Origin of the sequence: Streptomyces cahuitamycinicus (genome assembly GCF_002891435.1) — a bacterium.
Taxonomy (GTDB): Bacteria; Actinomycetota; Actinomycetes; order Streptomycetales; family Streptomycetaceae; genus Streptomyces; species Streptomyces cahuitamycinicus.
Window position 1 is genome coordinate 1 of sequence record NZ_POUC01000017.1, and the last position, 46051, is coordinate 46051.

Here is a 46051-nt window from a genome sequence, read left to right on the forward strand (position 1 = left end):
CGTCTCCCCCCGCTCCCCCCGCGTCCTGGCCGCGCGGCGGCTGGCCAAGCGGAACTTCCGGGGGAAGGACCGGCTGTTCCTGGCGGAGGGGCCACAGGCCGTCCGGGAGGCCGCCGGGCACCGGACGGGGGACGCGGCCACGCTCGTGGAGCTGTTCACGACGCTGGAGGCCGCCGAGCGCTACGCCGACATCGTCGGGGCCGCCCGGGACGCCGGAGCCAGGGTGCACCTCGCCGCCGAGCAGGTCATCGCCGACATCTCCACCACCGTCACCCCGCAGGGCCTCGTCGGCGTCTGCCGGTTCCTGGACACGCCCTTCCAGGAGGTCCTCGCGGCCCGCCCCCGGCTCGTCGCGCTCCTCGCCAACGTCCGTGACCCGGGCAACGCCGGGACCGTGCTGCGCTGCGCCGACGCCGCCGGTGCCGAGGCCGTCGTCCTGACCGACGCCTCCGTCGACGTGTACAACCCCAAGGCCGTCCGCGCCTCCGTCGGCTCCCTGTTCCACCTGCCCGTCGCCGTCGGCGTCCCCGTGGAGCAGGCCGTGGACGGACTGCGGGACGCCGGTGTCCGGATTCTCGCCGCCGACGGGGCCGGCGACCGCGACCTCGACGACGAGCTCGACAAGGGCACCATGGGCGGGCCGACCGCCTGGGTCTTCGGCAACGAGGCCTGGGGCCTGCCTGAGGAGACCCGTGCCCTCACCGACGCCGTCGTCCGTGTCCCGATCCACGGGAAGGCCGAGAGTCTGAACCTCGCCACCGCGGCCGCCGTATGTCTCTACGCGTCGGCGCGTGCACAGCGCGCCTCCGGAGGGTGCCGCTCCGTCACCGGGAACTAGTAGGGTGACCAGCTCAGGACCCCTCTGCGGAGCCTTGGAGGTGGGGTACGGGGATGAGTGTCGGCACGAGCAGCGCACCAGGGGCCCAGGACGCCGGGAGCCCTCCCGCCGCGTCCCGGCCACCCGGTGATCCAGCCGGCCTCGGCATCGACCCCGACCACCTGCCCGACGGGCTCGTCGTCGCCGACGAGCAGGGCCACGTCATCTGCTTCAACGCCGCCGCCGAGCGCATCACCGCCGTCCGCGCCCGGGACGCCCTCGGGCAGCGGCTGGAGAAGGTCCTGCCGTTAGAGGACCTGGAGGGCCGGCGCTGGTGGCAGCTGACCGATCCGTACGGCGGCCTCGCCATCCGCGTCGGACAGCCCGAGCGCAACCTTCTCCTGCCCGGCGGCCGTGAGGTGCTGGTCTCCGCGCGCTACGTCCGCACCCGGCCCACCGGCCCCGTCCGGCGCCTCGTCGTCACCCTGCGCGACACCGAGGCCCGCCGTCGCACCGAACGCAGCCACGCCGAGCTGATCGCCACCGTCGCCCACGAACTGCGCTCCCCGCTCACCTCCGTCAAGGGCTTCACCGCCACGCTGCTCGCCAAGTGGGAACGCTTCACCGACGACCAGAAGCGGCTGATGCTGGAAACCGTCGACGCCGACGCCGACCGGGTCACCCGGCTCATCGCCGAGCTGCTCGACATCTCCCGGATCGACTCCGGCCGGTTGGAGTTGCGCCGCCAGCCCGTCGACATCGGCGCCGCCGTCGGACGGCACATCCAGGCCTACGTCGCCGCCGGGCAGCCCGCCGACCGGTTCCTGCTGCGCGTCCAGCAGCCGCTGCCCGACCTGTGGGCCGACCCCGACAAGATCGACCAGGTGCTCAGCAACCTGCTGGAAAACGCCGTGCGCCACGGCGAGGGAACTGTCACGATCGACGTCACGGCCACGGCGTCCCTCCGAGAGGGCGAATACGCCGAGAACGCAGCCACGTCGGTCACCGTGAGCGACGAGGGCCCCGGCATCCCGGAGGAGTCCATGAACCGCGTCTTCACCCGCTTCTGGCGGGGCAGCAAGCGCGGCGGCACGGGCCTCGGGCTCTACATCGTCAAGGGCATCGTCGAGGCCCACGGCGGCACCATCACGGTCGGCCGCGCCCCCGGCGCAGGCGCCGAGTTCCGATTTACGTTGCCCGTGAGCGCTCCGGCCTATCTCGCCTGAGCCCCCACGGGCGCATTCCCATACCTCCACCCCGTTAGACTCGGCCATTGGCACCTTTGTGTCCCTTCAGGCAGCCGTCCGAGTCGGTGACGGGGACCTTCAGCCAGCCAATCGGAAGCACGGGAAGAGATGTCGGCACCGAATAAGTCGTACGACCCGGTCGAGGTCGAGACGTTGAAACCGGAAGAGATCGAGCGCATGCGGGACGAGGCGCTCGCCGCCTTCGCCGCCGCGGACTCCCTCGACGCGCTCCACGAGGCCAAGGTCGCCCAGACCGGCCCCGCCTCGCCGCTGGCCCTCGCCAACCGCGAGATCGGCGCCCTGCCCCCGCACGCCAAGGCCGAGGCCGGCAAGCGCGTCGGCCAGGCCCGCGGCGCCGTGAACAAGGCCCTCGCCGCCCGCCAGGTGGAACTCGAGGCCGAGCGGGACGCGCGCGTGCTCGTCGAGGAGGCGGTGGACGTCACGCTGCCGTACGACCGCGTACCGTCCGGCGCCCGGCACCCGCTCACCACCATGATGGAGCGGGTCGCGGACGTCTTCGTGGCCATGGGCTACGAGGTCGCCGAAGGTCCGGAGGCCGAGGCAGAGTGGTTCAACTTCGACGCCCTCAACTTCCTGCCCGACCACCCGGCCCGGCAGATGCAGGACACCTTCTTCGTGCAGGGCCCCAAGGGCACCGAGGAGTCCGGGTCCGGCGTCGTCCTGCGCACGCACACCTCCCCGGTTCAGGCCCGCGCACTGCTCGACCGTGAGTTGCCGGTCTACATCGTCTGCCCCGGCCGCGTGTTCCGCACCGACGAGCTGGACGCCACGCACACGCCCGTCTTCCACCAGATCGAGCTGCTCGCGATCGACGAGGGCCTGACCATGGCGGACCTCAAGGGCACGCTCGACCACATGGTCCAGGCTCTGTTCGGCGCGGACATGAAGACCCGGCTGCGGCCGAACTACTTCCCGTTCACCGAGCCGAGCGCCGAGATGGACATGCTCTGCTACGTCTGCAAGGGCGAGTCCATCGGCAACCCCGACCGCCCCTGCCGCACCTGCTCCTCCGAGGGCTGGATCGAGCTGGGCGGCTGCGGCATGGTCAACCCGCGGGTGCTCACGGCCTGCGGCGTCGATCCCGAGAAGTACAGCGGCTTCGCCTTCGGGTTCGGCATCGAGCGGATGCTGATGTTCCGCCACAACGTCGAAGACATGCGAGACATGGTCGAGGGTGACGTCCGGTTCACCCGGCCGTTCGGGATGGAGATCTGATGCGGGTCCCGCTTTCTTGGCTGCGGGAGTACGTCGACCTGCCGGAGACGGAGACCGGTCGGGACGTGCAGGCCAAGCTCATTTCGGCCGGTCTGGAGGTCGAGACCGTCGAGCAGCTCGGCGCCGACCTCAAGGGGCCGCTGGTCGTCGGCCAGGTGCTGACCATCGAGGAGCTGGAGGGCTTCAAGAAGCCGATCCGCTTCTGCACCGTCGACGTCGGCCAGGCCAACGGGACGGGTGAGCCCCAGGAGATCGTCTGCGGCGCCCGTAACTTCGCGGTCGGCGACAAGGTCGTCGTGGTCCTGCCCGGCGCCTCGCTGCCCGGCGGTTTCACGATCTCCGCGCGCAAGACGTACGGCAGGAACTCGCACGGCATGATCTGCTCCAGCGACGAGCTGAACATGGGCGACGACGGCACCAAGGGCATCATCGTGCTGCCCCCGGAGACCGAGGTCGGCAAGGACGCGATCGAGCTGCTGGAACTGGTCGACGAGGTCCTCGACATCGCCGTCACGCCCGACCGCGGCTACTGCCTGTCCATCCGCGGCGTCGCCCGCGAGACCGCCATCGCCTACGGCCTGCCGCTGCGCGACCCGGCCCTGCTCGACGTGCCCGGCCCGAACGCCTACGGCTACCCGGTGCAGGTCTCGGACCCGACCGGCTGCGACCGCTTCACGGCCCGCACGGTGACCGGCCTGAGCGCCGAGGCACGCTCCCCGATCTGGCTCCAGCGCCGGCTCCAGAAGGTCGGCATGCGCCCGATCTCCCTCGCCGTCGACGTCACGAACTACGTGATGACGGAGCTCGGCCAGCCGCTGCACGCCTACGACCGCGGCCTGGTCGAGGGCACCATCGGCGTGCGCCGGGCCGAGGCGGGCGAGAAGCTCACCACCCTCGACGGTGTCGAGCGCACGCTGGACACCGAGGACCTGGTGATCACCGACGACCGGGGCCCCATCGGGCTCGCCGGCGTCATGGGCGGCGCCAACACGGAGATCGCCGACCACGACGACGTGGAGAACGCCACGGCGGACGTCGTCATCGAGGCCGCGCACTTCGACGCGGTGTCGATCGCGCGCACCGCCCGCCGCCACAAGCTGTCCTCCGAGGCGTCCCGGCGCTTCGAGCGAGGTGTCGACCCGCAGGCCGCCGCTGCCGCCGCGCAGCGCACCGTCGACCTGCTGGTGCTGCTCGCGGGCGGCACCGCCGAGGCCGGCGTCACCGAGGTCCTCGCCCCCTCCGCGCCGCGCACCATCGCCGTCCCGGCCGACCACCCGGACAAGGTCGCGGGCGTCGCCTACGGCCGCGAGACCGTCGTGCGCCGCCTCCAGGAGGTCGGCTGCGACGTGTACGGGCAGGACGACCTGATCGTCACCGTGCCGTCCTGGCGGCCCGACCTCACCGACCCGAACGACCTGGCCGAAGAGGTCATCCGGCTGGAGGGCTACGAGAACCTGCCTTCCACGCTGCCCAGGCCGCCGGCCGGCCTCGGCCTGACCGAACGGCAGCGGCTGCACCGCCGCGTGGGCCGTGCCCTGGCCGGTGCCGGGTACGTCGAGGCGCTGAACTACCCGTTCATCGGTGAGCAGGTCTTCGACCAGCTCGGCCTGGAAGCGGACGACCCGGCCCGCCGCGTCGTGAAGCTCAGCAACCCGCTGAACGACGAGGAGCCCGCACTGCGCACGTCGCTGCTGCCGGGCCTGCTCGCCGCCCTGCGCCGCAACGACGGCCGCGGCTCGCACGACCTCGCGCTGTTCGAGTCCGGTCTGGTCTTCCTGCCGCGCGCGGAGCAGCGGATCGCGGCCGTGCTGCCCGTCGACCGCCGTCCGACCGACGAGGAGCTCGCCGAGCTGAACGCGGCGCTGCCCGAACAGCCGCGGCACGTGGCCGTCGTCCTCGCCGGTGCGCGCGAACAGGCCGGCTGGTGGGGCAAGGGCCGTCCGGCCGACTGGGCCGACGCGGTCGAGGCCGCCCGGTCCGTCGCCCGTGAGGCCGGTGCCGAACTCGTCATCCGCAAGGGACAGTACGGACCGTGGCACCCCGGGCGGTGCGCCGAGCTGGTGGTCACCGTGGACGGCGCCGAGCGGGTCGTGGGGCACGCGGGCGAGTTGCACCCGCGGGTAGTGAAGGCCCTCGGACTGCCGGCGCGCAGCTGCGCGATGGAGATCGACCTGGACGCGGTGGAGGCCGCCGGTGACGCCACGGCCGCGGCGCCGCGGATCTCCACGTTCCCCGTCGCCACGCAGGATGTCGCCCTGGTCGTCGACGCCGTCGTCCCGGCCGCGGAGGTCGAGGAGGCCTTGCGCGACGGTGCCGGGGAACTGCTGGAGTCCATCCGGCTGTTCGATGTGTACGAGAACGCCGAGCAGTTGGGCGAGGGGCGGAAGTCGCTCGCGTATGCCTTGCGGTTCCGGGCGGCTGACCGGACGCTGACGGTGGATGAGGCGTCGGCGGCCCGGGACGCGGCGGTTGCCCTTGCGGGTGAACGCGTAGGGGCTGAGTTGCGGAGTTAGCGTCGTGGGGGACTGCGCTGTCTTGCCCGCTGCGGGTTGGTGGTGGCTGGTCGCGCAGTTCCCCGCGCCCCCTACGGGGCGTGGCCGGCGGAGCCGTCCGCCCCGCCACGGAGTGTCGGGCAGGCGGCCGGGCGGACGGCGGTAGCGGGCCGCCGCACTGTACGAGGGGGAGCCGGCGGCCCGGCCGGCCTCTTTCGAGGCATCTCAGTCAACCCGTCGGCGACTCTCAGCGACAGTGCGCGCACCGTGCGGATTCGAGTACTCCGTTCACACCCCGTGTGAAGGCGGAACCACTAACCTGGCCGCACCGAGCCACCCGGGGGGCCCACATGCAGCCCAACACTCTGCTCGACGCGATCCTGGACGAGGCGGGGATCTCGCACGCGGGGCTGGCCGCACACGTCAATCAGGCGGGACGGGCGCGTGGCCTGTCCCTGAGGTACGAACACACCGCCGTCGCCCGGTGGTTGAAGGGGCAGCGCCCCCGCGGCCAGGTGCCCGACCTGATCTGCGAGGTGCTCGCGGCCCGGCTGCAGCGGCCGGTGACCCTCGACGACATCGGCCTCGGCGTGCCCGGCGAGCCGTCCGCCCCGCACACCGGCTCGCTGTCCGGGTTCGTAGAACGGGCCACCGCGCTGTGGCGATCCGACCAGCAGCAGCGCCCGCACCTCCTGGGCGCACCCGCGCTCACCGGCACGCCGGCCGTGATGCCGGTGTGGGAGTGGGAGAACCCGCCCGAGGACGTGGACGTCTCCCGCGGCGGCCGACACCGTGTCACCCCGGGCGACCTGGAGACGCTGCGGGCCGCCCGGACACACTACGAGCAGATGTACCGCAAGGCCGGGGGCATCGCCACGCGCGCCCGCATCGTCGGCTTCCTCAACGCCGAGGCCGCGCCGCTGCTGCGCGGCAGCTACACCGACGAGACCGGCCGCCAGCTGCACCGGGCCACGGGAGGGTTGGTGGCGGTCGCCGGTATCTGCGCCTACGACTCCGACGCGCACGGCCTCGCCCAGCGCTACTTCCACCAGGCACTGCGGCTGGCCAAGGCCAGCGGGGACCGGGGTCTCGGGGCGTATGTGATCGCCCTGCTGGTCAACCAGTCGCTTTTCATGCGGGAGTACCGGCAGTCCGTCGCCTTCGCGGAGGCGGCGCTGCGGGCCGCCGGCAAGCACATCACCCCGGCGCTCGCCTCCGACCTCTACGCCATGCAGGCCAAGGCGTACGCGCACCTCGGCGACGGCGGGAGCGCCCTGTCCTGCATCCGGCGGGCGGAGCAGGCCGCCGAGCGCATCCGGCGCGGCTACGAGCCCGACGAGACCGGTTATGTCCAGCCAGGGCTCGTCAACGTCCAGGTGGCGGAGGCGCTGCTGAGCCTCGGGGAGATCGCGGCCGCCGGGGAGCATGCCGCGGCCGCTGTCGACAACCCGGCGCACGACCGCGGCCGGGTGCACCGGCTGGCGATGCTCAGCACCATCGAGCTGCGGCAGGGCAACGCCGACAAGGCGGTGGTCATCGCCGTGCAGATGGCCGAGCAGGCCCGGGGCATGGAGTCCCAGCGGCTGCGCGACCGGCTGCGCGCGGTGCGGGAGCACCTGGTGCGCAGTGGCTGTGCGGGCACGGCCGAGGCCGCCGAACTCATCGACGGGGCCCTGCGCGTACCGTTGTAGACCCGGGCGGTGGTGCCCGGTCTCGCTCCGAGGCGCTTCCCGTGCGCCTGCTGTCCCTCCGTCCCTGCTGCGATATTGCCACTTACTCGACGGAAGGTGGCAGAACCGTGCAGTGGACGAAACACAACGAGCAAACTGTGTACTCAAATCGCTGGTTCAGCGTCAATCTCGCGGATGTCGAACTGCCGGACGGCAGGCACCTGGACCACTTCCTCATACGGCTGCGGCCCGTCGCGGTGGCCACGGTCGTGAACGAGGCCAACGAGGTGCTGCTGCTCTGGCGGCACCGTTTCATCACCGACAGCTGGGGGTGGGAACTCGCGGCGGGCGTCGTCGAGGACGGCGAGGACGTCGCCCACGCGGCCGCCAGGGAACTGGAGGAGGAGACCGGTTGGCGGCCGGGACCCCTGCGCCACCTCATGAGCGTGGAGCCGTCCAACGGGCTCACCGACGCCCGGCACCACGTGTACTGGGCCGACCAGGGCGAGTACGTCGGGCACCCCGTGGACGACTTCGAGTCGGACCGCCGGGAATGGGTTCCCCTCAAGCTCGTCCCCGACATGGTCGCCCGCGGGGAGGTCCCGGCCGCCAACATGGCGGCCGCGTTACTTCTGCTGCACCATCTCAGGCTCGGTCAGGACACGCTGCCCTGAGTCAACGGCCCAGGGCCTGCCAGATCGCCATGACGAGGGCACCCACGGCGGTGAGGGCGGCGACCGCGGGCAGCGGCCAGCGCGCGTGTTCGAGCGTGTGGATCCGGGTGTTGAGCTCCTCGATCTCCTTGGCGGTCTCCTCGGTGCGGTGGCTGAGCAGAGCCAGTCCGCCCTCGACGCGGGCGTAGGCCACATCGAGGCGGCGTCGTAACTCTGCGAGTTCCCCGTGGACGACGGGATGCTCGGGATCGGCGGTCACGAGTCCGCTCCTTTCCGTAGTCGTTTCACATCCCTTGCCTGCGGTGTGGAGTCAACTCGCCTGGTGGGCGCATGGGGAGAGTGTGCGAGGGGCATATGCGAGCCCGGCGCGCACACGGTGTGTGAATGCCGCGAGCCCGGCACCACATCCGGTGCCGGACCCGCGGCTTGGCCGAAATCTGACCGTCCGTAATCGGCCTCGGGGGGGGGTACCTGGGGCTCCATGACGAAGTGGCAGAGGTACGCGGCGTACGCGCTGGCGATCTACGCGCTGTCGGTCGTGGTGCTCCGGTTCTCCTCCGGCGGGCAGGGGTGGGGCACGGCGCTGCTGCTCGCTCTCGTGACCACTCCGCTCGCCCTCTGGATGGGCCGGCTGCGCAGCCGCCTCGACGAGCGGGCGGCGGAATGGGGACGCCGCCGGTTCCGGCCGTGGCCGGAGGAGCGGCGACGTTGAGGTGGCTGCTTCAGCCGGGCGGTCAGCCGTAGGTGTAGAAGCCCGAGCCCGACTTGCGGCCCAGCCGGCCCGCGTCGACCATGCGCTGCAGGAGCGGGGGAGCGGCGTAAAGGGGCTCCTTGTACTCCTCGTACATGGACTGCGCGACCGAGACGACCGTGTCCAGGCCGATCAGGTCGGACAGCTTCAGCGGGCCCATCGGGTGGGCGCAGCCCATCTCCATGCCGTTGTCGATGTCCTCGCGGCTGGCGATGCCCGTCTCGAACATCCGGATCGCGGAGAGCAGGTACGGGATCAGCAGCGCGTTGACCACGAAGCCGGAGCGGTCCTGGGCACGGATGGCGTGCTTGCCCAGCAGCTTCTCCGCGAACAGCTGGGCGCGCCCTATGGTGCCCTCGGACGTGGTCAGCGCCGGGATCAGCTCGACGAGCTTCTGCACCGGAGCCGGGTTGAAGAAGTGGATGCCGATGACCTGGTCGGGCCGCGAGGTCGCCACCGCCAGCTTCACCAGCGGGATGGACGAGGTGTTGGAGGCCAGGATCGCGTCCGGCCGGGTCACGACCTGGTCCAGGACCTGGAAGATCTCGGTCTTGACCTGCTCGTTCTCGACGACGGCCTCGATCACGAGGTCACGGTCGGCGAACTCGCCGAGATCCGTGGTGAAGCTCAGACGGGCCAGCGTGGCCTCCTGCTCCTCCTCGGTGATCTTGCCGCGCTCGGCCGCCTTGGCCAGGGAGGTGAACAGCCGGGTGCGGCCGATCTCCAGGGCTTCGCCGGTGGTCTCGGCGACCATGACGTCCAGGCCGGCCCGGGCGCACACCTCGGCGATCCCCGCGCCCATCTGACCGCAGCCCACGACTCCGACGCGTGCAATGTCTCCCGCTGGGATGTCCGTCACATCGTCCCTTTCGCTGCTGATCCACATCCGGGCAGGTTCGCCGGGTCCCGGGGCCTGCTCCGTTCGTGCACGTTACTCCGAAGTATCGATGATCGATCGCGGGGGTCGGGTCCGCGTCGGGCATGCTGGGCCCGAACGATCCGCGACCGGCGGATCCGCGGCTTTTGGGGCATGCGGATGGGACGAGTGTCACGCAGGGCGTTCGCGGTGGCGGCGCTGTCGGCCTTCACGATGATGCCTCAGGCGTCGGCCGCGACCGGACGCCGGGGCGGAGCACCGGACTCCGAGATGCGGGGCGTCTGGATCGCCACCGTGGCCAACCGCGACTGGCCCTCGAAGGCCGGGCTCACCGCGTCGCAGCAGCGCGCCGAACTGCTCACCCATCTCGACACCGCCGTCCGCAACCGGCTCAACACCGTGTTCTTCCAGGTCCGCCCCACGGCGGACGCCCTGTGGCCCTCGCCGTACGAGCCCTGGTCGCAGTACCTCACCGGCACCCAGGGCAAGGACCCCGGCTGGGACCCGCTGGGCACGGCGGTCGAGGAGGCGCATGCGCGGGGCCTCCGGCTGCACGCCTGGTTCAACCCGTACCGGGTCGCCACGCACGCCGACCCGACCCGGCTCGCCGCGTCCCATCCCGCCCGCGAGAACCCCGACTGGGTGGTGACGTACGGCGGGAAGCTCTTCTACGACCCGGGGCTGCCCGAGGTCCGCGCCTTCGTCGAGGACGCGATGCTGGACGCGGTGGCGAAGTATCCCGTGGACGGCGTCCACTTCGACGACTACTTCTACCCGTACCCCGTGGCGGGGCAGAGCTTCGACGACGACGCGGCCTACGACGAGCACGGCGGCGGCTTCCCGGACCGTGCGGCCTGGCGGCGGGACAACATCGACCGGCTGGTGCGGGAGACGGCGGACCGCATCAAGGAGGTCCGGCCGGATGCCCGCTTCGGCATCAGCCCCTTCGGCGTGTGGCGCAACGCCGCGACCGACCCGCTCGGCTCGGACACGCGGGCGGGCGTGGAGACGTACGACGATCTGCACGCCGACACGCGGAAGTGGGTGCGCGAGGGCTGGATCGACTACATCGTCCCGCAGCTGTACTGGAACATCGGTTTCGCCGCCGCCGACTACGCGAAGCTGGTGCCCTGGTGGGCGGAGGTCGCGAACGGCAGCCCGACACAGCTCTACGTGGGGGAGGCGCTGTACAAGGCGGGTGACCCGGCGCAGACCGCGGCGTGGCAGGAGGCGGGCGAACTCTCCCGGCACCTGACGCTGGCCGGGCAGTACCCGCAGGTCCGCGGACACGTCTACTTCGCCGCCAAGGACGTGGCGGCCGACCGGATCGGGGCGATGGCGCGGGTCGTCGCCGACCACTACGGGCAGCCGGCTCCGCCCCCGCGCTAAGGGGTCCTTTCACTGAGCCCGTCCGGGTCGCGCGCTCCGGCACCGCACCTCGCCGCGGTGCCGAAACGCCCACGTGGCTCCCCCAAGCTCTCGGCTTCGCTCGAACAGGGGCACCCCCGTCGAAGGCGCTCCGGCGCCTTGCGACGCACGGCACCAGACCACGCGACCTGACCGGACGCTCAAGGTGAAAGGACCCCCGAGTCACGGCCCGGTGGTGGTCTCCCTGTGCCGGATCTCCGTGTCCGGCCCGGGCGAGCACACGCCCTCGTGCCCGTCCTCGAACCGGACACGGTACGGGGGGCCGCCCTCCTGGCCGAGCACTTCGACGATCTCGCCGATCTTGTCGTGCTGACCGACCACCCTGCCGTGCTGGACAAGCTGGTCGCCCACGGTTGCGCGCATCTGGGGCCTCCTCACGAGGTGCGGAGCAGCGGTCCGTGGCCTGGCGGGTCCACGGCGCAGGGCGCCTGCCGGCAGGGGCCCCGCGCCGTCCCGCTCAGCCGCGTGATCGCTGTGTGACGGCGATGCAGAACAGCACCGCCGCGGCCGTCAGCGGGGCGGCGACCGTGAGGTGCTCGCCCAGCAGCAGCACCGACCACACCAGTGTGAGCAGCGGCTGGGCGAGCTGCAACTGGCTGGCCTTGGGGATGCCGATGGCCGCCATACCGCGGTACCAGACGACCAGCCCGACGAACTGGGAGCCCGCCGCGACCCACAGCAGTCCGGTGACGCTGTGCGCGGTCAGCCGCACGGGCTCCTGCGTCAGGGCGAGCGCGGCGACGGGCACCGTCAGCGGCAGGCACAGCACCAGAGCCCAGCCGATCACCTGCCAGCCCGGCATGACCCGGGCCAGCCGGCCGCCCTCGGTGTAGCCGGCCGCGCAGACCAGCAGCGCGGCGAAGAGGTACAGGTCGGCGGTGGTCAGGGCGCCGCCGCTCTGCTGCGCGGTGAAGGCCAGCACCGCCGCCGCGCCCGCGCAGGCCGCGATCCAGAAGGTGCGCGAGGGCCGGGTGCCCACGCGCAGCGCGGAGAGGAGAGCCGTCGTCAGCGGCAGCAGCCCGACCACGACGGCGGCGTGCGCGGTGGTGGAGGTCTCCAGCGCGAGCGTGGTGAGCAGGGGGAAACCGAGGACGACACCGGCCCCGACGACCGCGAGCCCCGGCCAGTGGCGGCGGGCCGGCGGCGGGCACACGCAGCAGCAAGAGCGCGGTGCCCGCGATCACCGCGGCCAGGACGCTCCGCACGGCGACCAGCGACCAGGGCCCGAAGCCCTCCAGCCCCCAGGCGGTGGCCGGGAACGTCAGGGAGAAGGCGACGACGCCGAGGGCGGCCTGAAGGGTGCCGAACCCGGGGCGCTCCGGGCCCGGGGTGGCGACTGCTATCGGGGATGCCGTAGTAGCGCTACTCTGTGCTCTCATGCAAGAGCGTAGCAGCGTAGGTGAACTGGCCGAACAGCTGAGGCGAGAACTCGACCGCTACTCACCCGGTGGAAAGCTGCCGTCGAGCCGAGCGCTTGTCGAGCGGTTCCGGGTGAGCCCGGTGACGGTGTCGCGCGCCCTGGCGCAGCTCGCCGCCGAGGGACTGGTGGTCACCCGGCCCGGCGCGGGCGCCTTCCGCGCTCAGGCCCGTTCGGCGCCGGCCCCCGCCGGGGACACCTCCTGGCAGGAGGTCGCGCTCAGCGCCGACGGTGCCGCCGACCTCGTGCCGCGCTCGGTCGACGCCTCCGGGGTACTGGTGTCGCTGGCCGCACCGCCGCCCGGCGTGATCGAGTTCAACGGCGGCTACCTGCACCCGTCGCTGCAGCCGGAGCGGGCGATGGCCGCCGCCCTCTCGCGGGCCGGGCGCCGTCCCGGTGCCTGGGGACGGCCGCCCATGGAAGGGCTGCCGGAGCTGCGCGAGTGGTTCGCGCGGAGCATCGGCGGCGCGGTCACGGCCGCCGAGGTGCTGATCACCGCAGGCGGGCAGTCCGCGCTCACCACCGCCCTGCGCGCCCTCGCCCCGCCAGGCGCCCCCGTCCTGGTCGAATCGCCGACCTACCCCGGCATGCTCGCCATCGCCCGTGCCGCCGGCCTGCGCCCGGTGCCCGTCCCGGTGGACGCCGACGGCGTGCGACCGGAGCTGCTCGCCGACGCGTTCCGGGCCACCGGCGCCCCGGCCTTCGTCTGTCAGCCGCTCTTCCAGAACCCCACCGGCGCGGTCCTCGCGCCAGGGCGGCGCGCCGAGGTGCTGCGCATCGCCCGGGAGGCGGGCGCGTTCGTCGTCGAGGACGACTTCGTACGGCGGCTGGTGCACGAGGACGCGGGGCCGTTGCCGCGCCCGCTGGCCGCCGACGACCCCGACGGTGTCGTCGTCCACGTCTCCTCGCTCACCAAGGCGACCTCGCCCAGCTTCCGGGTGAGTGCCCTGGCCGCGCGCGGGCCGGTCCTGGAGCGGCTGCGGGCCATCCAGGTCGTCGACACGTTCTTCGTGCCGCGCCCGCTCCAGGAGGCGGCACTCGAACTCGTCGGCTCGCCCGCATGGCCGCGTCATCTGCGGGCCGTCTCCGCGGAGTTGAGGGCACGTCGGGACGCGATGACCGGCGCCCTGGCCCTGCACCTGCCGGAGCTCGCCCTGGCGCACATCCCGTCCGGCGGCTACCACCTGTGGCCCCGTCTGCCCGACGGAACCGGCGAGGCGGCCCTGGTGTCCGCCGCCCTTCGCGCCGGCGTCGCGATCACCCCCGGCCGCCCCTACTTCAGCGCCGAGCCGCCCGCCGGGCACATCCGCCTCAGCTTCGCGGCGGTCGCCGGGACAGGGGAGATCGCCGAGGGCGTACGACGGCTGCGCACGGCCTGCGACGAGGCGCTGGGTTAACCGCTCGACGCCCCCGAGGGCCGTCTGCGAGCATCGCGGCATGACCGACACGCCGAGCCTGCCCGAGGGCTGCGAGATCTCCACCGACCCCGGCCGCGTCGACCGCGAGCGTGTGCACCACTGGCTGTCCACCGACGCGTACTGGGCGCTGGGGCGTACCCGGGAGAAGCAGGACCGGGCGATCGAGGGGTCGCTCAACTTCGGCGTGTACGAGACGGTTTCCGGGGAGCAGGTCGCCTACGCGCGGGTGATCACCGACCGGGCGACCTTCGGGTGGCTGTGTGACGTGTACGTCGATCCGTCGGTGCGCGGCAAGGGCGTCGGCGGCGCGCTCGTGGCCGCCGTACGGGACGAGCTGCGGTCGTACGGGGTGAGGCGGGTGCTGCTCGCCACGCACGACGCGCACGGGGTCTACGAGAAGTTGGGGTTCGCCCCGCTGGAGCGGCCCGAGCACTGGATGGCGCTCGTCTTCGGCCAGTGAAGGCCGGCACACCCTCGGTAACTCGTAGGTAACACCTCTTGACCTGCGCACTTGCTGCGCCCACGATCTCCGCATGCCACTTCGGGTCACCTTCGTCGCCGCCGCGCGCAGTTCCCCGGTGCTCGCCGAGCGCTTCGACGACGAGCGCCCGCTGGACCAGGCCGGCTGGGCCGAGGTGGAGCGTGTCGCGCAGGAGCTGCTGCCGCTCGCCGCGGCCGAACTGCGCTACTGCTCGCCGACTCCGCGCAGCCGGGCGACGGGGGAGGGCCTCGGGTACGCGCCCCTGGTGCAGCTGGGCCTGCGCGACTGTGACATGGGCAGGTGGCGCGGGCTGACCCTGGGCGAGGCGATGGCCAGGGAGCCGGATGCCGTGGACGCCTGGCTGGCCGACCCGCGCGCCACACCGCACGGCGGGGAGTCGCTGGTCGACTTCATCACCCGGGTCGGCGGCTGGCTGGACACCCGGCCCGTCGAGGACGGCTGCCGGGTCGTGGCGGTGGCCGAGCCGTCCGTGATCCGGGCGGCGCTGGTGTACGCCCTGAAGGCGCCGCCGTCGACGTACTGGAACATCGACGTCCGCCCGCTGTCGACGACCTCCGTGACGGGCCGGGCGGGGCGCTGGAACCTGCGCTTCGACGGGGCGTCCGCTCAGGCCTCGCGCGCGTAGCCGGTGCGCAGGAACAGGTCCTTGGCGGGGCCGCGGATGTGCCACACCGTCCGCCAGTGGTCCGCGTCCAGAACGGTGAACTCCCCGCGGTAGAGGTCCGCCGAGCAGGGATGGCCGGCGGCGTGGCGGCCGGACGTCAGGTCGAGGTCGTGGAACGGCCTCCCGTCGGCGAACCGCACGTCCGCCGTGCCGCCCGGACCCGGCAGGAACCGCAGGGTCCGCTCCGCGGGCCGGGCGACGCCCTGCCAGACGAAGGTGCCGGACTCGTGGTGCAGCAGCCCGCCGGTCTTCTCCGCGCGGAACTCGGTGGTGCCGGTGAACTCCCCTTCCGCGCCGCTCGCCAGGTCCCGCACCGACCGTGTCACGCGCCAGCGCCCGGCCAGATACGCCAGCACGTCCGGCACTGGCCAGAACTCGCCCATCCGGTACCGCTCTCCGTCCCACGCGTGCTGCGCGACCCATTGACGCGCATCCGTCCCCTCCCTATCTTGCCGTTCGAAGTGCTGATCAATGTCTGATATTTCGAACACTCCTCTATCAGAGAGCCGCGGAGTATCCATGCCAAGCACCACCGCCAGCACCCGATGGAGAGTGGGTCTCACGACCACCGCCCTCCTGACGGCAGCAGCCCTCGTACCGGCCCCCGCACACGCCGAGGACGTCGCCGACTACGCGATCACCGTCGACCCGTCCGCCAAGGGCGCCGCGATCGACGACGCGATGTACGGCGTCTTCTTCGAGGACATCAACCGGGCCGCCGACGGCGGTCTGTACGCCGAGCTCGTGCAGAACCGATCCTTCGAGTACTCCACCGCCGACAACGGCTCCTACACGCCCCTGACCTCGTGGACGGCCGGCGGCACGGCCGAGGTCGTGAACGACGCGGGCCGCCTCAACGAGCGCAACCGCAACTACCTCTCCCTGGGCGCCGGCTCGTCCGTCACGAACGCCGGCTACAACACCGGCATCCGGGTCGACAAGGGCAAGCGGTACGACTTCTCCGTCTGGGCCCGCGCCGCGAGCGGCACCACGCTCACGGTCTCGCTGAAGGACACCGCCGGCGCGCTCGCCACCGCCCGCCAGGTCGCCGCGAAGGGCGGCTGGGCCAAGTACAAGGCCACCTTCACGGCGACCCGCACGAGCAACCGCGGACGGCTCGCCGTCGCCTCGTCGAGCGCCGCCGCGCTCGACGAGATATCGCTCTTCCCGCGCGAGACGTACAAGAACCAGCCGAACGGCCTGCGCAAGGACCTCGCCGAGAAGATCGCCGCCCTGAAGCCCGGCTTCGTGCGCTTCCCCGGCGGCTGCCTGGTCAACACCGGCTCCATGGAGGACTACAGCGAGGCCTCGAACTGGCAGCGCAAGCGCAGCTACCAGTGGAAGGACACCATCGGACCCGTAGAGCAGCGCGCCACCAACGCCAACTTCTGGGGCTACAACCAGAGCTACGGCCTCGGCTACTACGAGTACTTCCGCTTCTCCGAGGACATCGGCGCCATGCCGCTGCCCGTCGTCCCCGCCCTGGTGACCGGCTGCGGCCAGAACAAGGCCACCGACGACGACGCCCTGCTCAAGCGGCACATTCAGGACACCCTCGACCTCATCGAGTTCGCAAACGGCCCGGCGACCTCCAAGTGGGGCAAGGTCCGCGCGCGGATGGGCCACCCCAAGCCGTTCCACCTGACCCACGTCGGGGTGGGCAACGAGGAGAACCTCCCGAAGGAGTTCTTCGCCCGCTTCGAGCAGTTCCGGACGGCCATCAAGGCGAAGTACCCGGACATCACCGTCGTCTCCAACTCGGGCCCGGACGACGCCGGCACGACCTTCGACACCGCCTGGCAGCTCAACCGCGAGGGCAAGGTCGACATGGTCGACGAGCACTACTACAACAGCCCGACCTGGTTCCTGCAGAACAACGACCGCTACGACTCCTACGACCGGAACGGCCCGAAGGTCTTCCTCGGCGAGTACGCCTCCCAGGGCAACGCCTGGAAGAACGGCCTCTCCGAAGCCGCCTTCATGACCGGCCTGGAGCGCAACGCCGACATCGTCAAGCTCGCCTCGTACGCCCCGCTGCTCGCCAACGAGGACTACGTGCAGTGGCGGCCGGACATGATCTGGTTCAACAACCGGGCCTCCTGGAACTCGGCCAACTACGAGGTCCAGAAGCTGTTCATGACCAACGTCGGCGACCGCGTCGTCCCGTCGAAGGCCACCACGACCCCGAACGTCAGCGGCCCCATCACCGGCGCAGTCGGCCTGTCGACGTGGGCGACCAGCGCCGCGTACGACGATGTGAAGGTCACCTCGGCGGACGGCTCCACGCTGCTCAGCGACGACTTCTCCGGTGACGCCTCGAAGTGGACCACCAGCGGCCGTGGCAGCTGGAGCGTCCAGGACGGGAGCTTCGTCCAGACCGACACCGCCGCCGAGAACACCCTGGTCACGGCGGGCGACCCGGCCTGGAAGGACTACGACCTGCATGTGAAGGCCACCAAGAAGTCCGGCAAGGAGGGCTTCCTCGTCGCCTTCGGCGTCAAGGACACCGGCAACTACTACTGGTGGAACCTGGGCGGCTGGAACAACACCCAGTCCGCGATCGAGCAGGCCGTGGATGGCGGCAAGGGCACGCTGATGACGAAGGCGGGGTCGATCGAGACCGGCCGCGCCTACGACATCGACATCAAGGTCCGCGGCCGCCAGGTCACCCTCTTCCTCGACGGCAAGGAGTGGGGGAGCTTCAAGGACGACAAGCCGGCCGAGCCGTTCCGTCAGGTCGTCACCAAGGACGCGAAGACCGGTGACCTGATCGTCAAGGTCGTCAACGCCCAGTCCGCCGAGGCCCGTACGGCGGTCGACCTCGGTGGCGCCAAGACCGCCTCCACGGCCCGTGTGACCACGCTGGCCGCCGACGAGGACGCCGTGAACACCGAGACGGACACCCCGGTGACGCCGGTGACGTCCACGTTCCGGGGCGTGGCGGCGAAGTTCACGTACACCTTCCCGGCGAACTCCGTCACGTTCCTGAGGATCAAGCAGAAGTAGTACCCGCCGGTGTGGGTCGCTGCCCCGGGGCAGCGACCCACACCGGCGCAGCGGCCGGGCGCGGGCTCAGCCGCGCGCCTTCCAGCCCGGAACCGCGGGCAGGACCGTCTCCGCGACGCGCAGCAGCACCGCGTCGTCCGGCGCCACTCCGTCCGCGCGCCACAGGGTGACGTCGAGGGAGCCGCCGCGGTCCTTCGCGTCCTGGGCCACGGTGAGGGCCCGGGCCGGGACGCCGGGACCGCTGTCGGCGTCGCCGCCCTCTAGCCGGAAGCTGATGCTGATGGTGCGGTTCGAGTACAGCACCCCCGGGCGGCCCAGTACCTCCTGTCGGCGGGCGTCGCTTCCGAGCAGTGCTTCCGACCCGGCCACCGGAAGGCCGTCGTAGGTCGCCGAGAGCGTGACCGTGTACGTCTCGAACTCGACCTGCGCCTGCGGTGTGGCGACGTCCTTGCCGCCGGGGGAGCCGATGGAGCTGTCGCTGCCGTAGGCGCTCTTCGCGATCTCGGTCGGGGTGCCCAGCAGCGCGGCCAGGTCGGACCGGTTCAGCGCCTCGCACAACTGGGCGCCGGAGAGGTGCTTGCCCTTCGGCGCCGGGGTCTCCCCGTCGGAGCAGGTGGCAGGCTTGGGCTCGCTCTGTGCGGCCGGCGTCTTCGCCAGCCCCCAGAAGCCCGCGCCGAGCGCCCCCACCAACGCCACCGCCGCGAGCGCCTGCCCCCACGCGTTCGCGCTCTTCATGGGCGCGTCGTCTTCCTCGGCCATGTCCCCCACCCGCCGTGACCCCCTGAAATGTGCCCGGGGACCTTAACCTGTGGTCATGGTCCGGACAAAACCGGTTCCCGGGGCCGTCGCCGCGACAGCCGCGCCGCTCCCGTATAGGATTGCATAAACGTGCAGCGAAACGTATAGTCATGCCCTCTAAGGAGGAGGAACCATGGCGGTACGTGCGGCAGTGGCCGGAGCGAGCGGGTACGCGGGCGGGGAACTGCTGCGTCTGCTCCTGGCGCACCCCGAGGTCGAGATCGGTGCCCTGACCGGCAACTCGAACGCGGGGCAGAGGCTCGGTTCACTCCAGCCGCACCTGCTGCCCCTGGCCGGCCGAGTGCTCCAGGAGACCACCCCTGAGGTCCTCGACGGCCACGACGTCGTCTTCCTCGCGCTGCCGCACGGGCAGTCCGCCGCCGTCGCCGAGCGACTCGGCCCCGACGTGCTGGTGATCGACATGGGTGCCGACTTCCGCCTGACGGACGCCGCCGCCTGGGAGCGGTTCTACGGCTCGCCGCACGCCGGAACCTGGCCCTACGGCCTTCCCGAACTGCCGGGCGCCCGCGCCGCGCTGGAGGGGTCCAAGCGCATCGCGGTGCCCGGCTGCTACCCGACCGCCGTCTCCCTGGCCCTCTTCCCGGCGTACGCCGCCGGCCTGGCCGGGGCCGAGGCCGTGATCGTCGCAGCGTCCGGCACGTCCGGCGCGGGCAAGGCACCCAAGCCGCACCTGCTGGGCAGCGAGGTCATGGGCTCGATGTCCCCGTACGGCGTAGGCGGCACGCACCGGCACACCCCCGAGATCACCCAGAACCTCAGCGCCGCCGCGGGAGAGCCGGTCACGGTGTCCTTCACGCCGACCCTCGGCCCGATGCCCCGCGGCATCCTCGCCACGTGCAGCGCCAGGGCCGCCGACGGCGTCACGGCCGAGTCCCTGCGCGCCGCCTACGAGAAGGCCTTCGCCGACGAGCCGTTCGTGCACCTGCTTCCCGAGGGCCAGTGGCCCGCCACGGCGTCCGTCTACGGTTCGAACGCCGTTCAGGTACAGGTCGCCTACGACGCCGCCGCCGGCCGGATCATCGTGATCAGCGCCATCGACAACCTCACCAAGGGCACCGCGGGCGGTGCCGTCCAGAGCATGAACATCGCCCTGGGTCTCGACGAGACCACCGGACTGACGACGATCGGAGTTGCGCCGTGAGTGTGACGGCAGCAAAGGGGTTCACGGCGGCGGGCATCGCCGCCGGGATCAAGGAGAACGGCAACCCGGACCTGGCCCTCGTGGTCAACACCGGCCCCCGCCGCGCCGCCGCCGGCGTCTTCACCTCCAACCGTGTGAAGGCCGCGCCGGTCCTGTGGTCCGAGCAGGTACTGAAGAGCGGGCAGGTGTCCGCCGTCGTCCTCAACTCCGGTGGTGCCAACGCCTGTACCGGCCCCAAGGGCTTCCAGGACACCCACGCGACCGCCGAGAAGGCCGCCGAGGTCCTCGGGCGGGGCGCCGTCGAGATCGCCGTCTGCTCCACCGGCCTCATCGGTGTCCTGCTCCCCATGGACAAACTGCTCCCGGGCATCGAGACGGCCGCCGCCCAGCTCTCCGAGCACGGCGGCGAGAAGGCCGCCATCGCCATCAAGACCACCGACAGCGTCCACAAGACGTCCGTCGTCACCAAGGACGGCTGGACCGTCGGCGGTATGGCCAAGGGCGCGGGCATGCTCGCCCCCGGCCTCGCCACCATGCTCGTCGTCCTCACCACCGACGCCGCCCTCGACGACGAGGTGCTCGACAAGGCCCTGCGCGACGCCACCCGCACCACCTTCGACCGGGTCGACTCCGACGGCTGCATGTCCACCAACGACACCGTGCTGCTCCTCGCCTCCGGCTCAGCCGAAGTCACCCCGGAATACGCGGAGTTCGCCGAGACCGTACGGCAGGTCTGCGACGACCTCGGCCAGCAGCTCATCCGGGACGCCGAGGGAGCCAGCAAGGACATCAAGGTCGAGGTGATCAACGCCGCGACCGAGGACGACGCCGTCGAGGTGGGCCGCTCCATCGCCCGCAACAACCTCCTCAAGTGCGCCCTCCACGGCGAGGACCCCAACTGGGGCCGCGTCCTCTCCGCGATCGGCACCACCCGGGCGGCCTTCGAGCCCGACCGGCTCAACGTCGCCATCAACGGCGTCTGGGTCTGCAAGAACGGCGGTGTCGGCGAGGACCGGGACACGGTCGACATGCGCTTCCGGGAGATCCACATCGTCGCCGACCTTGCCGCCGGCTCGGAGACCGCCACCATCTGGACCAACGACCTCACCGCCGACTACGTCCACGAGAACAGCGCGTACTCGTCATGAGCAGTGGAGCGACGCGCAAGCACACCGCGCTGCCCAAGGCCCAGATCCTCATCGAGGCCCTGCCCTGGCTGGTCCGGCACAACGGCAAGACAGTCGTCATCAAGTTCGGCGGCAACGCCATGATCGACGAGGACCTCAAGGCCGCCTTCGCCCAGGACGTGGTGTTCCTGCACCACGCCGGTCTCAAGCCCGTCGTCGTGCACGGCGGCGGTCCGCAGATCAGCGCCGCCCTCGACCGGCACGGCATCGTCAGCGAGTTCAAGGCGGGCCTCAGGGTGACCACCGAGGACGCCATGGACGTCGTACGGATGGTGCTGGCGGGGCAGGTCCAGCGCGAACTGGTCGGGCTGCTCAACCAGCACGGGCCGCTCGCCGTCGGCCTGACCGGCGAGGACGCGCACACCATCACCGCCACCAAGCACCAGCCCGAGATCGACGGCGAACTCGTCGACATCGGGCGGGTCGGCGAGATCACCGCGATCGACACGGGCGCGATCGAGGCCCTGCTCGCCGACGGCCGCATCCCGGTCGTCTCCTCGATCGCCCGCTCCCAGGACGACGGTGATATGGGGCATGTCTACAACGTCAATGCTGATACGGCGGCTGCGGCACTCGCTGCTGCACTGGGCGCCGAAACCCTCATGGTCCTCACGGACGTCGAGGGCCTCTACGAGGACTGGCCGAACAGCGACGAGGTGATCAGCCGCCTCACCGCCTCCGAGCTGGAGCGGCTGCTGCCGGACCTGTCGTCCGGCATGGTGCCGAAGATGGAGGGCTGCCTGCACGCCGTGCGGGGCGGCGTCACCACGGCCCGCGTCATCGACGGCCGGGTCCAGCACTCGATCCTGCTGGAGATCTTCACCGACGAGGGCATCGGCACGATGGTCGTGGCCGACGAACAAGAGGGGGAAGCCGTATGACCGCCCATCAGGAGTACGCCGAGCGGTGGCAGGGCGCACTCATGAACAACTACGGCACCCCGCTGCTGCCCCTGGCGCGCGGCGAGGGCACCCGTGTATGGGACGCCGACGGCACCTCCTACCTCGACTTCGTCGGCGGCATCGCCACCAACGCCCTCGGCCAAGCCCACCCGGCGATCGTCGAGGCGGTGAGCCGCCAGATCGGCTCCCTCGGCCACATCTCCAACTTCTTCATGGCCGAGCCGACCGTCGCCCTCGCCGAGCGGCTGCTCAACCTCTTCGGCCGGGACGGCAAGGTCTTCTTCTGCAACTCCGGCGCCGAGGCCAACGAGGCCGCGTTCAAGATCGGCCGGCTGACCGGGCGAACCCACGTCGTCGCCACCGAGGGTGCCTTCCACGGCCGGACCATGGGCGCCCTGGCCATGACCGGCCAGGCCGGCAAGCGCGAGCCGTTCCTGCCGCTGCCCGGCGACGTCACCCACGTGCCCTTCGGCGACGCGCAGGCCCTGGCCGCGGCGGTCACCGAGGAGACCGCGCTCGTCATCCTCGAACCGGTCCAGGGCGAGCTCGGCGTGGTCGTCCCGCCGGCCGGCTACCTCAAGGCGGCCCGGGCCATCACTGCCGTGACCGGGGCGCTCCTCGTCCTCGACGAGGTGCAGACCGGCATCGGCCGCACCGGGCACTGGTTCGAGTACCAGGCCCACGAGGGCGTCCTGCCCGACGTCGTCACCCTCGCCAAGCAGCTCGGCGGCGGACTGCCGCTGGGCGCCACCGTCGCCTTCGGTCGCGCGGCCGACCTGCTCCAGCCCGGCCAGCACGGCACCACCTTCGGCGGCAACCCGGTCGCCTGTGCCGCCGGGCTCGCCGTCCTCGACACCATCGAGGACGAAGGGCTGCTGGACAACGTCAAACGGCAGAGCGAGAGGTTGCGGGACGGAATCGAGGGCCTCGGGCATGAGTTGATCGATTTCGTCCGGGGAACGGGACTCCTCCTGGGTATCGTGCTGACCGAGCCGCTCGCGCCGCAGGTGCGCCAGGCGGCTCAGGAGGCCGGATTCCTGGTGAACGTGCCCGCCCCCGACGTCGTCCGGCTGATGCCGCCCCTGAACCTCCGCGACGACGAGGTGGACGCGTTCCTCGGGGCGCTGCCCGGCATCCTCCAGGCAGTGAGCGGGGACGGACGATCCGGGAAATGAGACGACGATGAGCCAGGCGCAGGACCACGAGCAGCCGGGGGCGAACGGGCCCGCCGTGCCGCAGACCCGCACCGCCCGCCACCGCCGGATCGTGGACATCCTCAACCGGCAGCCGGTCCGCTCGCAGAGCCAGCTGGCGAAGCTCCTCGCCGACGACGGGCTGAACGTCACGCAGGCGACGCTCAGCCGGGACCTGGACGAACTGAACGCGGTGAAGATCCGCAACACCGACGGCGACCTGATCTACGCGGTGCCCAGCGAGGGCGGTTTCCGTACGCCCCGGGCGCCGCTGGGCGGGTCGGCGAAGGAGGAGCGGATGCGGCGGCTCTCGCAGGAGTTGCTGATCTCAGCGGAGGCTTCGGCGAATCTCGTGGTCCTGCGCACCCCTCCGGGGGCGGCGCAGTTCCTGGCCTCGGCGATCGACCAGGCCGAGCTCCACGACATCCTGGGGACGATCGCCGGGGACGACACGTTGCTGCTGATCAGCAGGGAGCCGACGGGTGGGCAGGCGCTGGCGGATCATCTGCTGATGCTGGCGCAGAACGGGCACGCGCCGTAGGGGTACGGGCGGGTGGCGCAGTGCGGGTGGTGCGTGGCTGATCGCGCAGTTCCCCGCGCCCCTGAGGGCGTACGCCCCCGCCGCGGGCACGCGTGCCGCCCGGGGCGGCACCCGTCCCACAGAAGCGGCACCCTGTTTCGCCGGGCTGCGGACCCGCCCGGCGTCGGCGAAGACTCAGCCCAGCCGCGTAGCCAACCCGCCCGGCGTCGGCGAGGACTCACCCCAGCCGCGTAGCCAACCCGCCCGTGCACCGCACCTCGTCGCCGGCCGTGATCAGCAGCGCCTCCACATCCGGCAGTGACTCCAGCCACGCCAGCCCCTCCCGCGAGCCCATCGCGAACGCCGCCGTCGCCCAGCAGTCCACCCACGTCAGCCGGGGGCCCACCACCGTCACGGCGACCAGGTCGGTCACCGCGGAACGCCCCGTACGGGGATCGACGATGTGGTCTCCCCGCTCCGCCGTGCCGGACGTGGCCACGGACAGTTCCGCCGTCCCGGCCGCGGAGACGACCGCCGCGAGACCCCCCGGACGCAACGGGTCGGCCACGCCCACGCGCCACGGCCGCTGCCCACCCGGTGTCCCGAGCAACTGCACATCGCCGCCGCCGTTCAGGTTCACTCCGCACACCCCGGGCACGTCCGCCAGCCGCCGCGCCGCCCGCTCGACCGCCCAGCCCTTGACGATGCCGGTCGGATCGAGGCGGCCCCGGTACGACGTGCTGAACCAGCCGTCGCTTCTCCGCTCCGCCTCGGTGGCCAGTTCCAGCACCTCTGCGACCTCGGGGTCGCACTCCGCGACGGTCAGCTCCCCGCGCCGCAGGCGGGAGATCTGGCTGTCCTCGCGGTACGTGCTGAACACCTCGTCGACCCGGTGCAGCCCGGCGACGGCCTCGTCCAGGGCCGCGCGCACGGCGGCCGGTTCCCCGCCGCGGACGTCGAAGGAGAAGACGGTCCCCATCGTCTCCTCGGCATGACGTACCGCGGCGGGAGCCTCAGCGGAGTCGGCCACCGTGTCAGCCACCGGCCTGGTCCAGCGCGGACTGGAGGGACTTCTTGTAGCCGGCGCTGGTGTACGTGGCCCCGGACACGGCGTCGATCTGCGCGTTTCCGGCCGCCACGGCCGCCTGGTTGAGGCGGGGGACGGAGGAGGAGGTGACCTGGTCGCTGCGGCCGCCCTTGGGAGCCTGCACGGCCTCGGCCTTGGTGATCTTCCCGCCCGCCACGGTCACCCGCACCTGCACCGGACCGTACTGCGTCTGCGCCACGCTGCCGGTCAGGGTCCGCGGCGCCGCCTGACCGCCGCCGGAACCCGCCGCCTGACCACCCCCCGAGCCCGCGGCCTGCGAGGAGCCGCCGCCGGCCGGAGCCTTGTCCAGGGCCGACTGGAGGGACTTCTTGTAGCCGGCGCTGGTGTAGGTGGCGCCCGAGACCGCGTCGATGTCCGCGTTTCCGGCCGCAACGGCCGCCTGGTTGAGGCGGGGGACGGAGGAGGAGGTGACCTGGTCGCTGCGGCCGCCCTTGGGAGCCTGCACGGCCTCGGCCTTGGTGATCTTCCCGCCCGCGACCGTCACCCGCACCTGCACCGGCCCGTACTGCGTCTGCGCGACATCGCCGGTCAGCGTCTGCGCGTTGCCCGACCCCTGCTGCGCTCCGGCCGACGCCTTCGCCTTGTCCAGGGCCGACTGGAGGGACTTCTTGTAGCCGGCGCTGGTGTAGGTGGCGCCCGAGACCGCGTCGATCTCCGCGCTCTGCGCCGCGACCGCCGCCTGGTTCAGGCGCGGCACCGAGCTGGTCGTGATCTGGTCGCTGCGGCCGCCCTTGGGGGCCTGGACCGCCTCGGCCTGGGTGATCTTGCCGTTGTTCATGGTCAGGCGGACCTGCACCGCGCCGTACTGCGTCTGCGCCGCGTCACCGGTGACCGCGCCGTTCACGCCGCCCTGCGGGGCCTGCCCGGCCGCCGCGGGCGGCGCCTGACCCGCCGCCTGGGCGGAGCCCGGGTCGGAGGCCGGCTTCAGCGACAGCAGCAGCACGATCCCGGAGACGGTGGCTGCGCCGGCGAGCACGGCACGCCGGACGGGGTGAGACTTCCTCATCGTTTCCCAAACTCCTGAAAGACCGTTGGTGTCCCGTCGCTCACATCTCGAACGACTCGTGATGGATACGGCGTGCGGGTACTCCCGCGCCGCGCAGTGCCTCGTAGACCGACTGGGCGAACCCGGGCGGACCGCACATGAAGACGTCGTGGTCGTCGATGTCCGGGATCTTGCGCTGGAGGGACTCCGCCGAGATGTCGGGGCGTTCTCCCTCCGGGCTGTTGACCGCGTACATCAGCCGGGCACCGCGCTCGTCGGCGATCTTGGCGAGTTCGCCCCACAGCGCCAGGTCCTGGGTGGTGTTGGCCCGGTAGAGAAGGGTGATGTCGCCGGACGCGCCCGGCAGCGTCTCGAACAGCGCCCGCATCGGGGTGATGCCCACGCCGCCCGCGACCAGCAGCACCTTGCCGCGGCTTCGGCGCTGCGCGGTCATCGCTCCGTACGGGCCCTCCGCCCACACCTTGGTGCCGGGCTCCAGATCACGCAGCCGGGAGGTGTGGTCACCGATCGCCTTGACCGTGATCCGCAGCATGTCCGGGCGGGGCGCCGCCGACAGCGAGTACGGGTGCGAACTGAAGCGCATCCCCGGTGCCTTGAACCGCCAGCGGAAGAAGTGCCCGGCCTCCGCGCCCATCCGGTGCAGCTTGCGCCCGCTGATCAGCACGGACACGATCCCGGGCGTCTCCTCGATGACCGCCTCCACCCGCATGCGGTGCCGCATGTTCAGCCGGATCGGGGTGAGGATCCGGTACCAGACCACCAGCGCGGTCACCACGCCGTACAGCCCGTACCAGAAGGTCTTCGCGGCGGGCTCGACGGCGAACTCGTTACCGGTGGTGATCTGGTGCCAGAACGTCAGGTACACCGCCGCGTACGTCAGCAGGTGCACGTGGTACCAGGTGTCGTACCCGATCAGCCGGCGCACCCCGCCGATCGACAGGATCCCGATGACGAACAGCAGGCCCGTGCCGATGGCGGCCTTGCCCATGTCCGGAAGCTGGTTGATGGAGTCCGTCGTCTGCTGGACGATGTCGCCGAGCCCCTTGCCCGCCTGGAGGGCGTAGCCCCACATGATGAGGAAGACATGGGCGAGGACCAGGCAGAGCGTGTAGCGGCCGGTCATGGCGTGCCAGCGCGCGACCCGGTCGGTGCCCACCCGGCGCTCCAGCGCGGGCACCCGGGCCATCTGGAGCACCACCAGCGCCATGAGGTAGCCGGCGAGCAGGCCGGTGATCCGGCCGGCGGCCAGGATCTTGCTCGTGTTGTCCGCGAGGGACGGTGTGTTGTCCCACCACAGCCACAGCACGGCCGCCGCACCGGCCCACAGGGCGATCAGCAGCGGGACGGCCGGGGAGCGGCGCGGGCGGATGCGGCGCATCGTCTGGCGGCGGGCGGCACGTCCGCCTGCGAGCGTGGTGGTCACGGTTCCTCCGTGGGGACTTGACCCTTGGCCCACAGATACGTGCCGGGACACAGGAGTGTTCAGCTGCGTCCCGAGTCGGGTGCGAACAGGGGTGACCGCTGGTAACACGCGTTCGGCCGGCGCCCCGTCACAGACGCGTGACGGCCGTCTTCCCGCTCTTCGTGCCGACGGCGATGTGCGGCCGCCGCGAGGGGTCGGCCCAGGTCAGGATCCGCCGCATCGCGTCCTCGGGCACGGAGACACAACCGGCCGTCGCGCCCCGCCCGTCGGCGTGGAGGAAGATGCCCGCGCCGCGCCCTCGCACGGGACGCTCGTAGTTGAAACCGATGACGAGCGCGTGCGCGTACTGGGCGCGGTAGGTGATCAGCTGCTCTGCCTCGGCGGCCCGGCAGTCGGCCGCGCGCGGCTCGCTCCATCGGTTGTAGGAGCGGGAGTCGTTGTCCTGGCACCACCAGGAGTCCCGGTGCACCCTGCGGTAGCTGTACGCCGTCCCCCGCGGCGCCGCCTTGATGCCGAAGGCGTACGGCAGACCGTAGAGGCCGGTGGGTGTGGTGCTGGTGCCCTGCTCGCGGGAGGCGCCCGCGACGAGCCCGTTCGCTCCGAAACGGGCGGGCGCGGAGCCCTTTCGCACCCAGCGTCCGTCCCCACCGCGGTCCCACCAGACCACCGTGCCCGTCGTCGAGGCCCGCTCCGGGGCCACCGCGGTGATCAGCTGGGTGCCGCCGCCGGTGTCCGCCATCCGAGCCGGCAGCGGCGGCGGGGCGGGCTGCCCGGCGCCGAGCGCGATCAGACAGGAGGCGGCGAGGGCGACGGCACCGGGGCGCATGCCTCAGACCGTAGAGGGAGGCAGCGGCAACGGCAGCCCGGGTAGTCCGTCCAGGCTGCTGGCGATGTGCTCCTTCTTGCTGAAGTACGCGCTGAGTGAGGCGTCGTCCTCCCGGGCGAACCGCTTGCCGTGCAGGTCCCGGTCCTCCTCGTACGCCATGAAGGGCACCCCGTAGCCGCAGGTGTCGCGGACGAGTTCGGCGGTGACGACGATGATCGCGCGCAGGCCGTGCCGCGTCGGGTCGATGTCCGGGAAGTGCGCGAGCAGCTCCCCGAAACGGGGGTCGTCGCGGAAGACCGGTTCACCTCTGCCGTGCACGCGGACGATGTTCGGCGGGCCCTGGAAGGCGCACCACATCAGGGTGATCCGCCCGTTCTCCCGCAGATGGGCGATGGTCTCGGCGTTGGAACCGGCGAAGTCGAGGTAGGCCACCGTGAGCTCGTCGAGGACCGCGAAGGAGCCCGTGAGTCCCTTGGGCGAGAGGTTGACCGTGCCGTCGGCGGCCAGGGGAGCGGTGGCGGTGAAGAAGACCGGCTGCGCCTCGATGAACGTGCGGAGCCGGCCGTCTATGCACTCATGAGTCTTTCCCATGTCGAACGATTATGGGCGCAGATCTTTCGACTGTCTAAGGAATTGCGGGATCCGGTCACCTCTGCCGGATCCCGCGAGCAGGCGTCGTACGTGGCCGCCCCGGCCGGCGCTCCCGCGGGGCGGCCACAGCGCCTGTCACCTCACTTGGTGAGCGTGCAGGCGGCCAGGGAGTCCAGTCCGGCCGGCTTCTCGGCCGTGCGGCCGATGGCCGTGGCGATGCGGTTGACGGTGGAGATCCGCTTGTCCTCCAGGGGGCCGAGGATGGCGTTCTGGACGAAGTTGGGGCCGCCCTGGCCGACCGTGTCGACCAGGCGCTTGTTGGCCTCGGCGACCTGCGTGTCCAGCAGCGTCAGGTTGCGGTCGACCTCGGCCTGGGCCGAGGCGGGGATCGCCGGCAGCTGGGAGGCGACGTCCGGGCAGCTGATGGTGCCGGCCCCGGCGCCCGCCGCGTCGCCCGCACCGGCGCCGCCCTCCTGGGCGCCCCCGCCGGCCTCCGCGCCGGCACCCGCCTCGGTACCCGCGCCGCCTTCTTCGGCGCCCGCACCGGCTCCGGCTCCGGCGCCCGCGCCCGCCTCCGCGCCGGCGCCCGCCTCACCGCCCGCCGCCTCGCCCGCACCGGCGCCACCGTCGGCGTTGAGCTGGCAGGCGGCGAAGGCCTCGAGGCCCTCGGGCTTCGCGGCGGCCCGCCCGATCGCGGTCTCGATGCGGTTCAGAGCGGCGACGCGCTTGTCCTCCAGGGGGCCGAGGATGGCGTTCTGGACGAAGTTGGGGCCGCCCTGGCCGACGGTGTCGACGAGGCGCTTGTTGGCCTCCTCGATCTGGGTCTGCAGATCGCCGAGGTTGCGGTCGACCTCCGCCTTCGCAGAGGCGGGGACGGCGGGCAGCTGGCCCGTGACGTCCGGGCACGTGATGGTGCCGGGGCCCGCCAGCGTCCGGGCGCTCGCGCCACCGCTGTCGGGGGTCTCCCCGGCGAGGGCGAAGCCGGCGATCACCGTGCCGGACAGCGCCACCGCGGCGGCGCCGCCGATGAACGTGACGCGACGCTTGTTGTACTTCGGAAGAGCCCTGGACATGCGGATGCCTCACTAGGGGGTCGGGGGTGTCGTCGGTGTCGTAACGCGGCGCCTGCGTTCGGCGAGAGGTACGGGTAAGCGGTTTCGCGTGTTCAAAGGATCTTCAAATTCCTCTCGCCTGGCCGGAATCCGACCCCCGGTCCGCCTGGATTGACGAATCATGCACTGAACTGCATACTCATGCATATCGAGGATCCGCCCCGAGCAGTAGCGTGACGACCGTCTCCCCGCCTCTGGGCGGGAAGCCGCCGGCACATCCACATCCATCGAGGAGCGCAGCAGGTGAGCAGCAACAGCGGTGACGTCCGGCTCTGGGGCGGTCGTTTCGCCGACGGTCCCGCAGAGGCCCTGGCGAAGCTGTCCGCGTCCGTCCACTTCGACTGGCGCCTCGCGCCGTACGACATCGCCGGTTCGCGCGCCCACGCGCGCGTGCTGCACAAGGCGGGCCTGCTCACCGAAGACGAACTGACCCGCATGATCGCCGGTCTCGACCAGCTGGAGGCCGACGTCGCCGACGGCTCCTTCGTGGGCACGATCGCCGACGAGGACGTCCACACCGCCCTGGAGCGCGGCCTCCTGGAGCGCCTCGGCCCCGACCTGGGCGGCAAACTGCGCGCGGGCCGGTCCCGCAACGACCAGGTCGCGACCCTCTTCCGCATGTACCTGCGGGATCACGCCCGGAGCGTCGGCGGCCTCATCGCCGAGCTCCAGGACGCGCTGATCGGCCTCGCCGAGGCGCACCCCGACGTGGCGATGCCCGGCCGCACACACCTCCAGCACGCCCAGCCCGTCCTCTTCGCCCACCACGTCCTGGCCCACGTCCAGTCCCTCTCCCGGGATGCGGAGCGGCTGCGCCAGTGGGACGCGCGCACGGCGGTCTCGCCCTATGGCTCGGGTGCCCTGGCGGGCTCCTCCCTCGGGCTGGACCCGGAGGCGGTGGCCGAGGACCTCGGCTTCGAGCACGGATCGGCCGGCAACTCCATCGACGGCACGGCCTCCCGCGACTTCGTCGCCGAGTTCGCGTTCATCACGGCGATGATCGGGGTCAATCTCTCCAGGATCGCCGAGGAGATCATCATCTGGAACACGAAGGAGTTCTCCTTCGTGACCCTGCACGACGCGTTCTCCACGGGCTCGTCGATCATGCCGCAGAAGAAGAACCCGGACATCGCGGAGCTGGCGCGCGGCAAGTCCGGCCGCCTGATCGGCAACCTGACCGGCCTGATGGCGACGCTGAAGGCGCTGCCCCTCGCCTACAACCGCGACCTCCAGGAGGACAAGGAGCCGGTCTTCGACTCCATCGACCAGCTGGAGGTCCTGCTCCCGGCCTTCACCGGAATGATGGCCACCCTCACCGTCCACCGCGAGCGCATGGCCGAACTGGCCCCCGCCGGCTTCTCCCTCGCCACGGACATCGCCGAGTGGCTGGTCAAGCAGGGCGTCCCGTTCCGGGTGGCCCATGACGTCGCGGGTGAGTGTGTGAAGACCGCCGAGGCCGAGGGCAAGGAGCTGGACGAGCTGACGGACGACCAGTTCGCGAAGATCTCCAGCCACCTGACCCCCGAGGTCCGCACGGTCCTCAACGTCACCGGCGCCCTGGCCTCCCGCAACGGCAGGGGCGGCACGGCCCCGAGCGCGGTCGCCGTCCAGCTGGCAGAGGTGAAGGCGGACGTGGCGGCCCAGCACGAGTGGGCGGTGGCCAGGAAGCAGGCCTGAGGGCAATCGCCCTCAGGGGCGCGGGGAACCGCGCGAACAGGCGAAGCGACCCGCACTCGCCGAAACACCGCAACGTTCGAGCTCTGAGGCGAAGGTCATCGCGGGTACGTTGGTCGGAAGCCGTACCGGACCCGACCAACGGAGCCCGCGATGCCCTTCGCTCGACTGGCAACCGCAACGACCCCCACCTGCCACATCGGACTGGGCCTCGCCGCCGTAGGGCGCCCCGGCTATATCAACCTCGGACGGGACCAGGATCTCGGAGAGGACCGCAGCGTCGAGGCGCTCCGCCACCGCACCCACGAACTCCTCGACGCCGCCTACGCCCAGGGCGTCCGCTACTTCGACGTCGCCCGCTCCTACGGCCGCTCCGAGGAGTTCCTCGCCGACTGGCTCAAGGCGAGGCCGAGCTTCCGCGACATCGTCGTAGGCAGCAAGTGGGGTTACACCTACACCGCCGACTGGTCGACGGACGCCGAGAAGCACGAGGTCAAGGACCACACCCTCGCCACCTACGAGCGCCAGCGCGCGGAGAGCGAGACCCTGCTCGGCGACCTGCTCGACCTCTACCAGATCCACTCGGTGACCCCGGACAGCCCGGCCCTCACCGACAAGGAGTTGCACGCCAGGCTCGCGGAAGCCGCCGAGCGGGGCCTCACCGTCGGCTTCTCCACCAGCGGCCCCGCGCAGGCGGACGCGATCCGCGCAGCCCTCGCCGTGACGGTCGACGGCGAACCGCTCTTCCGTACGGTGCAGTCCACGTACAACGCGCTGGAGACCTCCGCCGCCCCCGCCCTCGCCGAGGCGCACGACGCCGGACTCACCGTGATCGTCAAGGAGGGCATGGCCAACGGCCGGCTCGCCGGGCCGCACGCTCCTGACGCCGTGCGGGAGATCGCCGAACAGACCGGGATGGGCTGCGACGCCGTCGCCCTGGCCGTGGTCCTCCGGCAGCCCTGGGCCGGTGTCGTCCTCTCCGGTGCCGCGACCACCAACCAGCTCGCCTCTAACCTGCACGCGGCGGTCGTGGACCTCGACGACGACCAGCTGACCCGCCTCGCCGCTCTGGTGGAGGAGCCGCAGGCGTACTGGGAGCGGCGCGCGCAGCTGCCCTGGCACTGATCACCCCCTTCCCTTTCCCTCTGTCCGCTGCCGTGAGTCACGCATGCCCCGAGTGAGACATCCGTGTCTCATCTGCGGTATGTTTGTCTCATGGCTGTCGATCCCGAGCACGTGCTGCGCGCCGCCGCGGCCCTGCTGACCCGCAAATCCACCGCGACCATGGACGAGGTCGCCAGGGCCGCGGGAATCAGCCGGGCCACGCTGCACCGCCACTTCGCCGGACGTGACGCCCTCGTCCGGGCCCTGGAGGCGCTCGGCATCGCGGAGTGCGAGGCCGCGCTGGACGCGGCCCGGCTCGACGAGGGCACCGCGAGCGAGGCCGTACGCCGGCTGGTCGGAGCCGTCGAGCCGGCCGCCGGACTGCTCGCGTTCCTCTACACCGAGAACCAGCTGTTCGAGGGCGAGGAGCAGCACGCGGGCTGGGCCCAGATCGACGACCGGATCTCCGCCCTGTTCCGGCGCGGCCAGCTCAGCGGCGAGTTCCGCATCGATCTCACGCCCGCCTGGCTCACCGAGGCGCTGTACGGCCTGCTGGCCTCCGGCGCCTGGCTGGTGCAGAGCGGCAAGGGCGCCCCCAAGGACTTCCAGCACATGATCGTCGAGCTGTTGCTCGGCGGCGCACTCAGGAGAGAGGAACCATGACCAGCACCCTGCAGCCGGTGTCGACGACCGAGGTGGTGAAGCGCCCGGGCCGTTGGCTCGCGCTCGGCGTTCTCGTGCTCGCCGTGCTGCTGGTGGCCGTCGACGCGACCGTTCTCGGTCTCGCGACCCCCTACATCAGCGAGGATCTCAAGCCCTCCGGCACCCAACTGCTGTGGATCGGCGACGTCTACTCGTTCGTCATCGCCGGTCTGCTCGTCTCCATGGGCAGCCTCGGTGACCGGATCGGCCGCAAGCGGATCCTGCTGGTCGGTGCCACGGCGTTCGGCGCGATATCCGTGTTCAACGCCTACGCCACGACCCCGGAGATGATGATCGTCGCGCGGGCGCTGCTCGGCGTCGCCGGCGCGACCCTGATGCCGGCCACGCTCGCGCTGATCCGCAACCTCTTCCACGACCCGCGCGAGCGCAGTCTGGCCGTCGGCGTCTGGGGCGCCACCGCCTCCGCCGGTACGGCCGTCGGCCCGATCGTCGGCGGTTTCCTGCTGGAGCACTTCTGGTGGGGGTCGGTCTTCCTGATCAACCTGCCCGTGATGGCCGTGCTGGTCGTGGTCGGGATCAAGCTGCTGCCCGAGTCGCGCACCGCGAACCCCGGCCCCTGGGATCTGGTCAGCGTCGTGCTGTCGCTGGTCGGCATGATCGGTGTCGTGTACGCGATCAAGGAAGCGGCGACGCACGGCTTCGCGTGGACCACCCTGGCCGCGGGCCTGCTGGGCGCGGCCGCCCTGTACGGGTTCGTCCGCCGCCAGTTCAGGCTCCCGACGCCACTGCTGGACATGCGGCTGTTCAGCAACCGCGGCTTCAGCGGCGCGGTGCTGGCCGATCTGCTGACCATCCTCGGCTTGTCCGGCCTGGTGTTCTTCCTGTCGCAGTACCTGCAACTCGTCCAGGGCAGGCGTCCGTTCGAGGCCGGACTGGCCGAACTGCCCGCGGCGATCGGCGCGGTGGTGGCCGGACTCCTCGCGGGGCGAGCGGCACGGCGCTTCTCGGTGCGTACCGTCGTCTCCGGAGGTCTCGCGGCCATCGGCCTAGCGCTGGCCGCGCTCACGGTGCTCGACCAGTCCACCGGCTATCCGCTGCTCGGTACGGCGCTGCTGGTGGTCGGTGTGGGTGCCGGCCTCTCGTTCACGGTCACCGCCGACGTGATCCTCTCGAGCGTGCCCAAGGAACAGGCGGGCTCCGCGTCCGCGGTGTCCGAGACGGCGTACGAACTCGGTGCCGCGCTCGGCATCGCCGCGCTCGGGTCGATCGTCACCGGCGTCTACCGCGACTTCACCGGTCCCGTGGGCACACCGGCCGCGGCCCACGAGTCGCTGGGCGGCGCGGTCGATGCGGCCGCGGGTCTTCCGGCCCACAGGGCAGCCGCGATGCTGGACGCGGCCCGCACGTCCTTCGTCGACGGCCTGGCCCTCGCGGCGGGCGTGGGCGCGACGGTCCTGCTGGCCGCGGCGGTGGCGGCGTGGTTCCTGCTGAGGGGACAGCACCTGGAGAACGCCGAACCGGACCACGCGTAGCCGAGGACCCGGACCTGACACCGAAGCACGACGCCCTCAGGGGCGCGGGGAACTGCGCGACAAACCCCAACGCACCCGCACCGGAAAACCTACGCCGCTTCCTTCGCCTTGCTCGCGTACATGTCCACGTACTCCTGCCCGGACAGCCGCATGACCTCGGCCATCACCGAGTCGGTCACGGCCCGCAGAACATACCGGTCCCGGTCCATCCCCTCGTACCGGGAGAACTCCATCGCCTCACCGAACCGCACGGTGACCTTGCCCGGCCGGGGCAGCCCCGCCCCGCCCGGCTGGAGCTTGTCCGTCCCGATCATGGCGAAGGGCACCACTGGCGCACCCGTCATCAGGGTCAGCCGGGCGATCCCCGTCCGCCCCCGGTACAGCCGCCCGTCGGGGGACCGCGTCCCCTCCGGGTAGATGCCGAACATGCGGCCTTCCTCCAGCATCCGTCGCCCGGTCATCAGCGCGGCGACACCGCCCCGGCCACCGTCGCGATCCACCGGGATCATGCCGACGCCGGTGAAGAACCAGGCCATCAGCCGGCCCTTGAGGCCCTTGCCGGTCACGTACTCGTCCTTGCCGATGAAGACGACCTGACGGTCGCAGACCAGCGGCAGGATCATCGAGTCGATGAACGTCAGGTGGTTGCCGGCCAGGATGACCGGGCCGTTGCCGGGAATGTGCTCCGCACCCTCCACCCGTGGGCGGAACATCAGGCGCATGGCCGGGCCGAGCACTGCCTTGATGAGCGCGAAGCGGGACAACGGACCCTCCGGTGTCAAGGGGTTCTGTATGAGTCTGTGCAGGTGAGGACGATACTCGTGGCCCCGGGCATCGCGCACATCGGGCCGGGCGACTTCACCGAGACCTTACGCATTGTTGACGCGTGTTTACCTGCGGTGGCGCGCCGCCAGAAGGGCGTAACGCGGCCGACTTGATGTGACGCACATCGCCCCGGAGTACACCGCTCGCGTTCCCAAAACCGCCGGACCGAATCGAACAGACTCGACGAACCGTCAATTCATCCTTCTCACCAGCCACTACGACATCCGACGTCACCCGCGTGTTCCGTCCGAGGTCTCCCACCGGTCATGTACGCGCCCCTACGATCGGGCCGCACTGACGAGCCGAACGGCAGGAAGGGCGCTCATGGGAACGCACGAGTCGAACGAAGAAACGAGCGGTGCCGGACCGAGCGGTGCCGGACCGAGCGGAGCCGGACCGAGCGGAGCCGGACCGAGCGGAGCCGGACCGAGCGGGACCGGGCCGAGCGGTACCGGGCGGCGGGCCCTGCTCGGCGCGGCGGTACTCGGCGCCGGGGGAGCGGTCCTGGGCATGGCCGGCACCGCGCGAGCGGACGGCGCCCGGCACGGCGGCGGACCGGGGAACCTGCCCAGGCCGACGATCATCGGCCACCGCGGCGCCAGCGGCTACCGCCCGGAGCACACGTTCGGTGCGTACCAGCTGGCCCTCGACATGGGTGCCGACATCGTCGAGGCGGGCGACCTGGTCCCGACCAGGGACGGGCACCTGGTCTGCCGTCACGAGCCGGAGATCGGCGGCACCACGGACGTCGCCGACCATCCCGAGTTCGCCGGCCGCAAGAAGACCAAGCTGCTCGACGGCGTCTCCACCACCGGCTGGTTCACCGAGGACTTCACGCTCGCCGAGCTGAAGACGCTGCGCGCCGTCGAGCGCATCCCGGCCAACCGTCCGCACAACACCCTCTACAACGGCCGCTGGGAGATCCCCACCTTCGAAGAGGTCCTCAGATGGCAGGACGAGCAGACCCGCAGGCGCGGCAAGCGGGTGTGGATCTACCCCGAGCTCAAGCACCCGACCTACTTCCGCAAGCAGGGCCTCCCGCTGGAGGAGCGCGTCGCCAAGCTGCTGCGCAAGTACCGCAAGGACCGGCGGACCTCCCCGGTCATCCTCCAGTCCTTCGAGCCGACCAGCATCCAGCGTCTGCACAGGCTCGTCGACAACCCGCTGGTCGTCCTGCTGTCCTCGGCGGACTCCCGCCCCTGGGACTTCGTCGAGACCGGTGACCCGCGCACGGTCGCCGACCTGGTCAAGCCGGCCGGCCTCAGGGAGATCGCCTCCTACGCGCGCGGCATCGGCCCGACCCTGGACCTGGTCATCCCGCGCGACGCCCAGGGCAAGCTGACCCGGCCGACGTCGCTCGTCTCCGACGCCCACAAGGTGGGCCTGATCCTGCACCCGTACACGATGCGCAACGAGAACCCCTTCCTGCCCGCCGACTTCCGCAAGGGCATGGACGCGGACGCCTACGGTGACGTCTTCGGCGCGTACCGGGCGTACTTCGCGACCGGCATCGACGGCGTCTTCACCGACCAGCCCGACACGGGTCTGCTGGCCCGCGAGGACTTCAACGGCTGAGCCCGTCAACACCCGAGGTCACACCCCCCGGTCGAGTGAGCTTCGGCCGCCCGGGCAACCCGCAGCCCGGGTGGCCGCGTCGCTCCGCATATGACGCACGACCTGGTCACCGCCCTGCGCCCGCTGCTCACCGCCGAGGCCTCCGCGGAGGCATATTCCACCGGAACCGAGCCGGGCGACCTGGAGCAGGCGGTCTGGCTCCGCCTGCTGGAGCGCCTCGACACCGAGGGCCCGCCGCTCGACCCGCAGCAGTGGCTCCGCCGCGCCGTCCGCTCCGAAGTGCGCCGCACCCGCCGTACGAACCGTCTCGAACGGCCGTACGCAGGTGAACCGGCCGACGACCCGGACCGCGATCCCGAACAGCTCGCCCTCGCCGCGGCCCGCGGCCGGGCCCTGCGCGAGGCCGTGCGCCGCCTCCCGGGCCGCTGCCCCCGGCTGATGGAGGCCCTGCTCTCGCCGGAGGACCCGACATACCGGGAAATCGCAGGGGAGTTGGGTATCTCACAGGGGAGTCTTGGCCCGGAACGTTCCAGATGCCTGGGATGTCTCCGAAGATTGCTCACACCGGAGGTTGCGGCCCGCTGAGGACGGGGATAGGAGTGGGGGACGACTGGTGATCAGATGAGCGGGAGGCGTGCGCACATGGGCATGAGCGTGACCATCTCTGCGGCGACCGAGCAGGACGCGGAGCAGATCTTCAGACTGCAGTACCTGTGCTTCCAGACGGAGGCGGCGCTGTACGGGAACTACCGCATCGACCCGCTCGTCCAAACCCTCGACTCGGTCCGCGAGGAAGTCACCCGTGACTGCGTCTTCGTGGCCCGGCTCGGCGAGGAGGTCGTGGGCTCGGTCCGCGGCTCGGTCACCGAGGACGGCGCCGCCGGGATCGGCAAGCTCTGCGTCCACCCCCGGCTCCAGGGGCACGGCATCGGCGCCCGCCTGCTCCGGGCGGCCGAGACGGCCCTCGCCGACCAGCACGGCGCCACCCGCTTCCGCCTCCACACCGGCCACCGCAGCGAGGGCAACCTCCGCCTCTACCGCAAGGTCGGCTACGAGACGGTGGGCACGTCCCAGGGCTCCGACGGCGTACCGATGATCGTCCTGGAGAAGCCGGCCGGGGCCTACGCGGCGACGGCTTGACGCCCAGGGGCGCGGGGAGCTGCGCGATCAATCCCGCACCACCCGCACTCGCCGACGCCCCTCAGCCGCTGTCCCCCTGCCGCGCACGCGACGTCCGCAGCCAGTAGATCGCCGACACCGGCAACAGAATGGGGATGAACACGTAGCCCATCCCGAAGTCCGACCACACGGTCGCGTCCGGGAAGGCCGACGGCTCGATCAACGTCCAGGTCCCCACCGTCAGCACACCCGCCAACTCGGCGACACAGCACGCCAGTGCGGCCTTCCTCGCCTTCTCCCCGCCCCGCACCAGCGAGTACGTGATGAACCCGTACACCAGCCCCGCCACCGCCGACAGCGAGTACGCCAGCGGTGCCCGGTCGAACTCCGTCGCGATCTGATACGCGGACCGCGACACCGCGCCCACGACCATCACGCCGTACAGCCACACCAGCAGCGTGCCCGGCCCGCTGATCAGCCGCCGCCGGCTCACCTCAGCCTCCCCAGATGTCATGGAGACGCACCTCCAGCACCGCCAGCACCACACCGCCGGCGGCCACCGTCACCGAACCCCACCGCGTCCGCTCGGCCAGCGACATGAACCCGGCCGCCGGGACACAGGCGAACGCCCCCAGCAGGTACGCCACGAAGATCGTCGTCCCCTGCTCCGGTTCCTCGCCCCGCGCCAGCAGCACGATCCCGACCACCAGCTGGACCAGCGACAGCAGCGTGACCACGGCCATCCCGATGAAGTGCCAGTCCTTCGTCGGCTGGTCACGGTAGGCGGCCCAGCCGCACCAGGCGGCGAGCAGCAGCGCGGCGACGCCGGTCACCAGCGTCAGGGCATCAAGCATGCTGCGACCTTATTACGGCCGAAAAGGCCCGATGCCTGCGGCCCTGGCCTGCACCGTAGGGTCGAGGCCATGACCATCCACGCCCAGGCCCTGCTGTTCGACAACGACGGAACCCTCGTCTCCTCCCTCGCCTCCGTGGACCGCTGCTGGACACGATGGGCCACGGAGTACGGCATCACGGCCGAGGAGTTCGCCCGGATCGAACTGCACGGACGGCCGGCCGCCGAGATAGCCGCCGACCTGCTGCCCGCCGAGATCGTCCCGCAGGCCGTCGCCCGCATCGAGGACCTGGAGGTCGACGACGTACCGAACGGCGGTGTGCACCTGTTGCCAGGCACCCGCGGCTTCCTCGACTCCCTGCCCGGCGACCGCTGGGCCGTCGTCACCTCCGCCACCCGGCGACTCGCCGAGGCCCGGCTCGACGCCGTCGGCATCCTGCCCAAGACGCTCGTCGCCGCCGACGACATCACGCGCGGCAAGCCCGACCCCGAGCCCTACCTCCTCGCCGCCCGCGCCCTCGGCGTCGACCCGGCGCACTGCGTCGTGTTCGAGGACGCCCCCGCGGGCCTGGCGTCCGGCCGCGCCGCCGGCATGACCACCGTGGCGTTGACCACAACCCACCAGGCGCACCAACTCCGGGCCGACCTGGTCGTCGAGAACCTGTCGGCCCTGTCCGCACTGGTCACCGAGCAGGGCGTGGAGATTTCCCCGCGCGCCTGAACGCTCACGATTCTGTCCACCGCTGTCCAGCATCCGGACAGCGGAGGGTCGGTAAGGACCGTACGCGTGTTTTACTGACGGCATGACCACGACGAGCGACCGCATCCCTGCGACCGAGGCGACCATGACGCCCGGTGCTCGTTGTATGTGTCGAATGTGCGCCTTCTAGAGGGCCCCCGCACCACCCCCTGAGCTCGCGCCCCGAAGCGAGACCGCGGCCTGTCCGCACGCTCTGAGCGCTGCGTGACCTCATGCCGCCCCGCGCACCTGTTCTCCCCGGTTCCACTTCCCAGCGAGAACCGTGTCGCGTCTCTGACCGAACGCACCTGTGCCCGGGCACACCCACGCCCGCGCACTCGACAGTGACGGAATCCCAGTGATCACCACCTCGGGCCTGACCAAGGTCTACCGCGCACGCGGCCGCGAGGTCACCGCCCTGGACGGCGTCGACCTCCACGTCCGCGAAGGCGAGGTGTACGGCGTCATCGGCCAGTCCGGCGCCGGCAAGTCCTCGCTCATCCGCTGCGTCAACCTGCTGGAACGCCCCACGGCCGGCACCGTGACCGTCGCCGGGCAGGACCTCACCGCCCTGGCCGGCCGAGGCCCGCGCGCCGGGAGGGAACTGCGGCAGGCGCGCAGCCGCATCGGCATGGTCTTCCAGCACTTCAACCTGCTGTCCTCTCGGACCGTCCAGGACAACGTCGAACTGCCGCTGGAGATCCTCGGCACGTCAGGGCAGGAACGCTCCCGCAAGGCACTGGAGCTGCTCGACCTGGTCGGCCTGGCCGACAAGGCGAAGTCCTACCCGGCCCAGCTCTCCGGTGGCCAGAAGCAGCGGGTCGGCATCGCCCGCGCGCTCGCCGGCGACCCGAAGGTGCTGCTGTCCGACGAGGCCACCAGCGCCCTCGACCCGGAGACCACCCGCTCGATCCTGGCGCTGCTGCGCGACCTCAACCGGCAGCTCGGTCTGACCGTTCTGCTCATCACCCACGAGATGGACGTCGTGAAGTCCGTCTGCGACTCGGCCGCCCTCATGGAGAACGGGCGCATCGTCGAGTCCGGCACGGTCAGCGAGCTTCTCGCGACCCCCGGCTCGGAACTCGCCTCGGCGCTCTTCCCGCTCGGCGGCGAGGCCTCCGGCGAGGACCGCACCGTCGTCGACGTCACCTTCCAGGGCGAAAGCGCCACCCAGCCCGTCATCTCGCAGCTGGCCCGCACCTACAACATCGACATATCGATCCTCGGCGCCGCCATCGACACCGTCGGCGGCCTCCAGGTCGGCCGGATGCGCATCGAACTGCCCGGCCGTTACGAGGACAACGTCGTGCCGATCGGCTTCCTGCGTGAACGGGGGCTCCGGATCGACGTCCTGGGCCACGAGACCGAACCGGTGAAGGAAGGTGCCAAGTGACCTGGTCCGAGATGCAGCCCCTGCTGGAGCAGGCCTGTTGGGACACGCTCTACATGGTCGGCTGGTCCACGCTCATCGCCGTCGTCGGCGGACTGCCGCTCGGCATCCTGCTGGTCCTCACCGACCGGGGCGGCCTCCTGCAGAACCTCACGGCCAACAAGGTCATCGGGCAGGTCGTGAACATCGCCCGTTCCCTGCCGTTCATCATCCTGATGGTCGCCCTGATGGGCTTCACCCGCTCGATCACCGGGACGACCATCGGCGTCGAGGCAGCCATCGTGCCGCTCGCCGTCGGCGCCATCCCGTTCTTCGCGCGCCTGGTCGAGACGGCCGTCCGCGAAGTGGACCACGGGCTCGTCGAGGCCGTGCAGTCCATGGGCGGCAACACCTGGACCATCGTCCGCAGGGTCCTCGTCCCCGAGTCCCTGCCGTCGCTGATCTCCAGCACCACCACCACGATCGTCGCTCTCATCGGCTACTCGGCCATGGCGGGCACCGTCGGCGCCGGCGGCCTCGGCGACATCGCCATCCGCTACGGCTACCAGCGCTTCGAGACCCAGCTGATGTGGGTCACCGTCGCGATCCTCGCCGTCGTCATCTCGGTCATCCAGTTCGCCGGCGACTACGCGGCCCGCTCCCTGCACCGCCGCGGCTCCCATGCGGGCCCCGCCCCCAAACTGCGGCTCCTCAAAGCCGCCTCCTGAACCCCCCGTCACCCTCAACGGGGTCGCACCACCCGCAAGGCCATAAGGAAAGGCACTTTTCGTGCGTAACACCGCCAAGACCACCACCGCCGTCCTCGCAGCCGGAGCCCTCACCCTCGGGCTCAGCGCATGCGGCGCCGGCAGCTCCGGCACAGACGGCCCCCTGATCGTCGCCGCCAGCCCCGTCCCGCACGCCGAGATCCTGAACTACGTCAAGGACAACCTCGCCGAGAAGGAAGGGCTCGACCTCCAGGTCAAGGAATTCACCGACTACGTCACTCCGAACACGGCGACGCAGGACGGCTCGGTCGGCGCCAACTACTTCCAGAACAAGCCGTACCTCGACGACTTCAACAAGAAGAACGGCACCGACATCGTGCCCGTCGTCACGGTCCACCTGGAACCGCTCGGCCTCTACTCCCACAAGGCCAAGAAGGCCGGCGACCTGAAGAGCGGTGCCACCGTCGCCATCCCCAACGACACGGTCAACGAGGCCCGCGCCCTCAAGCTCCTCGCCGCCGACGGACTCATCACCCTCAAGGCGGGCGTCGGCAACGAGGCGACCCCCTCCGACATCACCAAGAACCCCAAGAACCTCGAGTTCAAGGAGCTGGAGGCGGCCCAGACGCCGCGCTCCCTCGACGACGTGGACGCCGCCGTCGTCAACGGCAACTACGCCATCGAGTCCGACCTCAAGCCCTCCGAGGACGCCCTCATCCTCGAGTCGCCGAAGAGCAACCCCTACGGCAACTTCCTCGCCGTGAAGAAGGGCGACGAGGACGACCCGCGCGTGAAGAAGCTCGCGAAGCTCCTCACCTCGCCCGAGGTGGAGAAGTTCATCCAGGACAAGTACGCCGGCTCCGTGCTCGCCTCGTTCTGAGCCCACACCCGGCACCCCCGCACGGGCCCTTCCTCCATCCACGGGGGGAGGGCCCCGTGATGCGGACCGATGCTTTCATGCTGCATGCTGGGCAGTTCAGCATGCCCAGAAGGTTCACCGAAGGTTACGGAGCGGCGCATGACGAGCACCTTCCCCAACATCTCCATCAGCACGGAGCGGTTGGTGCTGCGTCCCCTCGACGAAGACGACGTCGCCTCCCTGGCCGCGATGATGAACGACGAACAGGTGGCCGCCTGGACCCGTGCCCCCCAGCCCTTCACGGAGGACGGCGCTCGCACCTGGATCACCGACCACGCCCCCGCCGAGCGCACCGGAGGGCGCGGAATCGACTTCGCGGTCACCGAGTTCCTCACCCAGCGCCTGGTCGGCGTCATCCAGCTCACCAAGACGAACTGGCGCGTGCGGTCCACCGAGATGTCGTACATCATCGCCCCCTGGGCCCGCGGTGAGGGCTACGCCTCCGAGGCCGCCCTGGCCACCGCCCAGTGGCTCCTGGGGGACCAGAAGTTCGAGCGCATCGAACTGCGCACGGCGGCCGACAACACCGCCTCCCAGCAGGTCGCGCAGAAGATCGGCTGTATCAGCGAGGGCGTGCTGCGCAACGCCTGTATAGCCCGGGCCCGCGCCGAGGACGGCACGTGGACCGACGTGCGCACCGACTTCATCGTCTGGAGCCTGCTCCCCGAGGACCTGGAAGGCGTCGGCGAGCAGCTGCGGGACGGCTTCACGTCCTTCGGCGACTGGAACTGACCGGAACCACCCGCAGGACGACGGCGACGACGACGCCGCGGCTCCCTCCGACGCCTCCACCGGGTACCCTCACGGAGCCCACCCGCGGGCTGCCCCCCCACAACGCCACGCAGACGACCTGCGAAAACCCCAGGAGACTGACGACGATGGCCGACCGGGTCACGGTGATCGGCTGGGACGGTTCGCCGCTGACCGCCGCGGCGAGCGCCGCCCTGGGTGCCGCCACGCTCGTGGCCGGTGCCGCCCACCACCTGGCGCTCCCCGAGGTCCCCGCCGGCGCCGAGCGCATCCGCCTCGGCAGTGTCGCCCTCGCCGCCCGCCGCATCGCCGGCCACCGCGGCACGGCCGTCGTGCTCGCCGACGGCGACCCCGGCTTCTTCGGAGTCGTACGCACGCTGCGCGCCCCCGAGTTCGGCCTTGAGGTGGAGGTCGTCCCCGCCGTCTCCGCCGTCGCCGCCGCCTTCGCCCGCGCCGGCATGCCCTGGGACGACGCACAGGTGGTCGCCGCACACCCCCGTACGCTGCGACGCGCCGTCAACGTCTGCCGCGCCCACACCAAGGTCGCGGTCCTCACCTCACCCGGCGCCGGCCCTGCCGAACTCGGTCTGCTCCTCGAAGGAGTCCACCGCTCCTTCGTCGTCTGCGAGGAACTCGGCACCACCCGCGAGCGCGTCTCCGTCGTCACCTCCGACAAGGCCGCCGACCACACCTGGCGCGACCCCAATGTCGTCATCGTCCTCGGCGGCCCGTCCCGGCCGGACGCGGCGGTGGAGGCAGGCGGCTGGATCTCCGGCCGCGACCCGTCCGCCGGACCGCGCGGCTGGACCCTGCCCGCCGACGCGTACGGCGCGGATCTCGGCGAGGGGGAGACCCACCTGCTGCGCGCCTCCCAACTCGCCCGCCTCGGGCCCCGCGTCGGCGACCTCGTCTGGGACATCGGCTGCCGCAGCGGCGCCTTCGCCGTCGAGGCCGCACGGGCCGGTGCCGCCGTCCTCGCCGTCGACAGCGACCGGTCCGCCTGCGCCCGCACCGACGCCGCCGCCCGCCGCCTCGGCGTCCAGCTCCAGATCGTGCACGGCACCGCCCCGCACATCCTGGAGAACCTCCCCGAGCCCGATGTCGTCCGGGTCGGCGGCGGGGGAGCGGCCGTCGTCTCGGCGGTCGCCGACCGACGCCCGCAGCGCATCGTCACGCACGCCGCCACCCGCGACGCCGCCGAACTCATCGGCCGCGACCTCACCGAGCACGGCTACGGCGTCGAGTGCGCCCTGCTGCAGTCCGTCGAACTCGACAGCAAGGCCTGGACGGAGAAGGAGCGGAGCGTCGCGTTCCTGCTCAGCGGCGTGCTGCCGCGGCGCAGCGCCTGACCCAGCCGCCGTCCCCGTGATCGGCTTGTCGTACTGCGCGCGGTAGGCTGGCCGATCGCTGCACCGCCAAGGACGCCCGGCGCTTCGTCGGCCAATGTCCGGAAAGCGCGCCCGTTTTGGGTTGTGTGTGGTACGGCAGAACCGAAGGGCGCGCAACGTGGCGCAGTCCACAGCGGACCGTCGCGGATCAAGCTGCCGTGAGGGTGGTACGGCCGCGACAATGCCAGTGAATGGCTTTGTCGCCTTTTCGGGGCGGACCGTTCGTGCCGCTGGGGACGCACGCTCGTTCTTCACTGCGGGGCGGTCGGTGCGCCGTTCCGGGCGAGCAGGTCGTAGGAGCACTAACCGATGGGCGAGGGGTACGCATGACCGACACCGGCCAGGTCCCGGGCGAGGGGCTGCCGGAGAGTGCAGGCATGGTGGAGCAGCCGGGCGTCGCCGCGCCCGGTGCGTACACCTACCTCTCCGAGACCACCGCAGAGGCAGAGGACGAAGACCTGCTGCTGTTGCCTGGTGCCCAGGGCGCCTGGGGCAACGAGGTCCCTCCGCCCGCGCCGGAGCCGGTCCTCGAGGCCGTGCACCAGCCGGGCCCGCACGAGATCTCCGGCCGCGACAGCGGCTCGGTCGACCTCGGCGGCGTCCGTCTGCCCGACCCGCCGCCGATCCCGCCCGTCACCCCGCGCCGGCCACTGCACCTCGGTCCGCCGCTGCCCGACAGCTCCGCCAGCCCGGTCCGCTCCCTCGCCGACCGCGGCCCCGCGGACGCGCCCGTGCGCCAGCCGGTGCCGTCCGCCGCGGGCCCCGAGTACCTCGACGGCCCCCGCG

General features: G+C 71.4%; 45 protein-coding genes and 2 pseudogenes. 32 read left to right on the forward strand and 15 right to left on the reverse strand.

Annotation, left to right across the window (positions count from 1 at the left end):
• From C1J00_RS04315 to C1J00_RS04340, 6 genes are all read left to right on the forward strand, one after another.
• A partial coding sequence (locus C1J00_RS04315; RefSeq protein ID WP_245936195.1) for a TrmH family RNA methyltransferase occupies window positions 1-838 on the forward strand: 838 nt, incomplete at its 5' end.
• 53 nt (window positions 839-891) lie between these two features.
• A complete protein-coding gene (locus C1J00_RS04320) occupies window positions 892-2043 on the forward strand; it encodes a sensor histidine kinase (RefSeq protein WP_102907688.1) in 1152 nt (383 codons plus the stop codon).
• Between the two features lie 129 nt (window positions 2044-2172).
• A complete protein-coding gene (gene pheS, locus C1J00_RS04325) occupies window positions 2173-3300 on the forward strand; it encodes a phenylalanine--tRNA ligase subunit alpha (RefSeq protein ID WP_102907689.1) in 1128 nt (375 codons plus the stop codon).
• On the forward strand, window positions 3300-5813 hold the full coding sequence (pheT, locus tag C1J00_RS04330) for a phenylalanine--tRNA ligase subunit beta (protein ID WP_102907690.1): 2514 nt from the start codon (window positions 3300-3302) through the stop codon (window positions 5811-5813). The genes pheS and pheT overlap by 1 nt, the downstream gene beginning before the upstream one ends.
• 329 nt (window positions 5814-6142) lie before the next feature.
• Window positions 6143-7483, forward strand: a complete 1341-nt coding sequence (locus tag C1J00_RS04335) for an NsdA family TPR-like regulatory protein (protein WP_102907691.1) — start codon at window positions 6143-6145, stop codon at window positions 7481-7483.
• Between the two features lie 107 nt (window positions 7484-7590).
• Window positions 7591-8136, forward strand: a complete 546-nt coding sequence (locus C1J00_RS04340) for an NUDIX hydrolase (protein ID WP_102907692.1) — start codon at window positions 7591-7593, stop codon at window positions 8134-8136.
• 1 nt (window position 8137) lies between these two features.
• Here C1J00_RS04340 and C1J00_RS04345 read toward each other — a convergent pair whose 3' ends face one another.
• A complete protein-coding gene (locus C1J00_RS04345; RefSeq protein ID WP_030243880.1) occupies window positions 8138-8395 on the reverse strand; it encodes a hypothetical protein in 258 nt (85 codons plus the stop codon).
• Between the two features lie 222 nt (window positions 8396-8617).
• On the opposite strand from C1J00_RS04345, the gene C1J00_RS04350 reads away from it, so the two are divergent.
• Window positions 8618-8848 (forward strand): hypothetical protein, encoded by a 231-nt coding sequence (locus tag C1J00_RS04350; protein WP_102907693.1) that lies wholly within the window; start codon window positions 8618-8620, stop codon window positions 8846-8848.
• Between the two features lie 22 nt (window positions 8849-8870).
• Here C1J00_RS04350 and C1J00_RS04355 read toward each other — a convergent pair whose 3' ends face one another.
• Entirely contained in the window at window positions 8871-9746 is an 876-nt protein-coding gene (locus tag C1J00_RS04355; RefSeq protein WP_439333381.1) for a 3-hydroxybutyryl-CoA dehydrogenase, read from the reverse strand.
• Between the two features lie 177 nt (window positions 9747-9923).
• Between C1J00_RS04355 and C1J00_RS04360 the strand changes: the two genes are divergently transcribed.
• Window positions 9924-11153: a glycoside hydrolase family 10-like protein gene (locus C1J00_RS04360; RefSeq protein WP_102907726.1), complete on the forward strand. Its 1230-nt coding sequence runs from the start codon at window positions 9924-9926 to the stop codon at window positions 11151-11153.
• A 201-nt stretch (window positions 11154-11354) separates the two neighbouring features.
• Here C1J00_RS04360 and C1J00_RS04365 read toward each other — a convergent pair whose 3' ends face one another.
• On the reverse strand, window positions 11355-11555 hold the full coding sequence (locus C1J00_RS04365) for a DUF1918 domain-containing protein (protein ID WP_102907695.1): 201 nt from the start codon (window positions 11553-11555) through the stop codon (window positions 11355-11357).
• A 94-nt stretch (window positions 11556-11649) separates the two neighbouring features.
• Window positions 11650-12397: pseudogene (locus C1J00_RS04370) on the reverse strand (DMT family transporter).
• Between C1J00_RS04370 and C1J00_RS47840 the strand changes: the two are divergent.
• The 4 genes from C1J00_RS47840 (at window position 12363) to C1J00_RS04385 (ending at window position 15154) form a co-directional block, all read left to right on the forward strand.
• Complete coding sequence (locus C1J00_RS47840) at window positions 12363-12488, forward strand: hypothetical protein (RefSeq protein WP_342751655.1); 126 nt, start codon at window positions 12363-12365, stop codon at window positions 12486-12488. The pseudogene C1J00_RS04370 and the gene C1J00_RS47840 sit on opposite strands and share 35 nt — an antisense overlap.
• 81 nt (window positions 12489-12569) lie before the next feature.
• Window positions 12570-14006: an aminotransferase-like domain-containing protein gene (locus C1J00_RS04375; protein ID WP_102907696.1), complete on the forward strand. Its 1437-nt coding sequence runs from the start codon at window positions 12570-12572 to the stop codon at window positions 14004-14006.
• 40 nt (window positions 14007-14046) lie between these two features.
• Entirely contained in the window at window positions 14047-14487 is a 441-nt protein-coding gene (locus tag C1J00_RS04380; RefSeq protein ID WP_102907697.1) for a GNAT family N-acetyltransferase, read from the forward strand.
• 73 nt (window positions 14488-14560) lie between these two features.
• Window positions 14561-15154 carry a histidine phosphatase family protein gene (locus tag C1J00_RS04385; RefSeq protein ID WP_102907698.1) on the forward strand — a complete coding sequence of 198 codons (594 nt, stop codon included), beginning with the start codon at window positions 14561-14563 and terminating at the stop codon, window positions 15152-15154.
• Here C1J00_RS04385 and C1J00_RS04390 read toward each other — a convergent pair.
• Window positions 15136-15576 (reverse strand): DUF6314 family protein, encoded by a 441-nt coding sequence (locus tag C1J00_RS04390; protein WP_102907699.1) that lies wholly within the window; start codon window positions 15574-15576, stop codon window positions 15136-15138. The genes C1J00_RS04385 and C1J00_RS04390 overlap by 19 nt on opposite strands.
• 136 nt (window positions 15577-15712) lie before the next feature.
• Here C1J00_RS04390 and C1J00_RS04395 point away from each other — a divergent pair, with 136 nt between their 5' ends.
• Entirely contained in the window at window positions 15713-18199 is a 2487-nt protein-coding gene (locus C1J00_RS04395; protein ID WP_102907700.1) for an alpha-L-arabinofuranosidase family protein, read from the forward strand.
• Between the two features lie 66 nt (window positions 18200-18265).
• Here the strand turns inward: C1J00_RS04395 and C1J00_RS04400 are convergent, their stop codons facing one another.
• The gene (locus tag C1J00_RS04400; protein WP_219728320.1) at window positions 18266-18958 is read right to left on the reverse strand and encodes a DUF6215 domain-containing protein; all 693 of its coding nucleotides are present in this window, start codon (window positions 18956-18958) and stop codon (window positions 18266-18268) included.
• A 172-nt stretch (window positions 18959-19130) separates the two neighbouring features.
• On the opposite strand from C1J00_RS04400, the gene argC reads away from it, so the two are divergent.
• From argC to C1J00_RS04425, 5 genes are read left to right on the forward strand one after another with little or no spacing between them, the layout of a single operon-like run.
• On the forward strand, window positions 19131-20159 hold the full coding sequence (gene argC, locus C1J00_RS04405) for an N-acetyl-gamma-glutamyl-phosphate reductase (protein WP_102907701.1): 1029 nt from the start codon (window positions 19131-19133) through the stop codon (window positions 20157-20159).
• On the forward strand, window positions 20156-21307 hold the full coding sequence (gene argJ, locus C1J00_RS04410) for a bifunctional glutamate N-acetyltransferase/amino-acid acetyltransferase ArgJ (protein WP_102907702.1): 1152 nt from the start codon (window positions 20156-20158) through the stop codon (window positions 21305-21307). The genes argC and argJ overlap by 4 nt, the downstream gene beginning before the upstream one ends.
• Window positions 21304-22227 (forward strand): acetylglutamate kinase, encoded by a 924-nt coding sequence (argB, locus tag C1J00_RS04415; protein ID WP_102907703.1) that lies wholly within the window; start codon window positions 21304-21306, stop codon window positions 22225-22227. The genes argJ and argB overlap by 4 nt, the downstream gene beginning before the upstream one ends.
• A complete protein-coding gene (locus C1J00_RS04420) occupies window positions 22224-23423 on the forward strand; it encodes an acetylornithine transaminase (protein ID WP_102907704.1) in 1200 nt (399 codons plus the stop codon). The genes argB and C1J00_RS04420 overlap by 4 nt, the downstream gene beginning before the upstream one ends.
• A 7-nt stretch (window positions 23424-23430) precedes the next feature.
• The gene (locus C1J00_RS04425) at window positions 23431-23982 is read left to right on the forward strand and encodes an arginine repressor (protein ID WP_102907705.1); all 552 of its coding nucleotides are present in this window, start codon (window positions 23431-23433) and stop codon (window positions 23980-23982) included.
• 217 nt (window positions 23983-24199) lie between these two features.
• Here C1J00_RS04425 and C1J00_RS04430 read toward each other — a convergent pair whose 3' ends face one another.
• The 6 genes from C1J00_RS04430 to C1J00_RS04455 form a co-directional block, all read right to left on the reverse strand.
• A complete protein-coding gene (locus C1J00_RS04430) occupies window positions 24200-25003 on the reverse strand; it encodes an FAD:protein FMN transferase (RefSeq protein ID WP_439333380.1) in 804 nt (267 codons plus the stop codon).
• Window positions 24996-26075, reverse strand: a complete 1080-nt coding sequence (locus C1J00_RS04435; protein WP_102907706.1) for an FMN-binding protein — start codon at window positions 26073-26075, stop codon at window positions 24996-24998. The genes C1J00_RS04430 and C1J00_RS04435 overlap by 8 nt, the downstream gene beginning before the upstream one ends.
• Window positions 26076-26115: 40 nt before the next feature.
• A complete protein-coding gene (locus C1J00_RS04440; protein WP_180989401.1) occupies window positions 26116-27498 on the reverse strand; it encodes a ferredoxin reductase family protein in 1383 nt (460 codons plus the stop codon).
• 127 nt (window positions 27499-27625) lie between these two features.
• Window positions 27626-28324 carry a L,D-transpeptidase family protein gene (locus C1J00_RS04445; protein ID WP_102907707.1) on the reverse strand — a complete coding sequence of 233 codons (699 nt, stop codon included), beginning with the start codon at window positions 28322-28324 and terminating at the stop codon, window positions 27626-27628.
• A 3-nt stretch (window positions 28325-28327) separates the two neighbouring features.
• Window positions 28328-28915, reverse strand: coding sequence for a pyridoxamine 5'-phosphate oxidase family protein (locus C1J00_RS04450; RefSeq protein ID WP_102907708.1), 588 nt, complete (start codon window positions 28913-28915; stop codon window positions 28328-28330).
• A gap of 140 nt (window positions 28916-29055) precedes the next feature.
• A complete protein-coding gene (locus C1J00_RS04455; protein WP_102907709.1) occupies window positions 29056-29988 on the reverse strand; it encodes a hypothetical protein in 933 nt (310 codons plus the stop codon).
• Window positions 29989-30270: 282 nt separating this feature from the next.
• Here C1J00_RS04455 and argH point away from each other — a divergent pair, with 282 nt between their 5' ends.
• From argH to C1J00_RS04475, 4 genes are all read left to right on the forward strand, one after another.
• Window positions 30271-31704 (forward strand): argininosuccinate lyase, encoded by a 1434-nt coding sequence (gene argH, locus C1J00_RS04460; protein WP_102907710.1) that lies wholly within the window; start codon window positions 30271-30273, stop codon window positions 31702-31704.
• Window positions 31705-31854: 150 nt separating this feature from the next.
• On the forward strand, window positions 31855-32826 hold the full coding sequence (locus C1J00_RS04465) for an aldo/keto reductase (protein WP_102907711.1): 972 nt from the start codon (window positions 31855-31857) through the stop codon (window positions 32824-32826).
• A 90-nt stretch (window positions 32827-32916) separates the two neighbouring features.
• Window positions 32917-33468 (forward strand): TetR/AcrR family transcriptional regulator, encoded by a 552-nt coding sequence (locus tag C1J00_RS04470; RefSeq protein ID WP_180989402.1) that lies wholly within the window; start codon window positions 32917-32919, stop codon window positions 33466-33468.
• Window positions 33465-35000: an MFS transporter gene (locus tag C1J00_RS04475; protein ID WP_102907713.1), complete on the forward strand. Its 1536-nt coding sequence runs from the start codon at window positions 33465-33467 to the stop codon at window positions 34998-35000. The genes C1J00_RS04470 and C1J00_RS04475 overlap by 4 nt, the downstream gene beginning before the upstream one ends.
• An 89-nt stretch (window positions 35001-35089) precedes the next feature.
• Here the strand turns inward: C1J00_RS04475 and C1J00_RS04480 are convergent, their stop codons facing one another.
• Window positions 35090-35764, reverse strand: coding sequence for a lysophospholipid acyltransferase family protein (locus tag C1J00_RS04480; RefSeq protein ID WP_102907714.1), 675 nt, complete (start codon window positions 35762-35764; stop codon window positions 35090-35092).
• Between the two features lie 571 nt (window positions 35765-36335).
• Here C1J00_RS04480 and C1J00_RS04490 point away from each other — a divergent pair.
• From C1J00_RS04490 to C1J00_RS04500, 3 genes are all read left to right on the forward strand, one after another.
• The gene (locus C1J00_RS04490; protein WP_245936196.1) at window positions 36336-37400 is read left to right on the forward strand and encodes a glycerophosphodiester phosphodiesterase; all 1065 of its coding nucleotides are present in this window, start codon (window positions 36336-36338) and stop codon (window positions 37398-37400) included.
• Between the two features lie 90 nt (window positions 37401-37490).
• The gene (locus C1J00_RS04495; protein ID WP_102907715.1) at window positions 37491-37985 is read left to right on the forward strand and encodes an RNA polymerase sigma factor; all 495 of its coding nucleotides are present in this window, start codon (window positions 37491-37493) and stop codon (window positions 37983-37985) included.
• Between the two features lie 57 nt (window positions 37986-38042).
• Entirely contained in the window at window positions 38043-38540 is a 498-nt protein-coding gene (locus tag C1J00_RS04500) for a GNAT family N-acetyltransferase (protein WP_102907716.1), read from the forward strand.
• A gap of 61 nt (window positions 38541-38601) precedes the next feature.
• On the opposite strand, the gene C1J00_RS04505 is transcribed toward C1J00_RS04500, so the two are convergent.
• Both C1J00_RS04505 and C1J00_RS04510 read right to left on the reverse strand, forming a co-directional pair.
• Complete coding sequence (locus C1J00_RS04505; protein ID WP_102907717.1) at window positions 38602-39033, reverse strand: hypothetical protein; 432 nt, start codon at window positions 39031-39033, stop codon at window positions 38602-38604.
• A complete protein-coding gene (locus C1J00_RS04510) occupies window positions 39014-39373 on the reverse strand; it encodes a hypothetical protein (protein ID WP_102907718.1) in 360 nt (119 codons plus the stop codon). Before C1J00_RS04510 ends, C1J00_RS04505 begins: the two co-directional genes overlap by 20 nt.
• A gap of 69 nt (window positions 39374-39442) precedes the next feature.
• On the opposite strand from C1J00_RS04510, the gene C1J00_RS04515 reads away from it, so the two are divergent.
• The 7 genes and pseudogenes from C1J00_RS04515 to C1J00_RS04545 all read left to right on the forward strand — a co-directional run.
• Window positions 39443-40093: an HAD family hydrolase gene (locus C1J00_RS04515; RefSeq protein WP_102907719.1), complete on the forward strand. Its 651-nt coding sequence runs from the start codon at window positions 39443-39445 to the stop codon at window positions 40091-40093.
• Window positions 40094-40469: 376 nt separating this feature from the next.
• On the forward strand, window positions 40470-41504 hold the full coding sequence (locus C1J00_RS04520) for a methionine ABC transporter ATP-binding protein (protein WP_102907720.1): 1035 nt from the start codon (window positions 40470-40472) through the stop codon (window positions 41502-41504).
• Entirely contained in the window at window positions 41501-42208 is a 708-nt protein-coding gene (locus tag C1J00_RS04525) for a methionine ABC transporter permease (RefSeq protein ID WP_102907721.1), read from the forward strand. The genes C1J00_RS04520 and C1J00_RS04525 overlap by 4 nt, the downstream gene beginning before the upstream one ends.
• A 61-nt stretch (window positions 42209-42269) precedes the next feature.
• Window positions 42270-43088, forward strand: coding sequence for a MetQ/NlpA family ABC transporter substrate-binding protein (locus tag C1J00_RS04530; RefSeq protein ID WP_102907722.1), 819 nt, complete (start codon window positions 42270-42272; stop codon window positions 43086-43088).
• Window positions 43089-43226: 138 nt separating this feature from the next.
• Window positions 43227-43859 carry a GNAT family N-acetyltransferase gene (locus C1J00_RS04535; protein ID WP_102907723.1) on the forward strand — a complete coding sequence of 211 codons (633 nt, stop codon included), beginning with the start codon at window positions 43227-43229 and terminating at the stop codon, window positions 43857-43859.
• 146 nt (window positions 43860-44005) lie between these two features.
• Window positions 44006-45226, forward strand: a complete 1221-nt coding sequence (gene cbiE / locus C1J00_RS04540; protein WP_102907724.1) for a precorrin-6y C5,15-methyltransferase (decarboxylating) subunit CbiE — start codon at window positions 44006-44008, stop codon at window positions 45224-45226.
• A gap of 365 nt (window positions 45227-45591) precedes the next feature.
• Window positions 45592-46051: pseudogene (locus C1J00_RS04545) on the forward strand (nicotinate-nucleotide--dimethylbenzimidazole phosphoribosyltransferase); the annotation flags it as partial.

Coding starts and splice junctions, on each gene's coding strand:
- C1J00_RS04420 (WP_102907704.1), top strand. CDS start 22,224: ATGACCGCCCATCAGGAGTACGCCGAGCGGTGGCAGGGCGCACTCATG.
- C1J00_RS04505 (WP_102907717.1), bottom strand. CDS start 39,033: ATGACATCTGGGGAGGCTGAGGTGAGCCGGCGGCGGCTGATCAGCGGG.
- C1J00_RS04365 (WP_102907695.1), bottom strand. CDS start 11,555: ATGCGCGCAACCGTGGGCGACCAGCTTGTCCAGCACGGCAGGGTGGTC.
- C1J00_RS04400 (WP_219728320.1), bottom strand. CDS start 18,958: ATGGCCGAGGAAGACGACGCGCCCATGAAGAGCGCGAACGCGTGGGGG.
- argC (WP_102907701.1), top strand. CDS start 19,131: ATGGCGGTACGTGCGGCAGTGGCCGGAGCGAGCGGGTACGCGGGCGGG.
- C1J00_RS04445 (WP_102907707.1), bottom strand. CDS start 28,324: ATGCGCCCCGGTGCCGTCGCCCTCGCCGCCTCCTGTCTGATCGCGCTC.
- C1J00_RS04375 (WP_102907696.1), top strand. CDS start 12,570: ATGCAAGAGCGTAGCAGCGTAGGTGAACTGGCCGAACAGCTGAGGCGA.
- argB (WP_102907703.1), top strand. CDS start 21,304: ATGAGCAGTGGAGCGACGCGCAAGCACACCGCGCTGCCCAAGGCCCAG.
- C1J00_RS04495 (WP_102907715.1), top strand. CDS start 37,491: ATGACGCACGACCTGGTCACCGCCCTGCGCCCGCTGCTCACCGCCGAG.
- C1J00_RS04465 (WP_102907711.1), top strand. CDS start 31,855: ATGCCCTTCGCTCGACTGGCAACCGCAACGACCCCCACCTGCCACATC.
- C1J00_RS04490 (WP_245936196.1), top strand. CDS start 36,336: ATGGCCGGCACCGCGCGAGCGGACGGCGCCCGGCACGGCGGCGGACCG.
- C1J00_RS04435 (WP_102907706.1), bottom strand. CDS start 26,075: ATGAGGAAGTCTCACCCCGTCCGGCGTGCCGTGCTCGCCGGCGCAGCC.
- C1J00_RS04535 (WP_102907723.1), top strand. CDS start 43,227: ATGACGAGCACCTTCCCCAACATCTCCATCAGCACGGAGCGGTTGGTG.
- C1J00_RS04455 (WP_102907709.1), bottom strand. CDS start 29,988: ATGTCCAGGGCTCTTCCGAAGTACAACAAGCGTCGCGTCACGTTCATC.
- C1J00_RS04425 (WP_102907705.1), top strand. CDS start 23,431: ATGAGCCAGGCGCAGGACCACGAGCAGCCGGGGGCGAACGGGCCCGCC.
- C1J00_RS04395 (WP_102907700.1), top strand. CDS start 15,713: ATGCCAAGCACCACCGCCAGCACCCGATGGAGAGTGGGTCTCACGACC.
- C1J00_RS04385 (WP_102907698.1), top strand. CDS start 14,561: ATGCCACTTCGGGTCACCTTCGTCGCCGCCGCGCGCAGTTCCCCGGTG.
- cbiE (WP_102907724.1), top strand. CDS start 44,006: ATGGCCGACCGGGTCACGGTGATCGGCTGGGACGGTTCGCCGCTGACC.
- pheS (WP_102907689.1), top strand. CDS start 2,173: ATGTCGGCACCGAATAAGTCGTACGACCCGGTCGAGGTCGAGACGTTG.
- C1J00_RS04515 (WP_102907719.1), top strand. CDS start 39,443: ATGACCATCCACGCCCAGGCCCTGCTGTTCGACAACGACGGAACCCTC.
- C1J00_RS04380 (WP_102907697.1), top strand. CDS start 14,047: ATGACCGACACGCCGAGCCTGCCCGAGGGCTGCGAGATCTCCACCGAC.
- C1J00_RS04360 (WP_102907726.1), top strand. CDS start 9,924: ATGGGACGAGTGTCACGCAGGGCGTTCGCGGTGGCGGCGCTGTCGGCC.
- C1J00_RS04450 (WP_102907708.1), bottom strand. CDS start 28,915: ATGGGAAAGACTCATGAGTGCATAGACGGCCGGCTCCGCACGTTCATC.
- C1J00_RS04335 (WP_102907691.1), top strand. CDS start 6,143: ATGCAGCCCAACACTCTGCTCGACGCGATCCTGGACGAGGCGGGGATC.
- C1J00_RS04390 (WP_102907699.1), bottom strand. CDS start 15,576: ATGGGCGAGTTCTGGCCAGTGCCGGACGTGCTGGCGTATCTGGCCGGG.
- C1J00_RS04320 (WP_102907688.1), top strand. CDS start 892: ATGAGTGTCGGCACGAGCAGCGCACCAGGGGCCCAGGACGCCGGGAGC.
- C1J00_RS04350 (WP_102907693.1), top strand. CDS start 8,618: ATGACGAAGTGGCAGAGGTACGCGGCGTACGCGCTGGCGATCTACGCG.
- C1J00_RS04475 (WP_102907713.1), top strand. CDS start 33,465: ATGACCAGCACCCTGCAGCCGGTGTCGACGACCGAGGTGGTGAAGCGC.
- C1J00_RS04500 (WP_102907716.1), top strand. CDS start 38,043: ATGGGCATGAGCGTGACCATCTCTGCGGCGACCGAGCAGGACGCGGAG.
- C1J00_RS04510 (WP_102907718.1), bottom strand. CDS start 39,373: ATGCTTGATGCCCTGACGCTGGTGACCGGCGTCGCCGCGCTGCTGCTC.
- pheT (WP_102907690.1), top strand. CDS start 3,300: ATGCGGGTCCCGCTTTCTTGGCTGCGGGAGTACGTCGACCTGCCGGAG.
- C1J00_RS04470 (WP_180989402.1), top strand. CDS start 32,917: ATGGCTGTCGATCCCGAGCACGTGCTGCGCGCCGCCGCGGCCCTGCTG.